We start from the raw sequence: 57,671 nt of genomic DNA, 5'->3' as shown, positions 1-57,671 counted from the left end.
ACGGCGCGAATGGCCTGCCCCGGCTCCGAGTCGGCGAAGTAGCGCTGCAGCTCCAGCACGTCACGTGGGAACGGGTCACCGCGCTCCGAAGGGTGGGCCAGGCTGCGCCGCAGCGCGTGCATGGTGCGCGGGTCGGTGCCGGGCGCGCGCCCGAGGCCCAGGTCGATGCGCCCCGGGAAGAGCGACGCGAGGGTGCCGAACTGCTCGGCGATCACCAGCGGCGCGTGGTTGGGCAGCATGACGCCGCCCGAGCCCACGCGGATGGTCTTGGTGCCCGCCGCCACGTGCCCGATGACCACGGCCGTGGCCGCGCTGGCGATGCCCGGCATGTTGTGGTGCTCGGCCAGCCAGAAGCGCGTGAAGCCCAGCGCCTCGGCGTGCTGCGCCAGCGACAGGCTGTTGCGGAACGCGTCGGCGGGGGTGCTCCCCTCCGTGACGGGGGCCAGGTCCAAGACGGAGAAGGGGATCATGGTCGAGACAGGTCGCGCCGGGCGATGGCTGCGTTACGAGGACGGGCCGGCGCGCCGCTCACTCGCGGCTCAAGAACGCGTCGGCGTCGCGCACCGTGGCGTCGGGGTCCTCCTCCATGGGCACGTGGCCCAGCTGGTCGTAGACGCGCAGCTCGGCGCCCGCGATGCCACGCTCGAAGCGCCGCCCGAACTCGAGCGGGATCCACACGTCGCGCGCACCCCACTGCAGCAGCGTGGGCACGCGGATCTCGTCCAGCCGGTCGTCCAGGTCCGGGTCGCGCGGCCCGGTGAAGCGGTCCACCAACGCCTGCCGGTTGCCCTCGCGCAGCAGCACGGCGTGATAGCGGTCCACCAACGCCTCGGTCACGCGGCTGGGGTCGCCGTACACCTGCTCCACGTTGGCGCGCACCAGGACACGCGGCGAGATGACGGTGAGCAGCTGGTTGGCCACGGGCGTCTGCGCCAGGCGGAAGATGGGCGGCGGGGATTGGCCCGAGAGGCCTGCGGCGTCCACCAGCACCAGGCGGCGCACCTTGTCGGGGTGCGCGAGCGCAAGCTCCACCGCCACACGCCCGCCCAGCGAGTTGCCGGCCACGTCGGCCTGCGGGATCTGCAGGTGGTCGAGCAGCGCCGCCGCCACGCGAGCAAAGCGGGCCGCGCGGTAATCCCGGTCCGGCGCCGGGCCCGTGAGCCCGAAGCCCGGCAGGTCGAGGCGCACCACGCGCCGGTGCGACGTGAGGGCCTCGGTCCACGCGTCCCACGTGTGGAGCGACGACGACGTGCCGTGGATCAGCAGCAGCGGCGGGCCCGAGCCTTCGTCGCGGTAGTGCACCTGCATGCCCTCGATATCCACGAACCGCGAGGCGTCCGACGCGTACAGGGGGAGCAGCTCGCTCATGGGCACATCGCGGCGGATGCCGCTGGCCAGGAGGACCACGAGGAGCAGCAGGATGCCGAGAAAGACGCGCAGCGCGCGGCGCCCACGGGAGGCAGCGGGACGAGGTTCGTTCACGGCGCCATCGTAGGCGCGGGGGCGAGACCACGCCCATGGATTCGTGCGCGTGCATTGGCGTATAAGTCCCGTCGTGACCCAGCCCACCGCCTCCTCCCCCCAGAAGGCCGTCGTCATCGGCGGCGCCGGTTTTCTCGGACAGCGACTCGTCGCGTGCTTGTTGGGCGACGTGCCCGACGCGCCCGCAGGCTGGCCGCGCTTCGAGACCGTGCACGTGTTCGACACCGCACCCTTCGCCCCGCGCCAGGCGCCCTCCGACCCGTCACGCGTCACGAGCGCGGTGGGCGACATCCGCTCGCGCGAGGACCTGCGCAAGGCCATCGCGGGGGCACACACCGTGTTCCATCTGGCCTCGCTGGTGGACGTGGGGCTCAAGAAGAACCCGCTGATCGACGCCGTGAACGTGGAGGGCACCCGCAACGTGGTGGAGGTGGCGCAGGAGCTGGGCGTGCCCTTCTTGGTCTACACCAGCTCGGAAGACGTGGTGCTCACCAAGAACGGCGTGACGAACGGCGACGAGAGCCTCCCCTACCCCGACGTGCTGGTGCACGACTACGTGCGCACCAAGATCGAGGGCGAGCGTGTGGTGCGCCAGGCACACGGCAAGCGCGGGCTGTCCACCTGCGCCATTCGGCCCGTGCACATCTACGGGCCGCACGATCCGCACGCCATCAAGGTGAGCATCACGGAGCTGGCCAGTGGCAAGGTGCCCTTCCTGATGGGGGACGGGAGCGCGCTGTTCGACGTGGTCTACGTGGACAACGTGGTGCACGGGCACCTCCTCGCGGCCTCGCGCCTGCACGACCCCAGCACGCGCGAGAGCGTGGGCGGCAAGGCGTACTTCGTGGGCGAGGGCAACGCCATCAACTACTTCGAGTTCATCCGGCCTTACGCGGCGGCGCGCGGCGTCTCGCTGCCCAAGCTGCGCCTCCCCTACATGGGCGTCGAGCTGGTGGCCCGCGGCATGGAGCTGGTGCACCGCGTGCTGGGCGTGGACGTGCCCTTCCACCGCTTCCACCTCTACATCCTGTGCAAGGACTTCTACTTCACCAACGCGCAGGCCGAGCGCGACTTGGGGTACACGCCGTGGGTGTCGCCGAAGGAGGCGCTGGCGCGGACGATCGAGTGGATCAAGGTGGAGCCCTTGGACCTGCCCGCTCGGGCGCGGGCGTAGCCATCCCGAGCGCGACCATTGACACGCTGGCGACCCCACCCCTCATACTCGCCCAAGTCTCATGCCGCTCGACCTGAACACCGTGCAAGCTGCCCTCACCGCCGAGACCCACGCGCTGTCGGTGCCGCGCCCGCGCTTGGGTCCCGTGGACGTGTGGGTGCTGCCAGCCGGCAGCGGCGCTGTTCACTACCTGTGCTTCGGTGCGGGGGACGCGCTCACGGAGCTCAGCTTGGTGGCAGCGCCGTACCTGGGCGAGCTCCTTCGTTCACGCTGCGCGCCGCCGTGGGAGCCCGAACAGTTCGTCGCGATCGCGACGGTGCCCGCAAGCGTCCTCGCGGCCAGGGACGCGCGGATCGCCCATCGCGCGCGTCTGCGCGAGGCGTTGCAGACCATGGGCACAGCGGTCCGCATCGGTGACGACGGCCGCTTCGTGCACTGGCTCCATCGTGCGCTGGACGGCGTGGAGATCGTCACGCTGGCGGACGATTCCATCGAGGCTCGCGAGCGCCTGCCGGAGGACCGGTTCGACAGCACGCTCGATAGGTACCTCGCTGATCGCGAGCCAGACGCACCCACGGTGTTCCCCTCGCAGGTGAGCGGCGCTCTCGACGCGGGACTCGCGCGCTTCGAGCGTGCATGGGCCGCCCTCCAGGAAGGGAAGCTCGGGCTGATCATCCACACGAAACGCGCCGTCACGGCGAGCGCTGGATCGCTGTGGAACGTCGCGTTCACGAAGAGCACACCCGTCGTCGTGACGGAAATGACGAAGATCCCGCCGTGGAACGAGAAGGGCATGGAAGACCAGCTGCGGACCTACGCCGCTCGGGGCGAGGAATTCTTGACGCGGTTCACGGTGCCCATCGACGAGGAACAGCGCGCCGCGCTCGCAGCGGCGGCGGGCAGCGCGGCTTAACGCGCACCGTGCGTCGCTCGCTCACGCTACACGGCTTCGAGCAGCGCCACGCTGCCCTGCCCGCCGTCGGCGCAGATACTGACGATGGCCTTGGTGCCGGCGGGCATGGCCGCGAGCTCCTTCACAGCGTGGCTCAGGATGCGCGAGCCCGTGGCGCTCCCGTGTTACCTCCGGGACACGCCATGGGTCTCACCGAAGCAGGCGCTGGACGCGCTACTCGTAGCGAATGGTCACGGAGCCGTTGCCGGGCGCGGCGCCACCCGCGGTCAGGACCACGTTGGTCGAGCCCACGGGGTCCACGTAGCCACTGCCGCCGCCGCCGCCGCGACAGTTGCCGCTGCCTGCGCCGCCGTACCAGCCACCACCGCCGCCGTAGCCCTCGCACCCGCAGCCCGAGGGCGCGCCGCCCACACCGAAGGCGCCCGCCGTGACCGGGTTCATCAATGAGGCGCACGTCCCATACGGCCCTGGAGCGGATTGCGTCGCGCCGACTCCGCCGGGGTCCGTGCCATTGCGCGATCCATCAGCCCCCTGGAGGCCTCCGCCCACCCCGCCAATGACGTGCAGGTTGGACCAGAAACCCGCGCCACCGCCGCCACCCGCGACCACGACCCGGTCGGTGAGCGCGATCCCACCGCGGCGGATGTCGCTGGCGCCACCGCCGCCCCGACCGCCCGTCTCGCCCGCGCCGCCACCGTTGAAGCCGCCTGCGAGGGACGTCGGCTGCTCGCCCACGAAGACGGTCAGCGTCTCGCCCGGCGTCACTGCGATCGTGGCCTCGGTGCGACCACCGAAGTTGACGTTGTCGACCCAGTTGGCTCCCCCCTGTGCGCCGTCGACGATGACGTGCAGGGACGTGACGTTCGGGACGACGAAGGTCTGAGGCGCACCGGTGAAGGCGAACACCAGAGTCTCGAGGTTCGTGAGCGCCACGCTGGTGGGTGTGATGCCTGCGTAGAGCGGATCGGCGCTCGTGGAGGCGTCGAAGTCGATGCCGTACACGGCGTTTCCGTCGACCATTCCGTCTGCCTGTCCGGTGACCGTGACCGTGCGGGGCAAGTCCCAGTCCGCCGGCGTGAAGGTGACGGAGGTGATGTCCAGCGTCCCTTCGAGCGCATCGTCCGAGTCGAAGGTGAGCGTGACGTCGGCGGTGGGCTCCGAGTTCAGGACGATGGTGAAGGTGGCCGTGCCGCCCCCTTCAGTGGTGTCACTGGAGGCGTCGCTCACGTTGATGCCAGCCATGTCGTCGTCGTCGTTGGTGAAGTCCAGGTTGGCTACGGCGATGGCGGCGTACACGGCGTCGCCGCTGGTGACGGCCGCGAAGTCGACGCGGAACGGTTGGTTCCCGTCGACCACGTCATCGTTCTGACCGGTGATGGTGACCACCTGAGCCACATCCCAGTCTCCCGCGGTGAACGTGATGGAGGTGGTGCTCGGAGTGCCCTCGGAGCTGTCGGTGGTGTCGAAGGTCAGCGTCACGTCGGCTTCGGGCTCCGAAGCGAGCACCACGCTGAATTCCGCCGTGTCCCCGGTCTCCTCGCTGGTGTCATCGTTCACGGTGACGTTGATGTCCGCGCTGTCGTCGTCCTCGTTGGTGAGCATCAGGTCGGCGGGGGTGATGGCTGCATATGCGGCGTCATCGCTCGTCGTCGCACCGAACGCGACGGCGTACGGCTGGTCGCCATCGTCGATGTCATCGCCCTGGCCCGTGATGACGACCGTCTGTGCGACGCCGAAGTTGGCCGTGGTGAACGTGAGCGAGGTGACGTCGGTCGACCCTTCGCTCGCATCGCTCGTCGCAAAGTTCACCGTGACGTCCGCAGACGGAATGGTTCCGAGGCGCACGCTGAAGGTGGCCGTCCCCCCCGCTTCGGTCGTGTCCGCCGTGGGCGCGGTGACCAAGATGGCCAGCGTGTCGTCGTCCTCGTTGGTCAGCGCCACCGTCTCGGGGCGCAGCGCCGCATACACCGAGTCCGCCGATGTCGTCGCGCTGAACACGACGTTGAACGGCTGGTCACCGTCTTCGATGTCGTCGTTCGCGCCCGCCACCGAGATCTGCTGGGGCGCATTCCAGTTGACCGGCGTGAAGGTCAGCGACGACTCGGTCGCCACGCCCTCGCTCGAGTCGTCGGACATGAAGTTGATGGTCACGTCGGCGGTCGGCGGGAACGTGAGCGCCACGGTGAAAGAAGCCGGCGTTCCGTCTTCGCGGGTGTTGCCGGTGACGGCGCTCACCAGGAAGCCGGGCATGTCGTCGTCCACGTTCGTGACGGTGACACGCTCCGACACCACGAGGCCCATGTAGCCCGGCGCCGTGCTGGACACGCCCGTGACGCCGACGTGGAACACCTGGTCTCCATCGATGTCCGCGTCGTCGACTCCGGTGATGAGGACCGTCTGGGGTGCGTTCCAGTTGGCCGTGGTGAAGGTCAACGTGGCAGGAGCAATGGTGCCTTCCGTGGCGTCGTCGCTGGCCAGCGTCACCGTGACGTCGCTGGCGGGCGGCGCATTGAGCACCACCGTGAACGAGGCCTGCGTGCCGTCTTCCCGCGAGTCGCCGCTGATCGCCGAGAGCGTGAGTCCCGCCGACTCGTCGTCCGTGTTGGTCAACGCAGCGCTGCCGCTCAAGCCCTCGAAGTCGGCGTCACCGGAGCTGGAGGGGCCGAAGGCGATGGTGTACGTCTGGTCGCCGTCGACGACCGAGTCGTCCTCGCCCGAGACCACCACGGTCTGCGGCGCGTTCCAGTTGTCCCGCGTGAACGTCAAGGTCGGGACGGAGACGCTCCCCTCCGTCGTGTCGGAGCTCGCGACCGGGACCATCACGGGACGCCGCGGACGCGCGCTGAGCGCCACCGTGACGCGCGCCTGCGCCCCCACCTCCGTGGTGCGGTCAACGCCGTCCACCTCCACGATCAGCTCGGGGGTGGGTCCGCCGCCCGAGCCACCGCAAGCCACGGGGGACAGCGCGAACGCGCACATGAACAGGGCAGAGAGTTGAGATTGGCGTCGAGTGGTCATCGGGGGGCAAAGCTCTTGGGTGGGAACACGCAAACCGACCGCTAGGATTGCACATATCCACCACCACGGTCATCGAGAATGCTGCGTGCGGTCGGATGCCCTGGGCCCACCGCGCCTCGTCGTTCGCTGGCCAACGGCTCCCACCGCACGTGGTCTGCTCGCCCCGGAGGAGGACCGTTGCGGGTGGTACGGTGCCGCTCATGACCATCACCGTTCACCACTTGAACTACTCCCGCTCGCTGCGTGTGCTCTGGATGCTGGAAGAGCTGGGGCTCGACTACGCCATCCAGCAGTGGGAACGGAACAAGGACTTCCGCGCCCCGGATGAAGCGCGCTCGGTTCACCCGCTAGGGCGGTTCCCCATGGTCGCCGTGGACGACGTGGTGCTGGCCGAGTCCGGCGCCATCATGGAGTACTTCGCCGAGCGCGAGGGCAAGCTCGGTCCGGCGAGCGACGCGGAGAAGCTCGAGTATCGCTTCTTCATGCACTACGCCGAAGGGTCCGTGATGCCACCGCTGCTGGTGCAGCTGATCTTGAACAAGCTGCGCGTCGCCCCCATGCCCTTCTTCATCAAGCCCGTCGCGCGGGGCATCGCGAGCAAGCTGACCGAGAGCTACTCGGGCCCCGCGCTGGACCTGCACTTGGGCTTCATCGAAAACACCCTGGCGAGCCGCCCCTACTTTGCGGGAGACCACTTCAGCATGGCCGACATGCAGATGTTCTACCCCGTGGAAGCCGGCCTGAGCCGCGGCGCCGGGACGTACCCGCACATGAAGGCGTGGCGCGACCGAGTCTGCGCGCGCGAGCCATACAAGCGGGCGGAGGCGAAGGGCGGCAAGGCCGTACCCGCCAGCTGAGGAGGCCGGGAACAGGGGCAGCGCGAGGTACCTCTTTCAGCTGAACGCTATCGCCGGTGGGAGCGGCCTCGTCCACGCCCGATCCCCGCGACGCAGGTTGCCGGTCTGCTCGAGGAGGAACCCCGGCAACCCGGCCGAGACCCCATGCCGCTCGCCGAGCGACTCCACTGCGGTGACGAGGCCGCGCAACGTATCGTCGACCACGCTCATCGCTCGACCACGCTGCATCCCCCAGCCCTCGGCTTCGCGGACGAGGTGCTCGACGGTGACCAAGCCCGGCGCGAACTCACCGCCCACGCGCATGGCGAGCGGGTCGCTCTCGCCACGTGTGAACAGCACCTGCGGCACGGTGCGCTCCCCCGCGGCCTCGATCCGGGCATCGTGCGCGGACAGCCCCAGCGCCCTGGCCACGTCGTTGAGGTACGCTTCCGCTCGCACGCGAGGCGAGTGTTCGTTCGGCACGGGCTTGAGCAAGTGCGTGGACGGCGTGCTCCCGCGCCCCACCCACCAGTGCTCCGCGCGCGGATCCCAGGTGAGCGCGACCTTCGGCTGAACCCCCGTCGCTGAGCAGCCGCCTCCCCCCACAGTGCTGCCTCGGATGTATCCGGCCGCGCGCTCGAGGATGCGGTCGTACTCGGTCTCGTCGATCACGATGGGGTCGCGCGGAAGTCGCGGCTCCCCGATGGTCACGCTGCCACGGACATCGGCGCCCACCTCCGCGAGGAGCCCGACGAGGTCATTCGACGCGACCCCCAGCGCATGGTGGCGTTCGGGAGGAGCTCACCCAGCTCTTCCCGACAGGCGGACGAGCAACGGCTCAGTCAGCAGACACCGTGGCCCTCAAGTGGATGCCGAGCGAGTCGAGCACCGCGAAGTAGCGCTCGTTGATCTGCTTGCCCTTGCCAGTCTCGAGCTCGGACAGCCAGCGCTGGCTCACCCCCAGCCGCGCGGCGAGGTCTCGCTGCGTGATCCCGTGGGACTCTCTGATGTGTCTCACGAGCCGGCCCAGGTCGGCGGGGGAAGCAATGATCGCCTCCATGGGACCTCCGATGACGAAATAGTAGTCGGTGCGCCTTGACTTAGCGTAATCGGAGCGCGCTGCCTACGAAATCGACATCACGCGTCCCTGTGCGGGCAATGCCGAGCCACTCGAGCCAGCACGCTGGCCGAATGGGCTCGATGCCGAGCTATTTTCTTGGCTTGCTCCGTGCGCCCTTGGAGCTGGTCTGCTTTCCCGTCGCCGCGTTGGTCGAGGGAGACTTCTTCCCGATCTTCGCCGCGGCCGCGCGAGGCGGGCGCGTTGGCGCAGAACCCGCTGTCTTCGGGCTGGCGCCGGGAGGCTCGGCCATGCGCCCGGAAGGGTCGAGATTTCTCACGAGCCCCTGCCACGATTCGAGCGGTCGGAGCGGCTCACCTTCCTCGTCGACCTCGAAGAGACCCCACCGCGCGCGACTCGCGATCTCACCATACCGGCGCTCCACGGCTTCACCTCGGTCGAGCACCGACACGAAGCTCATCAGGGTATTGACCGAGGCTTGCCGCAGCACCACAGCCAGGTCCGCTTCGCTCCCCGCGCCCTCGAGCAATTTCTCGATCGCGCCGATGATGTGAGGCCACCCCAGGGTCTTTCGCCAGCTGTCGGAGCCGTCCATCGCGATCTCGTCCCACAGAGAGCGTGCAAACACGGTCCTCGCGAGGATTGCGTCTCCTCGCGCATGGGCCTTGGCGGACCAAGCCGGGTCGCGAACTCCCAGCTCCTGGAAGGCCGCCTCGACGTGAGGGTCGATGTCCAACTTCTTCTCGCTCACCCTCGCCGCCTTCCGCCTTCTTTCCGTCTTGCAACGCTGCGCAGGTGTACCACGAATCATTTGATTGCGGCGTTCGGCTGATGGCGTTGGTAGGTGAGCGGCCAACGCACTGGCCGCGGAACCTAGAGCATTGATGTCCCACTGCCGGACGGGGGACCGGCGGCAGAACGTTCTGTACCACGTGCCGGGCTTCGTCCGCGATCGTGCGCCCCCCAGTTCGTCATCAACGCAATGTACGGATCGACGCTCGCCACCGAGACTCTGTGACCCGGTTGCGCGTGCGAAGGACGCCGCGCTCGCGCGCCCGACCCTGTTGCCCAACCCTTCAGCGGGCGAGCCCACCAAAGCGTCCATCGCGCGGCACCTGGTACTCGGAGCCCCGCCGCACCACCGCCACCACGTCCTCGTGCCAGAGCGGGAACGCCGGCAGCTCGCTCGCCAGGACGCGTGAAGCCTCGGCATACGCCGCCTGCCGCTCGCTGCGCACCACGCTCACGCGCCCGCGTTCCAAGGCAGCGTCCAGCCCCGCCGACCGGAAGCGCCAGCGGTTCGCCCCCGGGTGCCCCTCACGCGGGATGTGCTGGCTGCCGAAGAACCAGCTGAGCACGTGCGGTTCGATGACCTCGGGGAGCTGCAGCATGCACACCTCGAAGCGGCCGCGGTCGAGGTCGGCGATGAGCGTGGCCGTCTCGCTGGGGCGCACCTCGAGCTCCACACCCACCTCGCGCCACATGGCTGCGATGGCCCGCGCGATGCTCACGCGCGAGCGGTCCGAGCCAGTGCGCAGGGTCAAGCGGAGGCGAGCTTCGCCGGGAGCTGGATCGGGGAACCCCGCTTCACGCAGGAGCTCTCGGGCGCGCTCGGCGTTGAAGTCGTACTCCGGGAGGCCCACGGTGGTGGCCCAGTGCGCCTCGGGGATGAAGCTGTTGGCGGGCTGCGCATAGCCCTCGAGTTCGGTGCGGATCAAGGCCGCACGGTCCGTGGCGTGGGCCAGCGCGCGCCGCACACGCACGTCGCGAAGGGCCACATGCCCAGTGTGAAAGCCCAGGTACGCGGTGCCGATGCCGGGCGCACGACGCACCTCGTAGTCCGCTTGATCCTCCAGCAGCGGCAGCAGGATGGGCGGGATGACCCCCTGCGCCAGATCCGCCGCGCCCGCCCGGAGCCTAAGCGCGCGCGTGTTGTCGTCGCGCACCGTCACGAAGCGCACGCGTTCACGGGCCACGCGCCCCCGGTACCAGTGCGGGTTGGCCCGCAGCGTGAGGCGTCCCGGAACGCGCTCCACCACTTGGTACGGCCCCGCGCCCACAGCCGGCTCACCGTCCACGTCACCCACCCGGCGCGCCCGGTCTTCCGCCCGGATGATGGGCAGCTCGAGGTCCGTCAGGAACGTGGCATGCGGCGCGTTCAGCTCGAATACCACCGTGCGCGCATCCCGCTTCAGCATGCCGGTGATGCGCGTGTAGGCGTGCCCGTGCCGCGCCTGGAGCACGGGGTCCACCACGCTCTCGTAGGTGGCCACCACGTCATTCGCGTCGAGCGCGCTCCCATCGGCAAACAGCAGCCCAGGCCGCAGCGTGACCACGTAGCGCGTGGGGGTCTCGAGCTCGATCCCCTCGGCCAGGTCCATGATCGGCTCGAGCGTCTGCGGATCAATCGTGACCAGCGACGCGAAGATCAAGCGTGAGACGCGCAGGCCGTTGGGGTCCGACACGAAGCGCGGGTCCAGCTGCTCCACGTCGCGGTCCACCAGCACCACAAAGGTGTCGTCCGTGATCTCGTCGGCGCTCGCGTCGGTGCGCTGGCCGCAGCCGGCCAAGCCGCACAGGAGCAGCAAGAGGCCCAAGATGGCGCTCGAACCTCCTTGAAAACAAGGACAATGGGCACCCCGGGTTGAAACCCGGGGCAGCATCCCTCGCCCTGTCAGGAGCGGAAGTCCTCCCCCTCCGGGCGAGGACTGCGTGGCTGGCAAGACCGACCCCGTTCCACTGGTGGTCGCCGGACCAGTCGAGCTTGGACCCGAAAGGCCGCTGGCCTTCGTGAACGCAGTCCTCCTCCGCAGGGGGAGGACTTCCGCCCGTGTCCATGCCTGGGATGCTGCCCCGGGTTTCAACCCGGGGTGCCCAATGTGCCCAACTCCAGTCCCCCAGCTGGACTGCTGCCTCCAAGCCCCGAGAGCTTGGCCGCCCCTGCCCCCCCCCCGCAGATGCCACCCCACCCCATCCCTGCTAGCGTCGCCCCCATGCTCTACCGACACGGATGGGTCGCGATGCTGGTGCTGCTGTTCTGCGCCACCCTCAACCACGACACGGGCAGCGCGCAGGGCGAAGCGCTGGCCGGACGCCTGGCCGCGCTCATCAGCGAAGCGAACCTCGGTGATGGCGTTGGGGTCCACGTGGTGGACGTCACTTCGGGGCGGCAGATCTTCGACCATCGGGGCAGCGTGGCGCGGAACCCCGCCAGCAACATGAAGCTGGTGACCGCGGCGGCGGCGCTGCTGCGGCTGGGACCTGGGCACCAGATGATGACGGGGCTCTACGGCCGTGTCACGGACGGCGTGGTGGACACGCTGGTGCTGCGCGGCTTCGGCGACCCCACGCTACGCATGAGCGACCTGGTGGAGCTGTGCGAGCGCCTGCAGGACCGCGGCGTGCGCACGGTGCGCAACATCGTGGTGGACAACAGCTACTTCGACGACCAGCACCTGCCGCCCGCGTTCGACCAGCAGCCCAACGAGACGGCGGCGTTCCGTGCGCCGATCTCGGCGGCCCCCATCGAGCGCAACGCCTACGTCATCAACGTGCTGCCTGCGGCCACGGCCGGTGAGCCCGCGCGCGTGCGCCTGGCAGCGGCGGGGTACTTCGTGGTGGACTCGCAGGTCACCACCGCGCCGGACGGGGAGCCCCGCGTGGTGGCCGTGCAGCGCGCGCGCGACGACGGCCAGATGAACCTGCGCCTACGGGGCAGCGTGCCCGCGGGTGGCCTGCCGTCCAGCTTCCGCCGCCGGGTGGAAGACCCCATCGGCTACGCCGGCCACGCGCTGGCCGAGGCCCTCGAGCGCACCGGCATCCGCGGCACGCGGCGAGTGCAGCAGGGGCGCCCGCCCGAGGGCCTGGCGCTGCTGTCCAGTCGCTACTCGCCCACCATGAGCCAGCTGCTGCACGCCGTGGGCAAGGACAGCGACAACTTCGTGGCCGAGACCGTCATGAAGGTGCTGGGCGCGGAGGACCGGCGCCCGGGGACCAGCGCGCACGGCGCCGAGATCCTGCAGGCCGTGCTGGCCGAGGCGGGGGTGCCTGCGGGCCAAGCCACCATCGTGAACGGTTCGGGCCTCTTCAACGGCAACCTCATCGCGCCGGCACACCTCACGGCCATCATGCGCCACGTGTACATGAACCCTGCGGTGCGCGACGAGTACCTGGCCCACCTCGCCATCGCCGGCCAAGACGGCACCATGCACCAGCGCCTGTCCGACCTGCCGGCGCGTGGCATCGTGCGCGCCAAGACCGGCACACTGAACGACGTCATCAGCCTGAGCGGCTACGTCCTGGGCCCCAACAACGGCCAGGTGCTGGCCTTCAGTGTCATCATCAACGGCGCGCGCGGTCAGCAGCACCAGGCGCGCACGCTGTCCGACGACCTGGTGCGCGCGATGGCGAGCTTCCTCTACCCGCGCTGAGCGGAGAGCGACACGTGACTTGCCACCCGCGCGTGCATCGGTTACGAACGTCGCCCGTCCGGCTCGCCGGAGCACCCGGGATGCTTAGCTCAGCTGGATAGAGCACTGCCCTCCGAAGGCAGGGGTCAGAGGTTCGAATCCTCTAGCATCCGCCACCACCCTCCGCGCTACCCTGCCGCCTGCATGACAGCCAACTTCGCGCTCCTGGGCATCGGCGGCTTCGTCGCGCCCCGCCACCTCAAGGCCATCGCCGACAACGGCGGAACCCTGGTGGCTGCCTGTGATCCCTTCGACTCGGTCGGGATCATGGACAAGTACTTCCCGGACGCGGCCTTCTTCACGGAGGTGGAGCGCTTCGACCGCTTCCTCGAGAAACGCCGGCGTGAGTCGTCGGCCTCGGCGGTTCAGTACGTGTCCGTGTGCTCGCCCAACTACCTGCACGACGCGCACTGCCGCCTGGCGCTGCGCCTCGGCGCGCACGCCATCTGCGAGAAGCCGCTGGTCATCAACCCGTGGAACCTCGACCAGCTCAGCGTCATCGAGGGTGAGAGCGGCTCGCGCGTGTACACGGTGCTGCAGCTGCGCCTGCTGCCCTCGCTCATCGCGCTCAAGGCGCGCCTCACCGAGGACGCCGCGCGCGGCATCCGGCACCAGGTGCTGCTCAGCTACGCCACGCGCCGCGGGCGCTGGTACGACGTGTCGTGGAAGGGCGACGAGGCCAAGTCGGGCGGGCTGGTCACCAACATCGGCATCCACCTGATGGACCTCATGGTGTGGCTGTTCGGCGCCGCGCGCGAGGCCGAGGTGCACCAGCGCGAGCGCGACCGGGTGAGTGGCTTCCTGGCGCTCGAGCACGCCGACGTGCGCTGGCTGCTGTCCACGCGCACCTCGGACCTTCCCCTGGCCGTGCGTGACGCGGGCGGTCACGCCCACCGCACGCTGACGCTCGACGGGGAAGAGATCGAGTTCTCCGGCGGCTTCACGGACCTGCACAGCGAGGTGTACCGCGAGGTGCTCGCGGGGCGGGGGTTCGGCATCGAGGACGCGCGCCCTTCCATCGAGCTGTCCTACCGCCTGCGGACGGCGGAGTTGACCACCCCTCTCCCCGAGCGCGCCCACCCGCAGCTCGTCGCCGAGCCCACGTGAGCAGCGGCGGCGCGGCCTACGTGGCGCACCCCAGCGCGTGCGTGGACGAGCCCGCCCAGATCGGCGCCGGCACGCGCATCTGGCACTTCTCCCACATCATGAGCGGCGCGGTCATCGGGCGTGACTGCAACCTGGGTCAGAACTGCTTCGTGGCCAGCGGCGTGCAGCTGGGCGACCGCGTGAAGATCCAGAACAACGTCTCGCTCTACGCGGGCACCGTGGTGGAAGACGAGGTGTTCCTCGGCCCGTCGTGCGTGCTCACCAACGTGACCAACCCGCGCGCCCAGGTGGACCGGCGCAGCCTGTACGAGCCCACGCTCCTGCGCCGTGGCTGCTCGGTGGGCGCCAACGCCACCATCGTGTGTGGCGTCACGCTGGGGCGCTACAGCTTCGTGGGCGCCGGCGCCGTGGTGTCCCGCAGCGTGCCGGACTACGCGCTGGTGGTGGGCGTGCCCGGCCGCGTGGTGGGCTACGTCAGCCGCCACGGACACCGCCTCCACTTCGTGGGCGGCCATGCCACGTGCCCCGAGTCGGGCCTGCGCTACGTGGACGAGACCAGCGGCGTGCGCTGCCTGGACCTTCACGAGGACGCCCCCTTGCCCGAACACCTGGCGCGCGGCGAGCGAGCGCACGACGACTGGAAGCCGGGCGCCATCACGGAGCGCGGCGAGGGCGAGGCGTGAAGGTCCCGCTCCTGGACGTCACCCGCATCCCCGCGGACCTGCAGGCGCGCCTCGAGGCCCGCGCCATCGAGGTGCTGCGCAGCGGCGAATACATCCTGGGCCCCGCCGTCAGCGCGTTCGAGCGGGACTGCGAGCGCGTGCTCGAGGTGCCGCACGCGCTCGGCGTGTCCAACGGCTCGGACGCCATCCTGATGCTGCTCATGGCGCTGGGCATCGGGCCCGGCGACGAGGTCATCGTCCCCAGCTACACGTTCTTCGCCACGGCGGGTGCGGTCTCGCGCCTGGGCGGAACGCCCGTGTTCGCCGACTCGTGCGTGGACACGCTCAACCTCGACCCGGCTCAGGTCTCACGCCTGATCACCGCGCGCACGCGCGCCATCATCCCGGTGCACCTCTTCGGGCTGGCCGCGGATCTCGCGGGGCTGCGCTCCGTGGCGGGCGAGCTACCCATCCTCGAGGACGCCGCGCAGTCGTTCTTGGCACGCTACGGCGGGCGCCCCGTGGGCAGCATCGAGACGGCCGGCGCGCACTCGTTCTTCCCCAGCAAGAACCTGGGTGGCTTCGGCGATGGCGGCCTGGTCACCACGCGCGACCCGGCCATGGCAGAGCGCCTGCGCATCCTGCGCGCGCACGGCAGCGAGCCGAAGTACCACCACGCCGTGGTGGGCGGGAACTTTCGCCTGGACGCGCTCCAGGCCGCGCTGCTGCACGTGAAGCTGCCGTTGGTGGAGGCCGAGCTCGCTGGCCGGCGGCAGAACGCCGCGCGCTACGCCGAGGCCTTCGCAGCGCTGTCCGAGCTGCGTCTCCCGCCGGCCCACCCGGAGCACACCTACAACCAGTACGTGGTGCGCTTTCCCGACCGCGTCACGCGTGATCACGTGCAGCGGTCACTCTCCCAGGCCGGCGTCGGCACGGCCATCTACTACCCCATCCCGCTGCACCGGCAGGTTTGCTTCGCGGATGTGGCGGCTGGCGCCGTGTGCCCCGTGGCCGACGAAGCCGCGGCCACCAGCCTGGCGCTCCCCATCTTTGCCGCCCTGCGCGAAGACGAGCAGGGCTACGTGGTGGACAGCCTGCGCAGCGCGCTCCGCCCACGCGGGTGACGCCCCAGCTGGGCGGCGTAGACCTGCAGCGTGGCCTCGGCCACGTGCGCGCGTGACCACTCCGCGAGGGCGCGCTCACGGCTGCGCTGCCCCATGCGCTGACGCAGCGCCGGGTCCGTGACCAGCTTCTCGATGGCGATGGCCAGGGCGAGACCATCGCGCACGGGGACCAAGTAGCCGTTGTCTCCGTCGCGCACGATCTCGCGGCAGCCCGGCACGTCGGCGCTCACGATGGGCCGGCCGGCCGCTGCGGCCTCGATCAGCGACAGCGGCGCGCCCTCGCGATAGCTGGGCAAGCAGGCGATGTGGCAGGCGGCGAGCTGCTCCGGGATGTCTGCGCGGCGCCCCAGGTGCTCTACCAGGCCTTCGTCGTGCCAGGCACGCAGCGTCTCGGGCGGGATGGTGCTGGGGTTCTGCGCGTCGGGGTCTCCCACCAACCGGAAGCGCACCGGCACCCCTCGGTCGCGCAAGATGCGGGCCGCCTCGGCGATCTCTCCGATGCCCTTGTCCACCAGCATGCGGCTGTGCGTCATGACGATGGGCACGCCGCCTGGCTCTGGCGCGGGCGCGAAGCGCTCGGTGTCCACGCCCGACCCGCAGATCATGGTGACCTGCGCCGGGTCGATCATGCCGGCGGCGGCGAGTTCGCGCTGGTCGTCGGGGTTCTGCAGGATCACGCTCACGCGGCCACCGCGCTTCACGAGACCCCCGTAGGCCTGCTGCACCACGCCGCGCAGGACCTGACGCTTGAGCCCATCCCCCATGAACAGGTAGCCCATGCCGGCCACCGCGCAGACCACCGCGGGCGCCCGCGTGAGCGCGGCGGCGATGGACCCGTAGAGCACCAGCTTGTGGGCCACCAGGTGCACCACGTCAGGGCGGAAACGGACCATCACCGCGGTCACGCTGGCCACCGAGCGCGCCTCGGCCAGCGGATTGGTGCTGCCGCGATCGAGGCGAATGGGGAAATAGCGGAAGCCCTCGGCTTCGATCCGAGGCTGCAGGTCACCCTGCGCGGTGGCGAGCCCGACGTCGTAGCCCGCGCGCTGGGCTGCCTGAGCGATGTGGAGCCTGTGGGACCAGAAGTACCAGTCCTCGGCGATGACCATCAGGAGACGCGGGCGCACGGCGGGTCTTCTAGCAGGCGGCCGAGGCAAACGCATCGTGCGGAGCGGCCCCGCCCTGCTACCCTCGCGCCGGGACCCTGCCAGCCGAATGTCGAGTGAGACCACAGCCGCGCCTTCGAGCATTCGAGAGCGCCGTCAGCGAACCCGGGCTCGCCGACGCCGACGCTCGCTCGAGCCCCCGCCGCAGCTGTGGGCCAAGGTGCTCGTGGGCGTGCACGTAGCGCTCGCGCCGCTGATGCTGGCTGGGGCCTTCTCGTGGGGGCTGGCCACCAGCGCGGTCTCGAGCGTGATCCTCTTGTTCGCGGTGGTCCTCAGCGACCGAGCGCGGCCGCTGCCGTGGTCTCCGGGCATGGCTGCGCTGCTGGCGCTGGGGGCCGTCACCGTGCTGCAGACGGTGCCCCTGCCCATCGCGCTGGTGCAGGCGCTCTCGCCGTTGGCCGCCGACGACGCGCTGCATGTGGCTGCCATGCTGGGGGACCCTGCGCCTTCTTGGGTCCCCCTCTCGCGTGACCCAGGCCGCACGCGCCTCAGCATGTTGCTGGGGTTGAACGTCATCTGCACGGTGCTGGCGCTGAGCCTGCTGGTGGAGCGGCAGCGCCCGCGCGGGTTCATGCGGGCCATCGCGCTCGCCTGCTCGGTGGTGGTGGTGGTGTCGCTGGGACACGCGGCGCTCGGAGCCACCACGGTCTTCGGGGTGTACCAGCCGGTGGTGGGTGGGCGTGTCTTCGGGCCCATCATCAACGTGAACCACCTCAGCGCGTTCGCAGCGCTGACCACCCTGCTCTGCCTGGGCCTCGGGATCCAAGAAGAGCCTGGCGCGCGCAAGAGCATGGCTCTCTTTGCTGCCACCATGGCCGCTTGCCTCGCGCTCCTGACTACGTCCCGCGGCGGCGCGCTCAGCCTGCTGATCGCCACGGGCATCGCGGTGCAGCTGTCACGTCGTGCCGGAGCACGCGTCGAGATCGTGCAGAAGCTCGTCCTCGGCGCGCTCGTGATCGCCGCTCTGGTCGGCCTCGGGTTGCTGCTCTTCCGCGTGCGCGAGACGCAGGGCCTCAATGACATCGAGCGGCTCGACCTCCTGCGTCGCGGGGGAGAGCTGGCGCTCGATCACTGGATCGCGGGAGCGGGACGAGGCGCCTTCGAACCCGCCTTCATGTACCGCTCCACGTTCCTGGCCCGCTACACGCACCCCGAGAACATCCTCATCCAGTACGGCACCGAGTTCGGAATCCCGGTCACCGTGTTGGCCATCGCCTGGTTCGCGCGCGGCACTTTTAGCGCGCTGCGCACCTCACAGACATCGGCGGCGCTCGGCGCGGGCGTGCTCGTCATGCTCTTCCTCCACGATCTCTTCGACTTCGCGCTGGAGCTCCCCGGTGTCGCCGTGCCCGCCGCCGCCTGCGCCGGCATCGCCTGGACGCGAGCACACGCGGCCCGCAAGAGCGCGTACTACGTGTGGGGAATCGCCACCCTGGCCGCGCTGGGCGTCGCGGCGCTGGTGGTGCGCCTTCCCGTGGACGACCCGGCGACCACGCGTGCCCGGCTCCAGGCCGGCTCCCTCTCCACCGCCGCGCTGGCGGAGATCGAGCGCGAAGTCGCCACGCTCCATCCCGCCGACGGCCTGCTGACGGCGTCGCTCGGTCACGCGTACGCGGAGCGCGGCTCGCCGCGTGCGGGCCGCTGGCTCAACCGCAGCATGTACTTGGCACCCGAGTGGGCCGAGCCGCATCGGCTCGCGGCGCTCTGGCTCGTCCGCATGGGACGCCCCGACCAAGCCTTGATCGAGGTGCGCGAGGCGGACCGGTTGCATGCTGGCGCGGGCACCCCTGCGCTCTGCGAAGTGCTCGCCCGAGACGCCGACGTCGAGCACATCCGGCGCGCCAGCGTGGACGCGGAGTCGCTCGCCGAAACGGTCGCGCGAGCCCGCGCTTGCGCCGGGGTGAGCGCCGACTTTCGTGTGGCCCTGGACGCGCTGCTGGTGGCCGAGGGCACGGACGACTTCGGAGCCCATGCCCGACACCTGACCGCGATGGCCCGCACGCAGCCGAGTGATGCGCGAGCGGGCGCCGAGGCGCTCCGGGCGGCCCACCCGGAGGACCCGGCTGCCATCGCCGTCTGGATGGACATCCTGATCCTGGTGGACCCGGCGGCGGCGCTCGCCGCGCGAGACCAACCCAGCCTTCCAGACGGCACGCGCTGGAACCTGGTGCGGCTGGCCAGTGAAGCCAGAGACCTTGAAGTGGTCGACGACATCGTGCGGGTCATGCGCCGGGACGCAGCCGGGCAGAGCAGCGCGCTCGCGGCCATCGACGCCCGTCACGGACAAGTCCTGGTCGACATTGGGCACCCCGAGGAGGGCATCGCCCTCATCCGCTCCTCCATCGACCTCGACCCGAGCGGCCCAGGAGCGGCCATCTTGCTCCAGATCTCGGTCCGGGACGGACGCATCGGCCTGGCTCGCTCCGCATCACAGCATGTGTGCCGCCAAGCCGGACGGGAGAGCCCACAGTGCCAGAGTGCTGAACAACAGGTCAGTCGGCTGACGGCGTCATCGCCCCGTGGACTGGCGCCGGTTCCAAGGTGAGCGCAAAATGAACTTTCGACGCGCGCTCGCATCCAAGGCAGCGCCCTCTCTCCAGCCTATGCTTGCACCCTCTCGTCACCCTGACGTCCTCTACTCCTCATCGCGAGGGGGCGTCCGCCCATGAGCGGGGAAGACGTGTTCGAGGGGGGTGGGGGGCGACGCTTCGATCCCCGCGAATTCATGCGCCTCGTGGTGCGGTTCGGGTGGATCGCGCTCGTGCTGGCGGTGCTCGGCGGCGTGGGCGGTGCGGTCTGGACCTCGCGCCAGCCTCGCGTCTACAGCGCCATCAGCACGCTCGAGTACGAGCCCAACCCGCCACGCCCGCTGGGGCGCGGCGTCGAGGACGTGGCTGACCCGTTCGGAAATTTCTGGGCGAGCCGAGAGTTCTTCGACACACAAAACCGAGTCATTTCGAGCCGCAACGTGCTCGATCGCGTGGTCCGTCAGCTGGCGCTGCACGAAGATGCAGGCTTCCACGGACACACCGGCGAGGCCGCCGAGCGCTTCGAGGGCAGCACCATCGAGGCAACGTCGGCCCTACTCGGCGCCCGGCTCACGGTCGAGCCCGTGCCCACCACCCGGCTCGTCAACCTGGTCGTCCAGGACTCCGACCCCGAGCGCGCTGCCAACATCGCCAACGCCATCGGCGCAGCCTACATCGAGAAGACGCTCGAAGACCGTATGCGCTCCACGGTCACGGCGCTCGAGTGGCTCGACGGTCAGCTCACGGACCTCCGCTCCGACCTCGAAGCGTCCGAGAACGCGCTGTACGACTTCAAGCGCGAGCATGACGTCCTCTCCCTGTCGCTCGAAGAAAACCAGAACGTGGTCGCGCGCCAGATCCTGGCCTTCAGCGATGCGCTCACCACCGCACGCACGCGCCGCATCGAGCTCGCCGCCCGCGCGGACCGCCTGCGCCGCGCCCTGTCCATGGACCCGCTCGAGGCGCCGCTGTCTGGCCTGACCAACGTGGAGGCCATCATCGAGCTGCGCGCCGCCCTGGTGGAAAAGCTGGGGGAGCGGGAGCGCCTGGCCGTCCGCTACGGCGACAACCACCCGGACATGGTGGCGCTCAACGCGGAGATTCGGACGCAGCAGGAGCAGCTCGTGCGTGAGATGCGGTCGGTCATCCACGGCACCGAGGGTGAGTTCGAGGAGGCCCGGCGCGTGGAAGGTGGCCTGCGCGCCGCCGTCGACCAAGCGCACAGCGAAGGCCTGGACCTGAACCTCCGCGAGATCGAGTACCAGCGCCTCAACCGTGAGCGCGAGAACAAGGCGGAACTCTATCAGCTGGTGCTGCAGCGCACGACCGAGACGGACCTGACGCGCATGCTCCAGGTCACCCACGCTCGCGTGCTGGATCGCGCGCTGCCCCCGCAGTCGCCCATCAGCCCGGTGCTCATGACCAACCTCGGCGGCGGTGCTGCAGGCGGCTTGATCCTCGGCTTGACGCTCATCGCCCTCCTGCTGCGCCTGGACCGCCGCCTCAAGTCGGTGGAAGACGTGGAGGCGCTGGGGCTGAAGGTGGTAGGCATCCTGCCCAAGCTGACCGAGATGCAGCTGCCCGAGCTCAGCTCGCACCACCGGCCCACCTCGGCCGCGGCGGAGTGCGCGCGCACCATCCGCACCAACCTCACCTTCATGAACGCCGCGCGCCCCTCGCGCTGCTTCGTCATCACCAGCGCTTCGCCGCGCGAAGGCAAGACCACCATCGCGTGCAACATCGCCATCGCGCTCGCGCACGCCAGCAAGTCGGTGCTGCTCATCGACACGGACCTGCGCCGGCCGCGCGCCCACAAGCCGTTCGGCATCACCAACAAGGTGGGGGTCACATCGGTCATCCTCGGGGAGTGCTCGCTGGCCGAGGCAGTGTCCCACACCGAGGTAGACGGCCTCGACCTGCTGCCTTCGGGCCCCGTGCCGCCCAACCCATCGGAGCTCTTGCACACCCCTGCTTTCAAGGCTCTGCGTGATGCCGCCACCAGCCAATACGAGTGGGTCATCTTCGACAGCCCGCCTGTCGGGGCCGTCACGGATTCGGCCATCATCGCCCCCCAAGTGGACGGCGTCATGCTCGTCGTGCGCGCGCAGCAGACCACGAAGGAGAGCGTCGAAGCAGCTCTCCGCCAGATGCGCGCCGTCGACGCCGTGATGATCGGTTGCGTGGTGAACGACGTAGACATCAACAGCCGGACCTACGGCTACGGCTACCATCAGTACTACCGCTCGGAGTCGTACGCGTACACGGCCGACCCAGCGGACGCCGCCGGCTGAGTCTCGACGATGCGCTCCTCTGCCGTCGCTCTTCTCGGAGCCTTCCTCGTCTCCCTCGCGCTCATCCCCTTCGCCAAGTGGGTGGCCCGCAGCCTGGGTGCGGTCGACGTGGGAGGTGGGCGGCGCGTGCACGCGGGGTCCATCCCACGCCTCGGGGGCATCGCCGTGGTGCTGGGGTTCTTCATCCCGCTCGTGGCCCTGTTCTTCACCGAGAGCTACGTCGCCTCCATCTTCTATGCGCAGCCCAAGCGGATCATCGGGCTCCTCGGGGGCGGGCTCATCGTGGCCATCCTCGGCGCGCTCGACGACATCCGCGGGGTCAGGCCGCGCACCAAGCTGGCCGTCCAGACGCTCGCCGCGCTCTTCGCCTATGCGTGCGGCTATCGCATCGAAGGCATGCTGCTGCCCTACGTCGGGACCCTCGAGCTGGAGTGGCTGTCCATCCCCGCCACCTGCCTCTGGTTCGTGGCCATCATCAACGCGCTCAACCTGATCGACGGCTTGGACGGCCTCGCGGGAGGCGTCGCGTTCTTCGCCTGCGTGGGCAACTTCACCATGGGCATGATCGGCGATGCCTACATGGTGATGCTGCTCTCGGCCACGCTGGCTGGCGCCATCGTCGGGTTCCTGGTGTTCAACTTCAACCCGGCCAGCATCTTCATGGGCGACTCGGGCAGCATGTTCCTCGGGTTCGTGCTGGCGGCCACGTCGCTCTTGGGCGCATTGGTGAAGAACACCACCGTGGTGGCCATCGCGGTGCCCATCATGGTGCTGGGGCTCCCCATCGCCGACACGGCCATCGCCATGCTGCGGCGGGCGATCACACGGCGGCCGATCATGACGGCGGACCGCGGCCACATCCATCATCGACTGCTGGACCTCGGGCTCACCCATCGCCGGGCCGTGCTCACGCTCTACGGCGTGTGCGCGGCGCTCACCGTGGCCGCCGTGGCGGCGTCGCTGGGGCGCGGGCTCGAGACCACCGTGGCGCTCGTGCTGTTCGCCATCGTGTTGGCGGGCTTGATTCGGGTGGCCGGTGTGTTCGACCGCGCGATGGTCGCCTCGCAGCGTCGCCTGGTGCCCCTGAACGACGTGACCGCGCGCGTGCGTGCCGCCCTGCCCGACGCCCTGCTGGCGCTCACGCCCAGCACCCGGGTGGCAGACCTCGACGCCTCCATGGCCTCCTTCGTGGCGGAGTCCGGCTTGCAGTCAGCCATCTTCACGGACGGTGAGGCGCCCGTGGCGGGCCCCGACGTGGTGCGCTGTGTGTGTGGCGACTCGTTCCTAGACTTCCGAGTCTCGGACGCGCGGCAGGCCGGCACGGAGCTGCAGCTGGCCCTGGACGTGTACGCCAGCGTGGTGGCTGCGGTTCACGAGCGCGACCACCTCTGCCCCATCTCGGAGCGTGCCCCGGCTCCGACCGACGCCGACCTCGCGGCTAGCTGAAGGTCGGCTCAGATGTAGTCGGCACCGGTGCGGATCAGCGGATAGTGATCGCCGGTGCGCGCCAAGACCACGTCGATGGTGTCCGCGCGGCAGCCGCATTCCCAGACGAGCAGCCGTGCGACCAAGCGCAAGAGGTCCGAGGGGTCGTGCTGGGGAAGCTTGTCCATGAGGCGCACACCCCACTGCGACTCGCCGAAGTACACGTCGGCACGCGCCACCACGGATCCTGCCGCGAGCACGTCCCAGGTCTGGTTCGCGCCCGAGTCCCGCGTAGGAGGGGTCTCACGAAAGGTGTAGTCGTCGATCCCCTCCATGACCGTCAGATCCCCAGCCAGCTGCGGGCGTCGAGCGCCCGTGTGCCTCGACGCACCTGGAAGAGCAGCGGACTGCCCATCACGCGGCCCACGCGCTGCCCCATGCGGATGGTGCTGCCGTTCTGCACGTCGGTGCTGCTGAGGCCGGCGTACACGGTGAAGAAGCTGTCGCCGTGCTCCACGATGACCATCAGACCATAGGTCCCGTAGCGGCCCACGAAGGCCACGCGTCCGTCGGCGACCACGCGCGCAGGCGCCTCGCCTTCGACGCGGAATTCGACCGCCGGCCCGTCCTCGCGCTGCACGTCGGTGGTGCGGTAGCGCCCCTCGGTGGGGATGCCCAAGCGACCACGCATCGTGGCGAACGTGGGTCCGATGGCGCTCCCATCGCTGAGCTGGAGCCCCATGCCCGGCATGGGTGCCACGGGCGCGAGCGGCAGGGCCGGCGCCATGAAGGTCTGCTCGTACATCATGGCCAGCTGCTGCTGCTCTTCCATGCGCCGCCGGTCTTCGCTCAAGCGCGTCAGGCGCTCGCGGGCGTCGGTCACGCTCTGGTCCAGGCGCGCGATGTCACGCTGAAGCGCAATCTGTCGGTCGCGCGTGGCGCGCACGTTCTCGATCTCGCGCTGCACCAGGCGCTCGAGGCGCTCCACGCGGGAGAGGTGCCCCAGCATGGCCTCGAAGCCACCCGCCACGGGCAAGAGCCCGGTACGGCGGATGCGGTAGAGCGCGCGGCCCTGCCGAATGATGCGCTGCTCGAAGTCGGCGCGCGCCGAGCCGAGCGCGTCGAGCTCCGACGCCAGCCGTGCGCGACGCGACTCTTCCGTGCGCACCAGGAGCTGCTGCGTGGCGATCGACTCGTCGACCTCCACCAGCGACCCAGGCGCCGTGCCCAGCGACGACGGCGCGAAGCCGGGCTGCGCCGCGACCGGGGTCGTCAGCGCGAGGCAGCACAAGAGCAGGAGTCGCAGACGTCGCTTCATGATCACACCGCCAGGTAGCGTCGCAGGGAGAGCGCGCTGCCGATGGCGCCCACGGCGGCGCCGCCGAGCGTCAACGAGACCAGCGCGATGGGGATGCAGGAAGGCAGCACGCACGCCGGTGAGCGCGGCCACGGTGGCGTCGAGCTCGTCGCGCACCATCAGGAAGCCAGCCATCAGCAAGATGACCGCCAGCAACGCGCTCATGAAGCCCTGGAAGCTGCCCTCCAGCACGAACGGCCCGCGCACGAACTCGTCGGTGGCGCCGCACAGCTTCATGACTTCGATCTCTTCGCGGCGGCGCGCCACGGCCAGGCGGATGGTGTTGCCGATGACGGCCAACACGCACAGCGCCACCAGCAGCGCGAGGGCACCCGCGATGGCGCGCCCCGCGTGCAGCAGGCTCTCGAGGCGGCTGAACCAGCCGCGGTAGGTCTCCACGTCGCTCACGGCGCGAAACTGCGCCAGGCGCTCGGCGATGCGCGCAGAGCGCGGTGCGGCGGTGCCGTCGGCCAGGGTGATCTCGAGCGAGGCGGGGAACACCTCGGCGGGCAGCGCGGCCAGGCCGGCCTCCACATCGGAGTGCTCGAGGAACTGCGCGCGTGCCTCTTCACTGGTGAGCAGCTGGACGTCGCTCACCTCGGGCAGGGTCTCCACCAGCGCTCGAAGCTGCGTTATGTCTTCGGTCTCGGCGCCGTCGCGCAGGTAGACCGTCATGCGGCTCGACTGCCCCCACGCCTGCGCGATGGCCGACAGATTGGTGAGCGCCAGCAGCGCGCCACCCAGGCACAGGAACGCGATGGCGAGGCTCGAGACCGCCACCAGATAGAGGCGCATCTCCTCGCGGAGTCCTCGTCGCGCCCTCGTTACCAGCTGCTTCATATCCATCGCGTCACCGTCTCCGCTGAAGTTCTCGAGTTCGCCCGCGCGTGGTTCAGACCGCGACCGGGTGCTTGTGGACGCCGCTGCCACGGCCCGTCTCGGCCGCGCTGATGATCCCGCGAGCCGACCAGCTGCGCAGGCCACGACGCGCCTCCGACACCCGCCCATCTTCGATGGAGATGATGCGGTGGTCGCGCTTGCTGATGAGCGAGTGGTCGTGGCTCGCGAAGATGACGGTGGTGCCCGTCTCGTTGACCTCCTCGAACAGCGTGAGGATGTCGATGGCCAGGTGCGGGTCGAGGTTGCCCGTGGGCTCGTCCGCCAGGATCAAGGCCGGCTCGGTCACGATGGCGCGTGCGATGGCCACGCGCTGTTGCTCTCCACCGGAGAGGTTGCTGGTGCGTTCTCCACCGCGACCAGCGAGCCCCACGCGCTCCAGCGTCTCCACCACGCGCGAGCGCACCAGGCGCTGCGGCATGTCCAGGATCTCGAGCGCGATGGCCACGTTCTCGAACACCGTCCAGTGCTGCACCACCTTGAAGTCCTGGAACACCACACCGAGGTTGCGCCGCAGGTAGGGGATGGACTTCGGCGTCAACCGCGCGATGTCCCGCCCACAGAAGAGGATGCGCCCCTCGTCCACGGTGTGCTTCCGATAGATGAGCTGCAGCAGCGTGCTCTTCCCCGCCCCGCTCGGACCGGTGACGAAGAGGAACTCGCCGCGCTCCACGGTGAGGTTCAGGCCCCGCAGGGTGGGCTTGTCGGCGCGGAAGTACTTGTGAACGTCTTCGAGCACCAGGATGGGCCGGTTCGCCACAGCCGGATCCGCACGCACGCCAGCGCGGAAGAACGGAAAGGGCCGGACCACTGCGTTGTCGTCGTCGTCGAAGCTGCGCATGCCTTCCGGTACCGCAGTCGCCGGCCGCAGCGCAAATTTCCGGCGAGCGATCAGGGAGGGAACGGGCCGCGCTCGAACGTGAGCACGTAGGCCCCCGAGCTGTGCGCGCCGAAGCCGTCCACCACCACGTGGTAGCGGCCCGCGGGCAGCTCGCGCTCGATGAACGACGTGCCGCCCACGCCGCTGTCGTCGTCGCAGGCATAGGGGTAGTTGCTGCACATGGCGTTCTCGAGGAACACTTGGAGCACTGTGTCGAAGGACGATCCGGCGGTGCCGAGGCGCACCATGCTGGCGGTGTTCAGGTCCAGCAGGAACGTGGCGTCCGGGGACGCGGCGCCGCTCCCGCAATACGGCGAGACCACGTCGTTGGCGAGGCCCGTGGTGTCACCCACGATCACTGCCTTCTGCACGTCGGGGATCACGATCGCTTCCGCGCACGTGTCGTTGCCGGTGGCCTGCACCACGTTGGTGGGCGGGGACGTGTGGATCTCCAACTGGTAGGTGGGCGCAAACGGCGCCTCCACCACCAGGAAGTGTTCACCAGCGGGCAGCGCGAAGCGTAGCAGCTGGGCAGGCGCACCCCCACCGCACTGCGCCACCGGCGGCGTGAAGTCGTTCGTGCAGGTCGCCGCGAGGGCCCCGCTCACGTAGGCCATGCCGTTCTCGCCCGCCAAGAGGTCGATGGACACGTCGCTCGCGCTGGGCAGCACGAAGCGGTGCACCGCGTCCCGGTAGAAGAACCCACAGGCCGTCTCGATGGCGTCGCGCTTGTCGCCCAGGGTGCCGTGCACGATCTCGTTCAGCGGGGTGTCGATGGGCGCCGTGCAGTCGTCGCCCGGGGGCGGGCTGGTGCCGGGCTCGAGGCGCAGCTCGAAGCTGAAGTCCACCTCGCGCTCGGCCGGACCTTCCAGCACCAGCGCATAGTCCCCCGGGGTGAGCGACCGGAACCGGGCGCCCGCCGGGCTGCCGCGGACACAGCCCAGCTCGCTCCCAGCATCGGCGCAGTCGGTGCGCAGCGAGAAGCGCACCGAGTCGGCGCTCGAGGTGGCGGCGAGCGCGACCACGGCATCCTGGGGAGCACCGGGCGGCACGCTGAAGCGATAGACCAGGTCGCCCGAGAGTGGCTGCCCACAGGCCAGGTCGAGGTCGTCGGCCACCCCCACGAACGAGCCGTTCGCCGCAAACGGGGGCACCACGCTGGTGGCCGTGGCGCACGTCTCGTTGGCGGGCGGGAGCGTCGGTTCATCGAGGCTGACGCTCAGCTCCACGGCGCCCGCGCTGCTGGCCACGAACGCGTAATACGTTCCGGGCGCCAGGCTGCGGCGGCGCACCTCGCCGGGTGAGTCGGTGTCACACGCGATCCCCAGGCCCCCTCCCCCACAGCTGGAGCGCAGGTCGATCTGCGTGGTGCCCGGCGCAGCGGCGCGCAGCGTGACGTCGGACGTCTCGTCCAGCACCAGGCGCGCCACCAGCTCGCGCCCCGGCCCCGCGCAGGCAGCGCCATAGTCGTCGCGCGCGCCCGCCGTGGCGATGGCGAACAGGCCACCCGCGCTCACGTCGAGCGCGTCGTCGCACAGGTCGTGGGCTGGGCGACCGCAGGCCGCCTCGTCGATGTCGCCGTCGCAGTCGTTGTCGAGCGCGTCGGTGCACAGCTCCGCCTGCAGCGTGCCGCGCAGCGGGTCGGCGTCGTCGCAGTCGCTGCCCCCCACGCAGCGCGCATCCGCCTCGCCGTCGTTGTCGAAGTCGCGCGGGAGGTGGAGGCACATCCGGCGCGACTCGTCGCAGCGGTCCAGGGTGCAGACGTTCCGGTCGTTGCAGTCGCGCAGCGGGCCACCCACGCAGCCGAACGTCGGGTCGCACACCTCGGCCCCGTTGCAGAAAGCCCCGTCGTCACATGCCAGCGCGTCGGGGGTGTGCACGCAGATGCCGCGCAGGTCGCACACGTCGCGCGTGCAGGCCACCCCGTCATCGCACTCGTCCACCGTGTCGCAGCGGTCGCCGGCGTCGAGGTGCGCCAGGTCCGGCGGCCCCTGTTCCGGCCCGCCGTCCGGGCCGCCGAGCGCCCCGCCGCCCTGGCAGGCAGATGCCCAGAGGGCCAGGGTCACGAGGGCGAGCGCGCGCACGCCCGGAGTGTGACACACGGCGCTGGCCCGGGCAGCGGTGCCTGGGTGTAGACAGCCAGCGACCCCCTTCATCGTCGTCGTTGTCCTGGTCGTTGACGGCGACGGCGAAGGCGACGGTTCCCCTTTGCGCCAAAGGGAAAACGCACAGCCCATGGCGACCACTCGACGCCGCGAGCGACCTGTTCCAGAACCCGGCGCATGACCGAACCCGCAGTCTTGTACAGCCGCGACGGCCACGTCGGCGTGCTCACCCTGAACCGCCCCGACCAGCGCAATGCCATGACCCCCGAGCTGCTGGGGGACTTCGCCGTGGCCGTGGAGCGTGCCAAGGCCGACCGAGGCGCACGCGCCGTGGTGCTGGTGGGCACGGGCTCGTGCTTCAGCGCCGGGGCCGACCTGCACTCTTCGCTCAAGACCGGGGACCCGAACGGCCTGCCGCACGAGCGCTCGTTCGCCATGTACGCGCCGTTCCTCGAGCTGCGCAACGTGGGCGTGCCCGTGATCGCCGCTCTGCAGGGTCACGCGGTGGGCGGCGGCTTCGGGCTCTCGCTGATGGCCGACATCCGCATCGCGAACGAGCGCGACAAGTACGGCGCCAACTTCGCGCGGCTGGGCCTGCACTCGGGGATGGCCATCAGCTTCATGCTGCCCCGCCTCGTGGGGGTGTCGCGCGCGTCCGAGCTGCTGTACACGGGGCGGCTGGTGATCGGCGCGGAGGCCGAGCGCATCGGTCTGGTGAGCGAGGCCCTGCCGGGCGAGCAGGTGTTCCCGCGCGCCATGGAGCTGGCCGGCGAGATCGCCCTCTCCTCCCCGCGCGCCGTGCGTCAGATGAAGCAGACCATGAAGACGCTCCTGGGCTGGGACGTGGAGGGCGCCGCGCGGCTCGAGGCGCTGCTGCAGAGCGAGTCGCTCACCACCGCGGACGCCGCCGAGGGCCTGGCCGCCATGCGCGAGAAGCGCGCCCCCCAGTTCGCGGACGACTGACCCGGGCGCCCTGCCCGGCTCGGTGGCCGTCGTGCGTCCTGAGGGCGCGCGAGCCCTCGATGTCTGGTACACCCGTGGTCCATGTCCGAGTCCACCTCACTCCCGCTGCCCCTCGCGGAGCTGCCCGAGTCGCTGCACCGCTTCGCAGACCCCAAGGCCCCCGGCCCCGCGCGCCTGATGGCCGCGAAGGGCCTCGTTCCCATCAAGGGTGGTGACCTGGTCACGCTCATGGTGCAGCTGGCCGCCGACCCCGACGCGGGCATCGCGAGCGCGGCCGACGCCACCCTCACGGGCCTGCCCGAGAACGTGCTGCGCGCAGCCGCCGAGGCCGCCATCCCGGGCGCCATCCTCGAGGCGCTGGCGCGCAAGTTCATCGACCGCGAGCCGTTGCTCGAGGCGCTGGTCATGAACCACAACACGCCCGACGCTGCGATCATCGTGGTGGCGCGCTCGGCGAGCGACCACCTGTGCGAGGTCATCGCCACCAACCAGCAGCGCCTGCTGAACCAGCCCGTCATCGTGGAGGCGCTCTACAAGAACCGCAACATGCGCATGTCCACGGCCGACCGGCTGGTGGAGCTGTGCGCCCGCAACGGGGTCGAGCTGACGGGCATCCCCAGCTTCGCCGAGCACGTGGCCGCCATCACGGGCCAGCTCATCCCCGAGCCCACGGACGAGCCGCTGCCTGGCGACCTCATCTTCCAGGAGGCGCTCGCCGCCGACGCCGACGACCCGGACGCCATCGTGCGCGAGGTGAACCCGCTGCTCGACGAGCAGGAAGAGAAGGTCGCCGACAAGTTCAAGCCGCTCAGCTTCCAGATCAAGGCCATGACCAAGAGCGAGAAGCTGCGCCTGGCCGTCATCGGCGACGCAGCTGCGCGGGCCCTGCTGGTGCGCGACACGAACAAGGGCATCGCCATGGCTGCCATGTCGTCACCGAAGATGACGGAAAAAGAAGCCACCAACATCGCCTGCTCGCGTGAAGTCGGTGCGGACGTGCTGCGCTACATCGGCACTCGGCGGAAGTGGCTGCAGAGCTACGAGCTGAAGATGGCGCTCATCTTCAACCCCAAGACGCCCGTGGGCATCTCGATGGCCTTCATCGCACACCTGCGCCTCAACGACCTGCGCACGCTGGCCAAGAGCCGCAGCGTGGCGCAACCCCTCAAGACCCTCGCCCGGCAGCGCGTCGAGATGCTCGAGAAGGCCGGCCGCGGCTGAAGGCCCCGTCAACGCATGTCATTCTTCAAGAAACTCCTCGGCAGCGACCCCGACACTCACCTCCGCAAGGCCGAAGAGCTCTTCGCGCGCGGAGCCTTCGGCGAGGCCAAGCTGGCGTTCGAGAGGGCGCGTGACGCCTTCCCCGGCGACCGTCGCTCGGAGCGGGACGGCGTGGTCGCGCGCATCGACGCTTGCCGCGACGGCATCGCCAAGAACCGCATCGCCCAGGGGCTGCTGCTGCGGGAGCGCGGTGAGCGCGAGCTGGCCAAGGAAGAGCTGCGTGGCGCGCTCGACGTGGCGGCCGACCCTTCGCTGGTGGACCGCGCCCAGGCCGAGCTCGACGACGTGGACCGGGTGGAGGTGCAGCAGGCCAACCGTCGTGTGGTCATGACGCGCGAGGAGCGCATCGCGGTGCTAGCGGGCTCTTGGTACGAAGAGCAGGCCAGCGAGTACGCGGGGTACGGGGATGAGTTCTTCGACGCGCTGCTCGCGCTCGACGACGAGGACTTCCCGGTGGCACGGGACGGGTTCGCGGCGGTCCTGGCCAAGGCCGAGGCGCCCATCTACTTGATCCTGGAGCACGCCAAGGCCTGCACGCTGGCTGGCGACAGCGAGGCCGCAGTGGCGGGGTACAAGCGCTTCCTGGCCGCGCTGCCCGAGGGCGAGGGCGGCGACCGGCGCCTGGGCGCGCACATCCAGATTGGCTCGCTGCACGGGCTGGCCGGCGACCAGGAAGGCGCGCTGGACGCGTTCCAGGCCGCCGTCGAGGACTTCCCCGACGACTACCGCCCGTACTTCGCGCTCGGCCAGCAGCTGCGTATCTCCGGCGCGCCGGCCGAGGCGCTGGAGGTGCTGGAGCTGGCGCTCGACCGCGCCGGCGCGTCGCCCGAGTGGAGCTTGCTCGAAGAGATCGGGCTGACCCTGGCCGAGACGGGCAACGGGCCGGGCGCCACCGCCCAGCTGGAGTCCGTGCTGAAGCGCTTCGTGGACCGCGGGGACGCGTTCATCCCGCCGCGCACGGCGTGGCGTCTGGCGGCGCTCTACGAGGAGCAAGGGCGCCTCGACCGGGCGGCCGACGTGTGGCGCATGCTGGCCGAGCGTGGCCCCCAGACCGAGCGGGCTCGCGCCCACGGCGAAGCGGGCCGCCTGCTGGCCGCCATCGGGCTCGACGACGAGGCCAAGAAGATGCTCAAGCGCGGGGTGGTGCTCTCGGAGGCCGACAGCCCGCTGCGGGCCGAGCTCGAGGCCAAGCTGGCCGCGCTCTAGCCCCACCCGCCCCCCGCACTGAATCATGCCCCGGTGCGGGCGTCGAAAGCCCGTGCTACCTTCTGAGGAGCGCCAGGTGAAAGCGTGGACCGGGAATCGCCCCGGCCGCGACTGCAGCCAGGAGACCGCCACATGACCAAGCCCAAGGGGACCTCCACGTCCGCGAAGCCCGTCACCGTTCCCATGCTGCGTGCCATGAAGCGCGCCGGCGAGCGGATCACCATGGTCACCGCCTACGACGCCACGTTCGCGCAGCTGTTCGACGAGGCTGGCGTGGACATGCTGCTGGTGGGCGACAGCCTGGGCATGGTCGTCCAGGGGCTGGACTCCACGCTGCCGGTCACCGTGGACGAGATCGTCTACCACTGCCGCGCGGTGGCCCGTGGCACCCGGCGCGCGCACATCGTGGGCGACATGCCCTTCATGAGCTGGCAGATCAGCCCGGAGGAGGCGCTGCGCAACGCGGCCCGCTTCCTGTCCGTGGGTGGTGCCCACTCGGTCAAGCTCGAGGGCGGGCGCAGCGCGGCGGCCACCATCGAGCGCATCGTCACCGCCGGCATCCCGGTGGTGGGCCACGTGGGCCTCACGCCGCAGAGCGTGCACGCCATGGGCGGCTTCCGCGTTCAGGGCAAGACCGAAGACGCCGCCGCGCGCGTGCTGGACGACGCTCGCGCCGTGGCCGAAGCGGGCGCGTTCGCGCTGGTGCTCGAGGGTATCCCGAGTGATCTCGCCGCCGCCATCACCGACGCCATCAGCATCCCCACCATCGGCATCGGCGCGGGCCCCGCGTGCGATGGCCAGGTGCTGGTCTGCTACGACCTCCTGGGCCTCACGCCCGACATGCGCCCCAAGTTCGTGAAGCGCTACGCCGACTGGTTCGAGGACGGCAAGCTGGCCGCGGCCCGCTACTGCGACGAGGTCCGCTCGGGCGCCTTCCCCACCGAGGAATACGCGTTCGGCCAGGTGCTGCGCCGCGAAGAGAGCGCTGCCAGCGTGGCGGCTCCCAGCGCCGCGCCCGTGAACCCCGAGCGCCAGCACGGCCCCAGCTACGGCCCCGTGAGCTGAGCATGGCGCCGCGCATCATCCACGATCCGTCCGAGCTGCGGGCGGTGTGCGACGCTGCCCGCATGCAGGGGCAGCGCGTGGGCCTGGTGCCCACCATGGGCGCACTGCACGACGGGCACCTCTCGCTGGTCACGCAGGTGGGGGCGCGTTCCGACCTGCGCGTGCTCACCATCTTCGTGAACCCGCTGCAGTTCGCGCCCACCGACGACCTCGACCGCTACCCGCGCACGCTCCAGGCGGACGTGGAACGCTGCGCCACCGTGGGCGTGGACATCGTGTTCGCGCCCGCGCCGGACGTCATGTACCCACCGGGCTTCCAGAGCCACGTGGAGGTGGAAGGCATCACGCAGCCGCTCGAGGGCGAGTTCCGGCCCGGGCACTTCCGTGGCGTCACCACCGTGGTGAACAAGCTCTTCAACCTGGTGGGCCCGTGCGCCGCCGCGTTCGGCAAGAAGGACTTCCAGCAGTGGCGCGTGCTCGAGCGCATGGTCACCGACCTGAGCATGCCCATCGAGATGCTGGGCTGCGCCATCGTGCGCGAGCCGGACGGGTTGGCGCTGTCGTCGCGCAACCGCTACTTGGCGCCGCACGAGCGCGAGCGCGCGCTGGGTCTCTCCCGCGGGCTGCGAGCCGCGGAGGCGGCGTGGCAGGCGGGCGAGCGCGACGCGCAGCGCCTGGCCGCCATCACGCGCGAACACGTGGTGGCCAGCATGGACCGCATCGACTACGTGGCCGCCGTGGACCCCGACACGCTGCTGCCGCCCACGGACGGGGTGCCGGAGCGGCTGGTGGTGCTGATTGCCGCGCACCTCGGGACCACGCGGCTGATCGACAACCTCGAGTTGGGCGCCTAAAACAAGAGCAATTGGCACCCCGAGGCGCCCAGGCCTACCGCCCGCCGAGCACCCGCAGCGTCTGCGTCCCCTCGCCTTCCACCACCTCGAGGCGGTGCGAGACGGGCTCACGGCCCTCGATGGTCACGCTGATGTCCAGCACCTCGCCGACCCGTCGGCGCCCGAGGCGCAGCGGTGTGCGCCCCTCGAGCACGCCATTGCAGCGAACCTCCGCGCCGGCCGGCTCGGAGACGATCTCCACGATGCGGCCCACGGCCACCAGCGCGGCCACCTGCTCCTGCTCACCGGCTTGGACGCGCAGGTGCGTGGTCCAGGGCTCGTGCCCGGCCAAGCGAACTTCGAGCGCGTGATCGGTGCCCACCACCAGCCCCTCGATGCGCGCGGGCGTGGGGTCGGGTAGCCGCTGCCCGTCCAGCCAGAGCTCGGCCCCGCGCGGCACGGAGTCGATGCGCACCACGGGCACCGGCTCGGGCTTGATGGCCTTGGCGATGACCAGGTACGTGACGAGCCCGACCAGCGCGGCGATCACCGTCCAGCGCAGCGCCTCCAACACCCGCGACCCCGAGGGGCGCGGCGTCACCGAGCTGGTCATGGGCGTGAGCATGGCCGCCGCCTCGCGGGGCACGCGTGGCGCCTTCGGGATGGACGACGGCCCCGGTGGCGTCATGTCGTCCGGGTGGAGGTAGACGTCCGCGTCCTCGGCCAACGACGCGCTGAGCTTCACGGAGGGAGAGCCACGCCCCGAGGGCGAGTTCGCGGGGCGGGCCTCGGCCGCGAGGAGGTCTTGCAGCTGCGCGCCGATGCCGATGTCTTCCACCACGGTGTTCTCGTCGTCGCCGAAGTCGTCGCCGTGAGCGCTGGGCGACTCGAGCCCCGCGGCCAGGTCGGCCAGCGCGAGGCCGGCGCGGTCCAGCATCATGGTGGGTGCGTCTTCGTCCTCGCCGGGGCGCGGCGTGGCCAGCACGGGCGGCGCCTGCTTGGACGTGTAGCGCGGCGGGCGGGCCGTGACCCGGATGGCGTTCGGGTTGGTGGGCCGGTCATCGCTGCTGGATGCGCGGCCGAGCGTGGGCAGGTCGTCGCGAGTGCGCCGCAGGTCGAAGATCACGCTCTTCGCGTCGGGCTCGTACTCGCCCACCGTCATCTTGGCGGTCACCGAGTCGCGGCGACCCGGGTCCGCAGCCAGCAGCTTCTCTTGCGAGGGCGGCGGCGCGCCGGTGGCGGCGGCGTACTCTTCCGCGAAGAGCTGCGACATGAGGCGTGCCACCCGCGCCGTGGTGAACGACGGCTGGTGCTGGTAGAGAAACTGGGTGAGCGCCTGGCCCAGGTCGTGCGCGGACTCGTAGCGATCCTCGGCGCGCCGCGCGAGCGCCTTCATGGTGATGGCGTCCAGCTCGGCCGGCACGTCGCGGCGGAAGGCCGAAGGCGGCCGCAGCTCGGCCTTGCGCACGCGGTCCAGCAGCTCGGGCAGGTTGTCTGCCTGGTAGAGCATCTCGCCGGTGAGCAGCTCGTGCAGCACCACGCCCGCCGAGAAGATGTCCGAGCGGTGGTCCATGGGGTCACCCCACGCCTGCTCGGGGGACATGTAGTAGTACTTGCCCTTGATGATGCCGACCTGGGTGTCCTGCGTGCGCAGCGCCGCCTTCGCGATGCCGAAGTCCGCCAGCTTCACGTCACCCGAGAAGCTCACCAGCACGTTCTGGGGCGAGACGTCGCGGTGCACGATGCGCAGCGGGTTGCCGCCGCTGTCGCGCTTGCGGTGCGCGTAGTCGAGCGCCGAGCAAACCGCCGACACGATGTAAGCGCAGATGTCGAGCGGCAGCAGCGCCTTGCGCTGCCGGAGCGCCTTGAGCATGCGGTAGCAGTCCGCCCCCTCCACCAGCTCCATGGCGATGAAGTAGGTGTCTTCCGTACAGCCGAGGTCGAACGTCTGCACCACGTTGTTGTGGTTCAGGAGGACGCTGAGCTTGGCCTCCTCCACCAGCATGGTGATGAACTGCTCGTCCTCCGAGTAGGTCGGGTGGATGACCTTGATGGCCAGCAGCTTCTCGAAGCCGCCGATGCCCTGAGTCTTCGCCACGTACACCTCGGCCATGCCTCCCACGGCCAGGCGGCGCGTGAGGGTGTACGGCCCAAAGGGGCGCGGGAGATCGATAGCTTCGGTGCCGATGGCCAAACGATACTCGTGGGACGAGCAAAACCTCGGGAAAAGGCGCGAAACGACGTCGGTCAGGGACGCCACGCGAGCCGGGGCCGACTCTAACGTGCGCGGGCGCGAGGCGTAAAGGCTTCTCAGTCGTCGTAGTGGAACAGCGTGTACGCGCCGCAGGACTCGCAGTGGAACTGGAAGAAGAGCTGACGCCAGGCAGTGCCCGAGTCGTCGCTCGCGTCATGGGGCTGTAGGCCTCCCGCGCCGCACCGGGCGCAGTGCTCGGGGGCCTCCGCCGGGAGTCTGCCGGACCGCGCCTCGATGGGCCGGCCCGACAACGGCTCCGGTGAGTCGCTCCACGACGCGGTCCAGTAGCTCTTCAACACGACGTTGGGGTGCACGGGCCGATCCGCCATACCCAGCAGCATAGACCACGGCCGCAACGAGCGGCGTTTCCATGCCGTTTCTGCCCTGCAAATTCGCGGGCGAGAGGTTGCAGCGTGAGGCCTGCGCGGTCCAGCGTGGGGACCATGACCATCCGAGTCCGCTTCATTGCAGGCGATACCGGCGACCTCCTGGTGGAACGCATCACCGCCATCTGCGGCGAGTCGCTGCCCGTGGCCAGCGCCATGCAGCGGATGGAGGGTAGCGAGTTCGCAGCAGCTCCGGGAGCGGTGTTCACCCTGGACGGCGTGCGCAGCAACGAGCGCTACGTGGAGCGCGCGGAGCGGACCCAGCTGGTGGCCGTTCAAGAGGACCTCGGGCGCCTGGCCAGCCGCTGTGCAGTGCTGATTCCCATCCGGAAGTCCGCGGCCTGGTGGGCGCTCCCGCAGGACGAGCGGCGCGCCATCTTCGAGGCACGCTCGCATCACACCGAGGTAGGCCTGCGCTACCTGCCCGCCATCGCGCGGCGCCTCTACCACAGCCGAGACCTGGGCGGCCCGTTCGACTTCCTCACCTTCTTCGAGTTCGGCGAGGCCGACACCAGCGCGTTCGACGACCTGCTCGGGAAGCTGCGCGAGACCGAGGAGTGGTCGTACGTGGACCGCGAAGTGGAGATCCGGCTACGGCGCGCAGGGGTCTAGACTCGTTTCGCCTCGCATGGGCGCGCGCGAACTTCGTTCCCGCCCTTGCACCTTGTCGGTATGCTCGCCCCGATGGCCGAGATCTTCGACGCGCCGCCGACTTATCACCTCGAGCTTCCAGCGGGCACGACCTCCATCTGGCTCGATCGCGACTGGCTCCTCTCGCGCGTTGAAGGCCGCTTCGAAACCGCGCACTGCGATCTGTTCCTGTCGAGCGCCGACGAGATCGTTCGTCGCGCGAAGCGCGTCCGCTGTGCTCACGATTGCCAGCCGATGACCAGCTTTGAAATCTCGACCGCCGCGCGAATCGTAAAGTGGGCCGTGACCAACCGAGCCGCCCTGCAGAGTTCGAACCTCTTCGTCCAGTCGCCGCTCATCGCGATGGCCGCGCGGTCCGCGAACGTGTCCGTCGGCAACGTGCTGACGGTCACGAACGATCGTGCGACGTGGATCCGCGCGATCGCCGTGCACGGCTGAGCGAGATAGCGTCGTGCCCGTGACGGAAGTACACTCGTCCACGTGGAACGCCTTCGCGCGCTAGGGGTCCTGCTCGCTCTCACCGTCACCGGGATCGCTGCGGCACCCATTCGCGATGCGGAGGCGCAACGACGCCGTCCCTCCGAACCGGAAGTGACGGGCTACGAAATCGACAACGAGCGCTGCTTCGACCCGTTCCTCGGCGTGGATGCCAGTCGGCAGATGCCGATGGGCGGAACGCTGAACTCCGGCCCGACGGTGAACACCACGCTCTCCATCGAGGACCCTTCTCCGCGTGGTCGCCGGACCCTCGAGACTTGGATCGCCACGGGCCCAACACCAGGCCGGCGCTTCATCGTCTCGCCCAAGAGGAACGATGCGGGCCGCGTGGTCGGCTTCTTCGCCACGTGCGTCGTGGCGCGTGTCTTGATCTCTCCTTCGGACATCACCCTCGGCGAAGCACGGCCTACCTCGCCGCCTTCGGGGTGGACGCGCCGCTCGCTCCAGCTCAGCACAGCGGCCAAGGAGCGCGTGAACGACTCGCTCGCTCACCGCATTGGCTTCTTCGGCTCCGATGGTCACTTCGCTGGAGCCTGGGGCGTTGCCGCACTGCTCGATCCGAGCGTCACCATCGACCTGGACTTCACGCGATGACCACCCACGCCAAGCGCCGCCTCTCCCTCGCCTCCGGCAGTGTGGGGCTCTTGCTGCTCTGCGCGTTGCCGGTGTTCGCGCCGTCCACGCGCGCCGATGTGCTCTTGCCGTCTCCTGCGGGCTCGGACCCCGTGAGCGGTCACGTGGTCGACTACGGTCGCTGCATGGACGTGCTGCACGGAAGCGACGCGGCGGCCACGCGGCCCAGTTCGTTCGCGCTCGTCTCGCAAGACACTGGGGAACGTTGGATCTACGCGGAGGTCGACCCGACTCAGCCCCGAGCGCTGCTCACGTGGATGCGTGCCCACACGATGCCGGGGCGCACCGCGATTGCTGTCCCCGAGCGATGGAACGGGGAGCAAGTGGCGTGGCAGGGCTTGTGCGTGGTCACGCACCCGCTCCTCCCGGCGGCCGAGCTCACCCTCGGTGCGCCGGTCCCGCGGACGGACTCGGTCGGTGTGACCCGCAGCTGGCGGAGCCTCGCCATCTCGGCAAACGGTCGCGCCGAGCTCGAGTTCACGTTGGGGCATCATGTCGTCTTTCTGGATGCGAGCGGCGGGTTCCACGGCATGACCACGGTGGCGCGCCTGCTCGATGCCAACCCGGACTCCGTGTTCTTCTAGCGTCAGCGCGGCGTCGCCCGTCAGGAGTCCCTAGAGAAGCGAAGGTGCTCTGCGGGTCCTCACCCCGTTGCTGCTGAGTGGCCAGCGCGAGACCATCGAAACAGCGCCGCGCGCCCCTCTACGGCGCCACGTACGTGACGATCAGCGTGACCATGTCCTCCATGGGGCACGGCGTGGGGTCGAGCGTCGTGCTGTCGGGACACTGGCCGTAGTTGCCGTTGTCGCTCACCCGGACGACCAGGGTGACCGCGCCACTCGCACCCTCCTGCTCGGTGGGGGCGAGGATCTTCACGGCACCGAGGAAGGCCTGCACCGAGGGGGCAGTGCAGGTGTAGGAGAACGTCGTGGGGGTGACGGTGACGGCATCTCCGCAGTCGGGGACCGCGGCCAGCAACGCGACCACGTCGAGCTCGGCAGCGGGCGCCAGCGAGTTGTCGAGGCTGCCCTCGACCGTGAACAACAGGAAGTCGGAGTACGTGAAGTCAGGGTCCATGAAAGTGACATCCACCAGGACGTCCGTACCGAACGCCGGCGAGATGGCGAAGTCCTCCCGATCTTCTTGTTGGACGAAGACCATGGGCGGTTGGTTGTCGATGATGACGTCGAACACCACCGCCACCTCGGCCGGCGGCAGCAGCGAGGCCACGTCGTCGAGGCGGAAGTGCGCCGTGTTGTACCTGTCGCCTGCGAGGAGCGTCGGGAGGTCGCCCGCCGTGAACCGCCCGTGCAGCGACGGGTCCACCGCGAGGAGCTGTGGCACGGTGGTATCGTCGTGCACGACTGTGCAGTCGAGCGTGACCGCCTGGGTGCAACCCGCGTCGATGCAGAGTTGAATCGTACCCTGCGGGTTTGCGCATCCCGTGAAGTAGACCGCATACGCGTCACCTTCCGGATCCGCCGCGTCGAGCGCGAACGTCACGGTCTGCTGCTGGCGCGCGGCGATGCGAGGTTCCACGAGGGCGAGGCTCGGCTGACCGTTCACGCCGGTGTCGGTGCTCGCGTCCAAGGCGCCATCCACGCCGGTGTCCGCGGAGAAGCTAGCGTCCACGCCGATGTCTGCCGTGGGACCTGCGTCGGTGCCTCCATCGGCCGGGGAGTTGCTCCCGCCACAGCCGCAGAACAGCCAGGCCATGACGCCCACCACCGCGAGACCCGGGCTGTACCACACGAACGTCATCTCGGGCTCCACCCTGCGCGCGTCTCCACTCATGGATCGGTCAGCCTCCCACCAGCTGCGTGACCGAGTAGAGCACCTGCGTGTCGGTGCCGAGGACCAGCGGATTGAAGGGGTTCGGGGACTCGTTGTCCGTCAGGTCACCCAGCGTGGGCGGCACCATGGCCTGGAGCCGGAGGATGGCATCCATCGCCTCCATCACGCGCGTGAAGTCGTTGATCTCCGCGACGATGGCGCCCCCGGCGCCGAGGACGGCGATGGCAGCCACGATGAGCGCCGCTGGGCCCACCAGCGCCGCAGCCCCGGCGGTGCCACCGATGGAGCCCGCGAGCGAGGCGGCCGCCACCACCAGCACGCCGCCCTTGATCCCTGCCGTGGTGCCCGCCACGGTGATTCCGGTCGCCAGCACCGTGACCGTGAGGCTCGTGGCCGTCAACGCCGCCGACGCGCTGGCGAGCGCCAACCCGGCCCCCAGCGCGACGACCGCGCTCGCGAGCGGTACGCCGAGGCCCACGCCGGCAGCGACGGCGTGCACGTCTACACCCTCTCCTACCGTGACATCGCGCTGCGACTGGCCGATGGCGGTGAGCAAGCGGAACGCCATGGTGGCGGTGTCGTCCACCTCCGTGTTGCCGGAGCTCTGCGGCAGAAGGGTCAGCAGCGCCCGCTCGTGCGCCTCGGTGGGCGCAGTGCCCAAGTAGTACAGCCCACCGCGCGTGGCCGGCGGTCGGTTGGCCTCTTGGTGCGCCGTGAACTCGGCCCGGAGTTGGTCGAGCGCCGCGCGCTCTTGCTGCTGGGTCTGCGCCACGAGCCGCTGGGCGAAGACCTGCTGCTCTGGGGTGATCGTCTCCCCGCTGCGCTGCCGGTCGGCGATGCGCATGGCCTCCATGAAGAGCACGACCGTGGCGAGGCCGCGCGTGATGGCGCTGTCCTCACCCAAGTTCTGGAGCGCGCTGCTCAGTGTGGTGCCGTAGCCCGGGTCGCCGTCCTCGAGCGCCGTCAGCAGCGCCTGAAGCATGGTGACGGTGTTCACGATGTTGACGGGCGAGGTCACGGACGTCCACATCGCGCGCTCGATCTCGTCGGGCACACGCGGGCTGTTCATGGGCACACGCGTCGAGGACGCGCAGTAGACGCTGCCCTCCGCGAGCGACCCGGAGCAGACCAGGTCGCCCACCAGGCTGTCGCCCCCCCACCCTGGGCTGCCCCGCACCGCTTCCCACGCGGCCAGGATCGCGAAGTAGGTTCCGTCGGTGCGCGTGAGCAGAAGGAGCGAGTCCATCGCGTCCGCGAGCGTGTTGCACTCGTCGGGGTCCGCCTTGCAGCGCTCCCACGCGAAGTCGATGAGCACTCCGTCTGCGGGGCGTGGACCATAGAGGCCGGTGTCCCAGCTGGCGCGCAGGGCCCCGAGCAAGAGGACCGCAGCGGGGTCCGCGTTGAAGGCGGGCAGCAGCTCCTCGCCCAGCTGCGAGGCGTCGTTGGCGCTGACGCTCACCACCACGGGCGGCGGCACGGGTGGGATGTCGCCTGGCACGAAATACACCTTGCGGATGCGCTGGTTGTCGCGGTCGGCGACGAACACGTGGCCCGCGCGGTCCACCGCGATGCCCGCGGGCGCTGCCGAGAAGCGCGCCGTGGCTTGGATGCCGTCGGCGTTGCCTGGCGAACCCGATTGGAGCACGGTCTGCTCGGGCTGCGAGATGGTCGCCAAGTCGTTGATGTTGGACACCCCCACACTGGCAGGACCATGCCGTCGGATGCGGTAGTTTCCGTACTGCGTGTCCGCCACGTAGAGGTTGTCGTTGGCGTCCACCGCGAGCCCGGTGATGTTCTGGTAGCGTGACCCTGTGGTGGAGTACGTGATGGGCAAGATGCCGATCACGCCGGCGGCGTTGGTCTGGAGCACGCAGTCACACAGGTTGGCATCCGCGACGTAGACCGTGCCGCTGCGCGAAGCGGCCACGTCCGTGAAGATGGACTGGGCGGGGCTCCCGGGGTTGCTGGCAAAGCCACCGCTCGACTGCCATGTGGTCACGGCGCCCGTCGGGCTGACCTTCCGAAGACGCGTGTCGTTGTCCACCACGTAGACGTTGCCGGCGCTGTCCACCGTGAGGCCACGCGGAGCGAGGAAGCGTGCCGCCGCGCCCTGACCGTCCGTGAAGCCCGCCACCCCGGCGGTGCCAGCCAGGGTGGTCACCATCCCGTCGGGTGTGATCTTGCGGATGGTGAAGGCCCCCACGTCCGACACATAGACGTTTCCATCGGCATCGAGCGCCACGTCGTAGGGGAAGCGAAACCGCGCTTCGGAACCTTGGCCGTCGGTGAAGCCGTCCATTCCGCCAGCGAGCGTGGTGACCACGCCAGAGGGGCTGATCTTGCGCACGGCGTGGCCGAGGAAGTCGGCCACGTAGAGGTTGTCACTCGCGTCCACGGCCACGCCGCCCGATTGGAAGTTGTGTCGCGTGGTCACCTGCCCGTTCGCGTAGCAGGTGATCGCCACGTTCGAGACCGGCCCTGTGCCCACCGTGCCCGTGCTCGTGGCGCTGGTCTCGCAGTAGCGCGTGAGCGGCTGGACGCCGACGGTCACGCCGTAGTCGGCTTCGGGGACCAGCTCGCTCGGAAACGAGAAGGTGCCGTTCTCGGCGCGCACGACGGCGTCACCGCCCAGGTTGAGCAGACCGACCGCGTCGGTTCCGTCGACCGGCACGCCGGTCACCGTCCCGCCGATGGCGTAGCGCTCCGGGTCGCAGGTGTAAGTTCTGGCTCGCGTCGATCTCGCTCGGCTGCAGGGCCGCGTCGTCGTTCTCGTCGAGTCCGAACCACGTGACCGCGCCACCGTGCGGGCAGTTGTCACCCGCGGGCTCGACACCGCTCTCCACCAACCGCTGGCTGTTGTCACCCACGCCGTCTTCGTTGGCGTCATTGGTCTCCGTCGCGTCGCTCGGGAACGCGTCCGAGTTGTCGCCCACGCCGTCTCCATCGGTGTCGGCCCACTCGTCGGGGTTCTGCGCGAAGAGGTCGCCGTTGTCACCGGCACCATCGCCATCCGCGTCGACCCACTCGGTCGGGTCGCGGGGAAAGGCATCGCTCACGTCGGCCACGTCATCGCCGTCGTCGTCGGTGTCGGCGTTGTCGCCGGTGCCGTCCCCATCGAGATCGACCTGCTCACTCGGATCGTCGGGGAACGCGTCGTCGGTGTCGTCCACGCCATCCCCGTCGCGGTCGAGGACCACGAGCGGAGGCTGCGAGCCGTCACCGCACGCGGGGAGCAGCAGCGCGAGCGCGAGCCCGAGGCACACGGAGACCGACACGTCCGCGCGTGCGGACATGTGCTTCGAAGAAACCCAATTCATGGCAATGCACTCCACAGGATTCAATTCGTTTACCGTAGGGCGCGATGTGCGTCGTCCCCCAAGACTGGGGGAGCCGAGGAGTAGACCGACCATGCCAGCGACCGGAACGTCACCCGAACAGCAAGCCCGGCTGCACGCTCTGTGGGACTCTCTCGCCGACTTCGGACAGGGCGACATCGACCGCGCGTGGCGCCACCTGCTCGAGGAGATGTGTGGGCTGTTGCACGCGGACAACGCCATGTGGGCCGGCGTGGTTCGGCTCTCCCACCCGTCGATGAGCGACCCGCTCGGGGGCTGGCGCATGCCGGTGGTGAAGTACCTGCGTCCGCTGCCCGGCATCGACGCCACCATCCGCGACTACAAGGACAGCCTCGACGCGGGCCCCGATGAGAAGTCCATCCGCTATCACGCGCAGGGAGGACGCTTTCGGGTGCTCTGCTTGGCCGACCTCGTCGAGCCCGAGTGGTTCCAGAGCGAGTTCTACCAGCGCTTCTTCCGCGGTGGCATGGACGCCGTGGACGTCATGTTCGTGGGCGCGCCAGTGAACGACGACACGGAGGCCGGCCTGGCTTTCTATCGCCGCGAGATGCCCTTCGATCGTGACGCATGTGCGCTGGCGGAGGAGGCCCTGCGCGGTCTGCGCTGGTTCCAGCGTCAGCTCCTACTGGGCCACGGACTGCTCTTGGCCGACGCGCCGCTCACGCCCGTCGAGCAGCAGGTCCTCCAGGCGATCCTACAGGGTTTGAGCGCCAAGGAGGTGGCCGCGCAGCTCGATCACAGCCTCCACACCACCAACGAATACCACTCGCGTCTCTATCGGAAGTTCGGCGTGGGCGGACGCGCGGAGCTCATGGCGCTGTGGCTTGGTCACGCGAGGCGATGACGGGATTGGCGAGCGTGCGAGCGGACGACAGCGCGTTCCGCAGCAAGGTGGATGGTCTAGGTGGAGGGCAAGCCGTCGGTCGCGGGGGAGGTGCGGCGGTAGGTCGCGGCCTGACCGCAGGGGTTCCCTTCGGAGTCGAGCAGGTTCCACACGGTTACGTCTTCGATCCAGAAGCGGCGACCCGACTTCGCGATCCGCAGGCCGCGATAGCCGCACGCGTACCCCTTCTCCGCGACCGAGCTGAGCAAGGCGTCGCGCTCGGCGCGGTTGGGCGCCTCCGCCGAGAGACGCGAGGGCATACCGATCAGCTCGTCCCATGTGTACTCGAAGCAGCGAAGGGCGGCGCGGTTGGCGTATACGAAGCGCGGGTCCGCCGCATCGTCGTGGGCGAGCAGGCAGTACGGCGCGCTCTCGTCGAGCCAGCGCGCGAGCGCGAGGGGGTCGCGCTCCCCGGGTTCGAGCGGCTCACCGAGCAGGCGCTGATACGACTCGAGGATGGCGGCCAGGGGCGCAAGGCTGTGCGGCGGGGCCATGGCCGCGGAGGATAGCGGACCCCCGCACCGCATGCTGGGAAGGACGGACTTGCAGCTGGCACGGCTCGCTGGACCCGCAGCGTGGGACTGGGCACCCTCGTTCTCATGAGGACCCGCCATGATCTCGTGGCCACGCGCCGCTCGCGCCTGGTGGCCAGCCCGTGGTCGTACAGAGCGCACACCTGCGTGTGGCTGTGCCTGCTCCCCGGAGGGCTGCTCGCCTGCTCGTCCAGCCCGCCCGAGGCGTCGCCGGGTGCGACGGCGGAGCCTTCGCCCGCCCTGCCCGCTACGGCGCCCACCCCTGGCGACGTGCCCGAGCGCGAGCCGGAGACCGCTCGTGGGATCACTCCTCCGGTTGCGCCGCATGCGCCGACGGGCGCCCTGCCCCCGCTCGACATGGCGCGGGCGCAGTGCACGCTGGGTGAGCCGGTCGTGCTCGACGAGACCGCCGACCGGCGTCCGAAGATGGTCGCGACGCTCGACGCCGCGGGCGGGCTCGTGGCGTGGACGGTCGACGCGGAGCACGTGAACGTGGTGTCCCTCGACGCCACCGGCGCCCCGCGTGCTCCGGCGACGCTGGTGCCCATGCCGGGCGCACGCGACTTGTTCGGCGTGTACCGCGTGGGGGCCGGTCACGTGCTCCTGACGCACCCGCTCTGCGCGCCGCAATCGTTGAAGTGCCTCGACCTGCTCGTGTTCGACGAGCAGGGCATGACCGTCGGGGAGCCGTTCTCGCACCGGGTGGGCGAGTGGATCGTGGGACACCACGTGCGCGTCGAGGGTCGCGCGCTCACGCTCCTGCGCTCGCACACCTACCGGCCCATGGTCGTCGAACGCTATGTGCTGGACGACGGGGGCGCGTTCACGGTGGAGACTCTCGCCACGTTCGAGTTCGGCGAAGACGAGGCCCCCAACGCCGCGGCCCTCGGCCTGGCGCTCGACGGGGAGCGCTGGGCAGCCCTGGGCGAGGCCGACGTGTCCTCGGGGCACAGGCGCCGCCTCTACCTGTCCGACGGGACGAGCGCCACGGTGCGCGGCGCCTTCCCCGCCGCAGCCGTCACGGACCTGCGCTTCGTGGGCGACACGCTGCGCGTGGTGTTCGGCGCAGAGGGACGCCGTCCCGCGCGCGTGGCAACCCTGGCCCCAGACGGAACGATGGGGCCAGCGCGCGAGCTGGGCGCCGACGAGGCGCTCCCCCCGGGCACCACCACACCGCACGTCGAGCGCCACACGGACGGGTCCTACGCACTGGTCTGGCGCGACCTGGCTGGCCGCGCCGTGGGGACCCCGGTGGCGCTGGGCGACCGCGTGGTCGAGGCGCGCGGCGCGGACGGCGTCGCCGTGGTCTACGGAGTGGAAGGCCCGCGGAGTGCCGCGCAGGCGACCGTGCGGGTGTTGCGCTGTCGGTGAGTGAGGTCGCTCTCGCGGCGCCGCGGCGCAGGCGGACGCGCCGGGCTTCCCGCCGCTCGGCATCGCGTCCACCCGACAAGTCATGAATCACTGGCGCGTGAGGTCGCTTGTCACCGGGCCGCCTTCGCCACTCCACACCCAGCTCATGTGTCCCTCCGACGCCGTGCCCCGCCCACCGCAGCTCACGCGCAGCGCGCCCGGCGGGGCGCAGGACTCGAGGCCGTGCGAGTAGACCTCGCGCATGGTGATGCTTCCGTCCGCCTCGGCGACGCAGTCCACCACCTGGCCACCGCAACCGAGGGACGGGTACTCGATGGTTCCGCAGACCCCAGGGCCGTCAGCCGGCGCCAGCGTGAGCTCGATGGTCCACGGGCCTCCCTCCTGAACCCCGACACCGACCCACACCCCGGCGCAGTCCGCCAGCGCAGGCGGACGGCCGCCGTTCTCACCTCCCCCGCTCTCATCGGCAGCCGTCGCGGGCTCGGCCGCGCCTCCGCTGCCGCAGGCCATGAGACAGAAGGTCCAGAGCACGATGATGTGTCGCATGCACCGGAGTCTCGGCTAGTGGCGCGCTCAGCTCAAGCGGCCCCCTCCATGGACCCGCGGGACCATACCGCAATGGGCATGGCAACACGGATATTCAGCGGATCCCTCATCTACTTGGACGCGACGTGGCTGGTGGTGACATCCGCGATGAGCTTCCCCGAGCGGTCAGTCACGGTGGTGCGCACGATGCTCACGCTCTTGCCTCGTTTCACATAGCCGGCGCGTGCGATGAACGTGCCCTCGTGGCTGTTGCCGGCCAGGTTGGCATTCAGGTTGATGGCCAGGGGGAAGCCCTGCATCCCTGCGCTGGTCTGCGTTCCGGCCAGCACCAGCACCGTGGCCGTGACATCCGCGAACCACAGCGTCGCGCCAGCGTGCACCGTGCCGTAGGGGTTCAGGATACCCGGCTGGATCGGCATCTCGGACACCACCTCGTCCGCAGACTGTTCGATGACCGTGAACTGGATGTGACCGTTGACTTCCATAGGTGCTCCGAGGGCGAGGCTTCCCTGGCGGGACATCATCTTCTTCGTCGCTCAGCGCGCAGAGGCCCACTGGCCTGAGGGGCTCGCGGTCGAGGCTGGGCGCCGCGTGCTCGAGCCAGGCGTAGGCCGAGTCGTCCAGCCGTGCAAAGCCCTCCGACTGGCATACTTGCAGCAGCACGGCGTTGCCACCGCGCGCGCGCGCGAGGTCGCAGGTCTAGGACTCTCTGCTCGAGATCCGTCGCGTCGGCTTCGGACATCCGCTGCGTAATGACGAGCGCGTCGTAGGGGGCCGGAGGCGTGCGACAGAGCAGGCGGAGCGCGGGATCGCCCACCATGTCTTCCAACGTGTCGGCGATGTCGCTCTCGTTCGCGTCGATGCGGCCGTACACCGAGGTGAGCTCCGCGTGGCCCGCGGCCACCGCGAGGATCGCGTCCCGGTACGAGCCGCAGAACCCCTGGGCTCGAAACAACGCGGACGGCTGGAACCCCCGCTGACACAGCAGCGCGAAGGCGCTCCGATACCCACCCATGGAGAGCTTGTCGACCCACGCTGCCCGTGTGCCCTCGAGGTCCGAGAGCTGCCGGATGTCGCCGTCCTTGCGCACGAGCAGCGCGGCGCTGCTGGATGTCGAGCGGTCGCGCACGGCCGTGAGCGTGCTGCGGACGCTGCCGGCGATGTGTCCGCAAATCACGGGAGGAGCCCACACGACATCGTGGGTTGCGTCCAAGGCGGCCGTGCGCACGGCGGCGTAGTTGGGTGCGACGTCGACTGCACACGCGACACCCAACCAGTGGGAGAGCCACTCGGCCAAGCGCTCGGCGTGCGCGGTTTCCGCAGCGAGGCCGCGGCTCGGGGGGAGAAGCAAACGCATTCCATCCACCTACCACCGTTTCCAGCGCCGAGCCTCATACAACCGTGCACAGGTCGCTACTGACATCCGGTTGGTCTGCCGTGGCGACAGAGGTGTCGCAGGAGACGATTAAAGGGGGGAACAGTGAGCATCCGCGTCGCCAGGGCAAGTGACCATGGTCCCCCGACCCGACCCGCCGTGGTTGTCCACGCATTGGGGGGTGATCGCGCTCGGGAGGCGGTGACCATCACTCGAAGAATCGCTCCAAGAAGTGGGGCAAACAGCCACCTGCGGCCGGTCATCGACCGTGTCCCAGCACTGAGCGCGATACGTGGGGCCAAGCTCATCCAGCCCCCGTTGCTCGCACCAGGGCACACTGCGGTCGCGAGGTGCGTCGGTACATCCAGTCAGCATGGTGCCAGATGAGAACAGCATCAGTATGAACGGAAGTGAGGCCTTTCTTGTCACTTTCAAGTCAAGAATTCCAGCGTGTGAATCATGAATCATTCGGATCCGGTGCTCGCAGAGTTTACACGAACCGGTACGCTGCCGGCCAGCGCGCATGCAGCCCCTGTCGGCCTTGTCAGGTTGGCACGAGCGGAGCTTTGGGCGCGAGGGCTATCGTGAGCGCACGCTCTCGAGAGGCCGCCTAGAGCACGCCGCCTCGTCCTGACCTTTGCGCTCTGAACTGGCGAGCGGACGGCCTCTACCCCTCACGCACCTACAGTGGACCCGACATTTCTAATGAACTTTCTGACCGACATTTCTAACGCACGTTGACAACGCTGTCGGTCAGCTCGAACCCACACGTGGGTCACTGCACCCCGTCGAGCACATCCACACACCGAACCGCAGCGCGTGCCCTGAAATCCTCCGCAAGTCACCATTGGCCCTTGTAGATTGGACCCATGGCCTCGTCGAAACCCGTGCGCGTGCTCATAGTCGTGCTTGCGCTCCTCGCAAGCGTATCCGTGGGTTGTACGGACACGGAGACGATCATCAACGAAGTCCCGGACCTCGACGAGGGCTGCCTCGACGCCGGGACCTGCGAGTGCAGGGCCACCTCGCACTGCGCGGATCCGATCCGCACGAACTGCGTCGACGGAATGTGCGTTCCCCGGGTCGTCTACGCCGACGCGGGGCCTGACGGATCAATCGACCCGGACGGCGGCATCATCGGCGACGGCTGCGGCGTCCGCCCGCCGGAGTTCGAGCAGTGCAACGGCCGGGACGACGACTGCGACGGAACCGCCGACGAGAACTTCCTCGGGAGCGACGACGCGTTCAGCACGCCCTCTCACTGCGGCTCGTGTGCGATCGACTGCGGCTCGCTGCTCTCGAACCTAGAGAGCGTGGGTGGTGTGCCCGTGGACGGCGCCACCGAGTGCGTGCTGCACGACGACGGCTTCACGTGCGAGCCCGTTCGCTGCGCCGACGGGTTTGCGCCATACGTGAACGCCCAGGGGCAGGCGGTCGTTTGTCTTCCGCGCGTGGTCGCCAACTGCCAGCCTTGCGCGCAGGCATCGGACTGCGGCACGGGTGTCGGCCACCTCTGCGAGGACGTTGGCGGAGAAGGCCGTCGCTGCCTCCAGTATTGCGACGACGCTTCGGGCGACCCAGCGTGCGATGGAACTACGGGCGCCCAGGGTTGCTGCCCCAACGGATTCACGTGCACCGGTCGCGGGGCCCGCTCGGTCTGCGAGCCCGACGCGGACAGCTGCCAGTGCACGCCGGGCACCGTCGGGCTGATGCGGGTGTGCAGCACGTCCAGCTCCGTGGACGACACCGTCTGCCTCGGCGTCGAGACCTGCAACATGAACGGCGCGGGCGCGGCTTGGACGGGCTGCGAGACCAGCTTCACCACGGACGTCTGCGACGAGAACGACAACGACTGCAACGGCACGATCGACGATGACTTCGTGTCGGGCGGGACGTACGACACCGCCACGAACTGCGGCGAGTGCGGCAACAACTGCAACACGCGCTTCACCGCGGCGATCCACCATGCGGTCGCGGTCTGCGACCTGAGCGCCGGCCCCGACTGCGTGATCGACGCCTGCACCGAGACTGCCGTGGGTGGCGGCTTCGCGTGCCGGAGCGACGCCGAGTGCGCGGCGTTCCCGGGGACCTCGTGCAGCACGACGTTCGACCAGTGCGTGCGCGCCTGCACGGTGGACGGCGACTGCGGCGCGGGTGGCCTCTGTCGCGGCAGCACGTGCACCAGCGCGTGCACGGTGGATGCGACGTGCCAGTCCACGTACGGAGCCACCTCGCTGTGCGAAGCGGGCGCGTGCATGACGACCTATGCGTGGCAGGACATGGACACGCTCGACCTCAACGGCTGCGAGTGCCCGTCCGTGAGCGACGGCTCGGACGACCCCGACCGCTTCGCCGCCTACCCGAGCGCAGAGTCGCTGGCCACGCTCGACCGCGACTGCGACGGTATCGACGGCAACGAGGCGCGCGCGCTGTTCGTTCGGCGGGGAGCCACGGGCAACGGGACACGGGCCAACCCGTTCGGCACCATCAACGCCGCGCTGGCGGCGTGGGATCCGACCTTGCACGACCACATCCTCGTCGCCGCAGGCACCTACACGGAGCGCGTGGTGTTGGTGGAGGGCGTCGAGATCTACGGCGGCTACAGCGCCGACTTCACTCTGCGCAACCTGGTCCTGAACCAGACGGTCATCACGGCCCCCGCGCCCGCAGCAGGAGCCACCCTGGCCGCGAGCGGCGTGCTGTACGCGGCGAACATCGACGAGGCCACCGTGGTCGCCGGCTTCACCATCCGCGGCTACGACGTGCCGAGCGGGGCGGCCTATGCGGGCGTGCCCAGCTACGCCGTCATCACGTCGAACTGCACGAGCTCCCTCGTGTTCGTCAACGACGAGGTGCTCGGTGGACGCGGCGGCGACGGCGCGAGTGGCCCGGGAGGCGGCGTTGGCGCAGCGGGCGCGCAAGGCGGCCCGGGCAGCAACGCGCGCCAGTGCGCCACGAGCAACTGCGCAGGAGAGAGCTCGGTCGGTGGCACGGCGGGCACGAACGGCGCGTGCTCGGCGGCCGTGGCGTGCGCGGGCATGGAGGCCGACACGAACGACCCACAGGTCGCGGGCGCGCCAGCAGCCGGCTGCACCTACACCAACGGCGGTGGCCGAGGCACGTATAGCGGCGGCGGAGCGCAGTACTGCAAGTACGACTTCCAACCGCCGGCCCTCCGGAACGGGCCCAATGGCGCGAACGGTGGAAACGGCGGAAACGGCACGGGTGGCGCGGGCTGCTCGATGACGTTCGGCACACTGGTCGCCGGCGTCTGGACGCCCGGTGCTGCGACCGTCGGCTCGGCGGGAGGCCCTGGACTCGGCGGCCAAGGCGGCAGTGCCGGCAGCTGGGCGACGAACGGACAGCCCGCCACCTGCACGGTGCCGTCGCTCGGCCAGAACCTGGGCGACCTCGGGGGCGGAGGCGGTGGCGGAGGCTCAGGCGGTTGCGGTGGCAACCTGGGCGCGACCGGCACCTCGGGCGGCGCGAGCTTCGCATTCTACATCGTGAACGCCTCGGGCACGCGCCCCAGCATCACGGGCAGTCTGATCGGACGCGGACGCGGCGGCACGGGCGGCGCCGGTGGCGCTGGCGGTGCAGGCGGCGCGGGCGGCAACCCTGGCTTGGGCGGCACGGTGGCGGCGGAGTCGTGGGGCGCTGGGCCGGGTGGCAACGGCGGCTCGGGCGGCTACGGCGGTGACGGCGGCGGCGGCGGCGGTGGATGCGGAGGACCTGCGTTCGGCATCAGCGGCCCGGGCATCCCGAGCGCGCAGTACACGAGCGCGAACACCTTCGTGATTCCGAACGCCACGCTGACCGGCGGGGCCGGCGGACTCGGCGGGTACGGCCCGGGGGCAGCACAGGGAACGAACGGTTCGAACGGAGCGAGCGCCAATGTCCATGCGTACTGAGAACCGACTCCAGCTGCTGGGCGCGTGCCTGGCCCTCCTCTCGGCCATCGCGGTGAGCGGGTGCGACACGGAAGTCGTCACGCGCACCGAGTACACGGACCCCCGTCTGCGCGACTGCATGATGTTCACCTGCACGTGTGCGTTCAACGAGGAGTGTCCCGATCCGCTCTCGTGCGTGAACGGAACCTGCGTCGTGTACGACGGGCCTGACATCCGGCTCCCCCCGGACGATCGTCCGAACGGCGCTGCCTGCGACTTCGGGTTCCAGTGCGAGGGCACGGTGTGCGTCACCGACCCATTCGGTGGGGGCTACTGCTCCGAGTTCTGCGACACCGGCTGCCCGGAGGGATGGGCGTGCGAGCGGGGCGGCGACTCCGAGTTCGCCTACGACCTCTGCGTGGAACCGTGTGGCGGTGCTGGGAGCCGGGACGAGGTCTGCAACGTGCGTGACGACGACTGCGACACGCTCGTGGACGAGGGCTTCGTCGACGCGAATGGCGACTACACCAGCGTGGAGAACTGCGGCGTGTGCGGCAACGACTGCGAGCGCGTCCTCAACAACGCGACGGGCGTGGAGTGCGCGATCATCGGAGGCACACCCACGTGTCGGGCGACGGAGTGCGCCCCGGGCTACTTCTCATTCCAGGATGGCATCGCGTGCTTGCCCCTCCCCGACAACCTCTGTCAGCCCTGCACCACCGACGGCGACTGTCTCGTGCCAACGAGCCGCTGCGCCGACATCGGCGCCGGTGTGAACGCTTGCACGCGTGACTGCGACACCGACTCGCTCTACGGAACCACGTGTCCCACGGGCTACACCTGCTCCGACATCGGTGGGGGTGACTCGCAGTGCGTGCCGACGGGCGGAACGTGCTCGTGTACCGCGGCGACCGAGGGCCTCGAGCGCCCGTGCCTCGTCGACCCCGGCGCGTGCCCCGGCACCGAGATCTGCACTCTCTTGGGCAACACCTACGACTTCGACGCGTGCTCGGCAGATGGCCTGCTCCCCGAGATCTGCGACGGTGTGGACAACGACTGCGATGGCAGTATCGACGAGCCGTACGCCGACGCCGGCGGTCGCTACACCAGCATTGAGCACTGCGGTGCGTGCGGCAACAACTGCAACTTCATCTGGACGCCGGCCGTGAACCACGCGATCGCGTCGTGCGACACGGCGTTGCCGGTGCCCGCCTGCCGGATCGACATGTGCGTCTCCGAGAACATCGCCGGCGTCGACTACGACTGGGTCGATGCGAACCAGGACACGGACGACGGCTGCGAGTGTCGGCGCCTCTCGGGGAACACCAACGTCGATCCCCCCGACGTCGAGTTCGTCGACGTGTTGGGCACGCGCACTTACCCGAACGCGAGCGCCGTGTACGTGGATGAGAACTGCGACGGCATCGATGGCGTGATCGGTGACGCGCTCTTCGTGCGTGCCGGCGCGGCGCCGGGAGGAACGGGCACACGTGCGCAGCCGTTCGCCACCGTCGGCGCAGCGCTGGCTGCCTTCCAGGCGTCCACCAAGGCCTACATCCTGGTCGCCACCGGCATCTACACGGAGAGCGTCACGCTCGTGCAGGGCGTGGAGCTGCATGGCGGGTACTCGAGCGACTTCTCCCGACGCAACATCGTCTCTTTCCCGACGGTCATCGCGCCATTGGCCCCCGCGCCCGGCACGTACACCGCCGCGATCTTCGCGAGCAGCATCACGGGCCCTAGCGAGACAGTCGTGAGCGGCTTCGTGCTGCGTGGCTACGACGTGGCTTACACCCCCGCGAGCGGCCCCGGCGGCGCCACGTACGCCGCGCACATCACCGACTCGGACGACTCGCTCGCGCTGGTGAACAATCGCATCGTCGGAGGCGAAGGCGGTCGCGGTGCGCGCGGCGCCAACAGCGCCGTCGGCTTCGGCGTGTTCTCGATGGGCGGCGCCGTACTCAACGGCGGCAACGGAAGCAACCCGCCCGACGCCGGCCAGACTTGCCCGGCAGGCGCTTGTCCCGGAGGAAGCCAGGTCGTCGGTGGTGCAGCGGGCACGAACCCGTCCTGCGGTGGCGCGAGCGGCATCTTGGGCGGAAGCGCCACGTGCCCCGTGTTCCCGCTCCCGTCGTACACGCCTCCCATCCCGGGCCTGGACGGGGACCCCGGCTATCACTGGACGCGCGACAGCGCAACGCAGGGCAGCTCCTGCAACAGCCACATGACGGAGGCCGGCTTCCCGAGCACCATCGTCCCGCTCGAGGGTGGCGATGGACGTCCCGGTGCCGGCGGCAACGCGGGCTCACAGGGCCTCGGCTGCGCGAGTGGATTCGGTAGCTTCGTGGCGGGTGTCTGGGTTCCTGGCAGCGCGCAGGTCGGCGCGCAGGGCGCGGCTGGCCAACGAGGCGGGACGGGCGCCCCCAGCGGCGGGTTCGACACGGCGTCCATGGCGAACATGCCCGCGGGCGTCAGCGCGAACACGACGCAACGCTACCGCCTGGGCGCCTCCGGGGGTGGCTCGGGGGCAGGAGGCTGTGGCGGCGCTGGCGGCGCATCAGGCGGCACCGGCGGTGCGTCGATCGGCATCCTCGTGTTCTTCACCGGCGGAATGTCGCTCACACCGCCGACGATTCACGCCAACGTCGTCGCGCGCGGCCTCGGTGGCGACGGTGGCGAAGGTGGCGCCGGTGGACGCGGCGGTACCGGTGGCAACGGCGGCATCGGCGGCAACTCCAACGGCTTCTGGGTTCCCTTTCGTGCCGGAAACGGCGGACGCGGCGGCATCGGTGGCACGGGCGGCGGCGGTGGTGGCGGGTGCGGCGGCGCGTCCATCGGTGTGGCTGTGGCCGGCCTTCCCATGGGCGCGACCATCGACTACCTCACGAGCAACACGTTCGCGGTTCCCGACGGCACGCCCACGGGCGGCGGTGGCGGCAACGCGGGTGCGACGGGTGTACCCACAGCGAGTGCGGATGGGAGCGCGGGCAGCTCACAGAACGTCTACATTCCCTGACGATGTCGCCGAGCCAGCCAGCGCGAGGCGCTCACTGGCTCGAACTCTCTCTCCGCTCTCGCTAGAGAGTGCGCTCCGCCCGGACTGCCGCCCGGGAGGAGTCGTCGAGCGTGGGCGACCTCGATGCTGGCGCCGAACTCGCGGACGCTGAGCCGGAGAGCCCCGGTCCCGCCTTCGATCCCGAGAACCCTCTCGCGTGCGCGGAAGCTTCCACTCTCCCCCCGGGTGTCGATACGTCGGTGCCGACGGTCGGTGGATACGGCGTGGACGCCCCCAATGCGGAGCTGAAGGCGCTGGCGGCGGGAATGGTCGGCGCGTGGGTGGGCACCCAGACGCGCCCCTGGGAGCCAGTGCGTCTGGTGGTCATCGAGCTGCACGCGGACGGTTCCTACTCGGCCTCGTGTGAGGGGCGACCGGCTCACGTTCGAGCAGCGGCACTTCGCAGGACACGGTCCGATCATCTTCGAACTCGAGCGACTCCGGCCCATAGGCATCATGAATCATTGATCGCGGGTATTCGAAGCACTGCCCTTCTTCGCGGCCCTACCCTTCTTCGCCTTCGCAGCCGCACCCTTCCCGACGAGGGTGCTCCGGATCTCGGCGTGGCGTTTTGCCGCCGCAGCCGTCGTCGCGAACAGCTCCGGAATCACGGAGGCGTAGTCGAGCGTGCTCTCGGGAACCTCGCCTCCAGTCAGTGCGCCCATCAGATCAACCGGTTCGCAATGACTGCCCTTGGCGTCCAGCACGAGCCGCTCGCCCGCCATGTCGTCGCCCGCGATGGCGACGTACTCGCCGCGTGCACCGACGCGCGCCGCGAGTCGCAGCATGGTGGCGATGTCGCCAGCGTAGCTCCGGAAGTCGTCCTCGTTGATCGAGGCACGGATGGAAAGCCGGTTACCCTCGATGCGGACGGACTGATGGTCGGCCATTCGAAGCTCCTCTTCGCACCAGCGGGAGTGCTCGGCGAGCTTCGCAAGTACACCGGCGACAGTCGTACTCTCGGTTGGGTCCCCCATCCACGGCGAGCGCTTCCAGGCTTTGTCCTTGAACTCACCGGGCTCGACGATCAGCGCAGTCCACGTCTCGACCCCCTCCGGGGGAAACTCCAGCTCTCCGAACAACAGTGCGTTCCAGCCCATGCTGGAGCGAGGGTACTCGGTTCGGCCATGGCCCGCAGCAGGTCCGGAGAGGTGGAGGTGGGATTGACCGAGGGGGCTGCATTGGGGTGTCGTCGCCCGAGGCCGAGCAGCTCTACCGCGCGGTGGTCCCCGACGCCGCGATCGAGATCGTGCACTAGGCCGAGCGACTAGGACTCCTCTACGGGCTCCAGGAACCACGCTGCAGAGCGATGGAGGGGTGATGACTCCGGTATGGCACGCGCGAGCTCCCTCCAACGTGGGTCCAGCCCCGCGTCCCGCGTGAGAGCGCCGAACATCGCGGCTGCAGCACGCTTGCTGCCGGGGGCTGCACGCTGCCGGAGGCGCCAGCCCCCAGACTCAACGCGTAGCAGCCAGCAAAGCACCCTCCCCTGCACGCGGCATCCATGAGTGTGGGATTGCCGTCGACGACGAGGTGACAGACGCCAACACCTTCTGGCACACTTCCCGTCAAGTCCAAGACAGGGGTCGGCGTGCGTCATGGGATTGCTTCGTTTCTCGTGGTGATGGGTGGGTTGGGGCTCGGCGGCTGTAGCCCGGGTGACGGTTCCTCCATGGGCGATGGCGGCGTGCAGATTCGCTGCAACGGGGTCGAAGACTGCGACGACGAGAGCGTGTGCACGACCGACACGTGCGAGTCGCAGCGCTGTGTGTTCACTCCCGTGTCCGTTGCGAGCGCATGTAATGACGGTGACGGCTGCTCGACCGACGACCATTGCGAAGAGGGTGCGTGTGTGGGCACCGGGGCTTGTGCGAGTTCGACCTGCGCGACGGACGCCCTCGAGGACTTCCTGACTTCCGGAGTGGCCTGCCTCCCACACGAAGTCGTGAGTGCGGCGCTCCCGACCTACCTGCAGCGGGTCGTCGTCTGTGATGAAGGTATCGCTCCGTGCGCGACCGGCTGCCCGGTCCTCGTCACCACCACCGCCACCGCCACGTACTCGCCAGCCGCCTTCCTGGGAGACGCCGATCGACTGCTCGCCGAGGTGGAGGTGAACACCTTCGAGCTGCGCTTCCACGCCATCTACCAGGACACTGGCAACTTCACGGACTGCACCTTCCGAGCGACCGCGTCCAACGGCCCCGCGACCATGACCGTGACGCACGACCTTGCGGCGGCCCAAGCCTGCGGCGGCCCCTCGAGCGACTCAAGTGCGACGACCACGTGGTCGGGCACGCAAGAGGACATCACCGTAATCGCGGCCCCAGGCCCGGGCACATCGCAAACGCAAGCGGAATGCGATGATCTCGCGGGGACCTTCACCCCCGGAGCGTCGACCTTCGAGGGCATGATGCGTGCGTGGGCTACATGGGCGACGCCCAACTGCCGCAACTGCGGCGGTTGCGACGGACAGCCGTCCTGCATGGTCCGTGTATTGTGACCTCGCGGGCGATGGCCCATAGTCCTCATGAATCGTCTCAAGCATCTGTTCGGAGTGTTTACATAAACCGACTTCTGCGCAATACG

Annotated in this window: 46 protein-coding genes, 1 tRNA gene and 1 pseudogene (1 of these 48 running past the window's edge); 25 read left to right on the top strand and 23 right to left on the bottom strand. The window is 69.7% G+C overall.

Features of this window, described 5'->3' with window-relative positions; translation table 11 throughout:
• Positions 1-470, bottom strand: partial view of an LLM class flavin-dependent oxidoreductase gene (locus tag IPI43_26880; protein ID MBK7777701.1) — the 5' end (the start) only. It extends 529 nt beyond the left edge of the window; only the first 470 of its 999 coding nucleotides appear in the window; the start codon lies at positions 468-470; its stop codon lies beyond the left edge, outside the window.
• A 58-nt stretch (positions 471-528) separates the two neighbouring features.
• Positions 529-1,599, bottom strand: a complete 1,071-nt coding sequence (locus tag IPI43_26875; GenBank protein ID MBK7777700.1) for an alpha/beta hydrolase — start codon at positions 1,597-1,599, stop codon at positions 529-531.
• Between IPI43_26875 and IPI43_26870 the strand changes: the two genes are divergently transcribed.
• Both IPI43_26870 and IPI43_26865 read left to right on the top strand, forming a co-directional pair.
• Positions 1,556-2,656 (top strand): NAD-dependent epimerase/dehydratase family protein, encoded by a 1,101-nt coding sequence (locus tag IPI43_26870; GenBank protein ID MBK7777699.1) that lies wholly within the window; start codon positions 1,556-1,558, stop codon positions 2,654-2,656. The two genes, IPI43_26875 and IPI43_26870, sit on opposite strands and share 44 nt — an antisense overlap.
• 232 nt (positions 2,657-2,888) lie before the next feature.
• Entirely contained in the window at positions 2,889-3,569 is a 681-nt protein-coding gene (locus tag IPI43_26865; GenBank protein MBK7777698.1) for a hypothetical protein, read from the top strand.
• Positions 3,570-3,595: 26 nt separating this feature from the next.
• On the opposite strand, the pseudogene IPI43_26860 reads toward IPI43_26865, so the two are convergent.
• Both IPI43_26860 and IPI43_26855 read right to left on the bottom strand, forming a co-directional pair.
• Positions 3,596-3,724, bottom strand: a pseudogene (locus IPI43_26860) (acetyl-CoA C-acyltransferase).
• 58 nt (positions 3,725-3,782) lie between these two features.
• On the bottom strand, positions 3,783-6,587 hold the full coding sequence (locus tag IPI43_26855) for a hypothetical protein (protein ID MBK7777697.1): 2,805 nt from the start codon (positions 6,585-6,587) through the stop codon (positions 3,783-3,785).
• Between the two features lie 200 nt (positions 6,588-6,787).
• Between IPI43_26855 and IPI43_26850 the strand changes: the two genes are divergently transcribed.
• On the top strand, positions 6,788-7,444 hold the full coding sequence (locus IPI43_26850; GenBank protein ID MBK7777696.1) for a glutathione S-transferase: 657 nt from the start codon (positions 6,788-6,790) through the stop codon (positions 7,442-7,444).
• Between the two features lie 36 nt (positions 7,445-7,480).
• Here the strand turns inward: IPI43_26850 and IPI43_26845 are convergent, their stop codons facing one another.
• From IPI43_26845 to IPI43_26830, 4 genes are all read right to left on the bottom strand, one after another.
• The gene (locus tag IPI43_26845; protein MBK7777695.1) at positions 7,481-8,158 is read right to left on the bottom strand and encodes a HipA domain-containing protein; all 678 of its coding nucleotides are present in this window, start codon (positions 8,156-8,158) and stop codon (positions 7,481-7,483) included.
• Positions 8,159-8,261: 103 nt separating this feature from the next.
• Entirely contained in the window at positions 8,262-8,441 is a 180-nt protein-coding gene (locus tag IPI43_26840) for a helix-turn-helix transcriptional regulator (protein MBK7777694.1), read from the bottom strand.
• 190 nt (positions 8,442-8,631) lie between these two features.
• Complete coding sequence (locus IPI43_26835; protein ID MBK7777693.1) at positions 8,632-9,252, bottom strand: hypothetical protein; 621 nt, start codon at positions 9,250-9,252, stop codon at positions 8,632-8,634.
• A 325-nt stretch (positions 9,253-9,577) separates the two neighbouring features.
• Positions 9,578-11,098: an ABC transporter substrate-binding protein gene (locus tag IPI43_26830; protein MBK7777692.1), complete on the bottom strand. Its 1,521-nt coding sequence runs from the start codon at positions 11,096-11,098 to the stop codon at positions 9,578-9,580.
• A gap of 396 nt (positions 11,099-11,494) precedes the next feature.
• Between IPI43_26830 and dacB the strand changes: the two genes are divergently transcribed.
• From dacB to IPI43_26805, 5 genes are all read left to right on the top strand, one after another.
• Positions 11,495-12,931 (top strand): D-alanyl-D-alanine carboxypeptidase/D-alanyl-D-alanine-endopeptidase, encoded by a 1,437-nt coding sequence (gene dacB / locus IPI43_26825; GenBank protein MBK7777691.1) that lies wholly within the window; start codon positions 11,495-11,497, stop codon positions 12,929-12,931.
• 78 nt (positions 12,932-13,009) lie between these two features.
• Positions 13,010-13,086 (top strand) — tRNA-Arg (locus tag IPI43_26820).
• A 28-nt stretch (positions 13,087-13,114) separates the two neighbouring features.
• A complete protein-coding gene (locus IPI43_26815; protein ID MBK7777690.1) occupies positions 13,115-14,077 on the top strand; it encodes a Gfo/Idh/MocA family oxidoreductase in 963 nt (320 codons plus the stop codon).
• Positions 14,078-14,175: 98 nt separating this feature from the next.
• Positions 14,176-14,760 (top strand): N-acetyltransferase, encoded by a 585-nt coding sequence (locus IPI43_26810; protein MBK7777689.1) that lies wholly within the window; start codon positions 14,176-14,178, stop codon positions 14,758-14,760.
• The gene (locus IPI43_26805) at positions 14,757-15,863 is read left to right on the top strand and encodes a DegT/DnrJ/EryC1/StrS family aminotransferase (protein ID MBK7777688.1); all 1,107 of its coding nucleotides are present in this window, start codon (positions 14,757-14,759) and stop codon (positions 15,861-15,863) included. Before IPI43_26810 ends, IPI43_26805 begins: the two co-directional genes overlap by 4 nt.
• Here the strand turns inward: IPI43_26805 and IPI43_26800 are convergent.
• Positions 15,818-16,990: a glycosyltransferase family 4 protein gene (locus tag IPI43_26800; protein ID MBK7777687.1), complete on the bottom strand. Its 1,173-nt coding sequence runs from the start codon at positions 16,988-16,990 to the stop codon at positions 15,818-15,820. The genes IPI43_26805 and IPI43_26800 overlap by 46 nt on opposite strands.
• A gap of 205 nt (positions 16,991-17,195) precedes the next feature.
• On the opposite strand from IPI43_26800, the gene IPI43_26795 reads away from it, so the two are divergent.
• The 3 genes from IPI43_26795 to IPI43_26785 all read left to right on the top strand — a co-directional run bounded on the left by IPI43_26795 (position 17,196) and on the right by IPI43_26785 (position 23,294).
• Complete coding sequence (locus tag IPI43_26795; protein ID MBK7777686.1) at positions 17,196-19,574, top strand: O-antigen ligase family protein; 2,379 nt, start codon at positions 17,196-17,198, stop codon at positions 19,572-19,574.
• 120 nt (positions 19,575-19,694) lie between these two features.
• On the top strand, positions 19,695-21,848 hold the full coding sequence (locus tag IPI43_26790) for a polysaccharide biosynthesis tyrosine autokinase (protein MBK7777685.1): 2,154 nt from the start codon (positions 19,695-19,697) through the stop codon (positions 21,846-21,848).
• Positions 21,849-21,857: 9 nt separating this feature from the next.
• The gene (locus tag IPI43_26785) at positions 21,858-23,294 is read left to right on the top strand and encodes an undecaprenyl/decaprenyl-phosphate alpha-N-acetylglucosaminyl 1-phosphate transferase (GenBank protein ID MBK7777684.1); all 1,437 of its coding nucleotides are present in this window, start codon (positions 21,858-21,860) and stop codon (positions 23,292-23,294) included.
• Between the two features lie 8 nt (positions 23,295-23,302).
• Here IPI43_26785 and IPI43_26780 read toward each other — a convergent pair whose 3' ends face one another.
• From IPI43_26780 to IPI43_26765, 4 genes are read right to left on the bottom strand one after another with little or no spacing between them, the layout of a single operon-like run.
• The gene (locus tag IPI43_26780) at positions 23,303-23,608 is read right to left on the bottom strand and encodes a hypothetical protein (protein MBK7777683.1); all 306 of its coding nucleotides are present in this window, start codon (positions 23,606-23,608) and stop codon (positions 23,303-23,305) included.
• 5 nt (positions 23,609-23,613) lie between these two features.
• Positions 23,614-25,470 carry a peptidoglycan DD-metalloendopeptidase family protein gene (locus tag IPI43_26775; protein ID MBK7777682.1) on the bottom strand — a complete coding sequence of 619 codons (1,857 nt, stop codon included), beginning with the start codon at positions 25,468-25,470 and terminating at the stop codon, positions 23,614-23,616.
• Positions 25,471-25,522: 52 nt separating this feature from the next.
• Positions 25,523-26,368, bottom strand: coding sequence for an ATP-binding cassette domain-containing protein (locus IPI43_26770; GenBank protein MBK7777681.1), 846 nt, complete (start codon positions 26,366-26,368; stop codon positions 25,523-25,525).
• A 50-nt stretch (positions 26,369-26,418) separates the two neighbouring features.
• Complete coding sequence (locus IPI43_26765) at positions 26,419-28,491, bottom strand: putative metal-binding motif-containing protein (protein MBK7777680.1); 2,073 nt, start codon at positions 28,489-28,491, stop codon at positions 26,419-26,421.
• Between the two features lie 198 nt (positions 28,492-28,689).
• Between IPI43_26765 and IPI43_26760 the strand changes: the two genes are divergently transcribed.
• The 5 genes from IPI43_26760 (at position 28,690) to IPI43_26740 (ending at position 33,881) form a co-directional block, all read left to right on the top strand.
• Positions 28,690-29,475, top strand: a complete 786-nt coding sequence (locus tag IPI43_26760; protein MBK7777679.1) for an enoyl-CoA hydratase/isomerase family protein — start codon at positions 28,690-28,692, stop codon at positions 29,473-29,475.
• A gap of 81 nt (positions 29,476-29,556) precedes the next feature.
• Positions 29,557-30,696 (top strand): hypothetical protein, encoded by a 1,140-nt coding sequence (locus tag IPI43_26755; GenBank protein ID MBK7777678.1) that lies wholly within the window; start codon positions 29,557-29,559, stop codon positions 30,694-30,696.
• Positions 30,697-30,711: 15 nt separating this feature from the next.
• Positions 30,712-31,962: a tetratricopeptide repeat protein gene (locus IPI43_26750; protein ID MBK7777677.1), complete on the top strand. Its 1,251-nt coding sequence runs from the start codon at positions 30,712-30,714 to the stop codon at positions 31,960-31,962.
• A gap of 132 nt (positions 31,963-32,094) precedes the next feature.
• Positions 32,095-33,027, top strand: a complete 933-nt coding sequence (gene panB / locus IPI43_26745; GenBank protein ID MBK7777676.1) for a 3-methyl-2-oxobutanoate hydroxymethyltransferase — start codon at positions 32,095-32,097, stop codon at positions 33,025-33,027.
• A gap of 2 nt (positions 33,028-33,029) precedes the next feature.
• On the top strand, positions 33,030-33,881 hold the full coding sequence (locus IPI43_26740) for a pantoate--beta-alanine ligase (GenBank protein ID MBK7777675.1): 852 nt from the start codon (positions 33,030-33,032) through the stop codon (positions 33,879-33,881).
• 34 nt (positions 33,882-33,915) lie between these two features.
• On the opposite strand, the gene IPI43_26735 is transcribed toward IPI43_26740, so the two are convergent.
• Both IPI43_26735 and IPI43_26730 read right to left on the bottom strand, forming a co-directional pair.
• Positions 33,916-36,054: a protein kinase gene (locus IPI43_26735; GenBank protein ID MBK7777674.1), complete on the bottom strand. Its 2,139-nt coding sequence runs from the start codon at positions 36,052-36,054 to the stop codon at positions 33,916-33,918.
• Between the two features lie 116 nt (positions 36,055-36,170).
• Complete coding sequence (locus tag IPI43_26730; GenBank protein ID MBK7777673.1) at positions 36,171-36,443, bottom strand: hypothetical protein; 273 nt, start codon at positions 36,441-36,443, stop codon at positions 36,171-36,173.
• Between the two features lie 114 nt (positions 36,444-36,557).
• On the opposite strand from IPI43_26730, the gene IPI43_26725 reads away from it, so the two are divergent.
• The 4 genes from IPI43_26725 (at position 36,558) to IPI43_26710 (ending at position 38,866) form a co-directional block, all read left to right on the top strand.
• Positions 36,558-37,112, top strand: a complete 555-nt coding sequence (locus IPI43_26725) for a chlorite dismutase family protein (GenBank protein ID MBK7777672.1) — start codon at positions 36,558-36,560, stop codon at positions 37,110-37,112.
• Between the two features lie 72 nt (positions 37,113-37,184).
• A complete protein-coding gene (locus IPI43_26720) occupies positions 37,185-37,589 on the top strand; it encodes a hypothetical protein (protein MBK7777671.1) in 405 nt (134 codons plus the stop codon).
• A 153-nt stretch (positions 37,590-37,742) separates the two neighbouring features.
• Complete coding sequence (locus IPI43_26715) at positions 37,743-38,243, top strand: hypothetical protein (GenBank protein ID MBK7777670.1); 501 nt, start codon at positions 37,743-37,745, stop codon at positions 38,241-38,243.
• The gene (locus tag IPI43_26710) at positions 38,240-38,866 is read left to right on the top strand and encodes a hypothetical protein (GenBank protein ID MBK7777669.1); all 627 of its coding nucleotides are present in this window, start codon (positions 38,240-38,242) and stop codon (positions 38,864-38,866) included. The genes IPI43_26715 and IPI43_26710 overlap by 4 nt, the downstream gene beginning before the upstream one ends.
• A gap of 118 nt (positions 38,867-38,984) precedes the next feature.
• Here IPI43_26710 and IPI43_26705 read toward each other — a convergent pair whose 3' ends face one another.
• From IPI43_26705 to IPI43_26695, 3 genes are read right to left on the bottom strand one after another with little or no spacing between them, the layout of a single operon-like run.
• Positions 38,985-40,076, bottom strand: coding sequence for a hypothetical protein (locus tag IPI43_26705; GenBank protein MBK7777668.1), 1,092 nt, complete (start codon positions 40,074-40,076; stop codon positions 38,985-38,987).
• A 7-nt stretch (positions 40,077-40,083) separates the two neighbouring features.
• Positions 40,084-42,747 (bottom strand): hypothetical protein, encoded by a 2,664-nt coding sequence (locus IPI43_26700; GenBank protein ID MBK7777667.1) that lies wholly within the window; start codon positions 42,745-42,747, stop codon positions 40,084-40,086.
• A complete protein-coding gene (locus tag IPI43_26695) occupies positions 42,698-43,369 on the bottom strand; it encodes a hypothetical protein (GenBank protein MBK7777666.1) in 672 nt (223 codons plus the stop codon). The genes IPI43_26700 and IPI43_26695 overlap by 50 nt, the downstream gene beginning before the upstream one ends.
• 115 nt (positions 43,370-43,484) lie before the next feature.
• Between IPI43_26695 and IPI43_26690 the strand changes: the two genes are divergently transcribed.
• On the top strand, positions 43,485-44,276 hold the full coding sequence (locus tag IPI43_26690; protein ID MBK7777665.1) for a helix-turn-helix transcriptional regulator: 792 nt from the start codon (positions 43,485-43,487) through the stop codon (positions 44,274-44,276).
• Positions 44,277-44,332: 56 nt separating this feature from the next.
• Here the strand turns inward: IPI43_26690 and IPI43_26685 are convergent, their stop codons facing one another.
• Positions 44,333-44,929 carry an MEKHLA domain-containing protein gene (locus tag IPI43_26685; GenBank protein MBK7777664.1) on the bottom strand — a complete coding sequence of 199 codons (597 nt, stop codon included), beginning with the start codon at positions 44,927-44,929 and terminating at the stop codon, positions 44,333-44,335.
• Between IPI43_26685 and IPI43_26680 the strand changes: the two genes are divergently transcribed.
• Positions 44,915-46,219, top strand: coding sequence for a hypothetical protein (locus IPI43_26680; GenBank protein ID MBK7777663.1), 1,305 nt, complete (start codon positions 44,915-44,917; stop codon positions 46,217-46,219). The two genes, IPI43_26685 and IPI43_26680, sit on opposite strands and share 15 nt — an antisense overlap.
• Before the next feature lie 87 nt (positions 46,220-46,306).
• On the opposite strand, the gene IPI43_26675 is transcribed toward IPI43_26680, so the two are convergent.
• From IPI43_26675 to IPI43_26665, 3 genes are all read right to left on the bottom strand, one after another.
• Positions 46,307-46,765 (bottom strand): hypothetical protein, encoded by a 459-nt coding sequence (locus IPI43_26675; GenBank protein MBK7777662.1) that lies wholly within the window; start codon positions 46,763-46,765, stop codon positions 46,307-46,309.
• Between the two features lie 110 nt (positions 46,766-46,875).
• Positions 46,876-47,250, bottom strand: coding sequence for a PaaI family thioesterase (locus tag IPI43_26670; protein MBK7777661.1), 375 nt, complete (start codon positions 47,248-47,250; stop codon positions 46,876-46,878).
• A 35-nt stretch (positions 47,251-47,285) separates the two neighbouring features.
• Positions 47,286-48,122 (bottom strand): PhnD/SsuA/transferrin family substrate-binding protein, encoded by an 837-nt coding sequence (locus IPI43_26665; GenBank protein ID MBK7777660.1) that lies wholly within the window; start codon positions 48,120-48,122, stop codon positions 47,286-47,288.
• A gap of 887 nt (positions 48,123-49,009) precedes the next feature.
• On the opposite strand from IPI43_26665, the gene IPI43_26660 reads away from it, so the two are divergent.
• Both IPI43_26660 and IPI43_26655 read left to right on the top strand, forming a co-directional pair.
• Positions 49,010-52,051 carry a hypothetical protein gene (locus tag IPI43_26660; protein ID MBK7777659.1) on the top strand — a complete coding sequence of 1,014 codons (3,042 nt, stop codon included), beginning with the start codon at positions 49,010-49,012 and terminating at the stop codon, positions 52,049-52,051.
• Positions 52,035-55,046 carry a hypothetical protein gene (locus tag IPI43_26655; GenBank protein MBK7777658.1) on the top strand — a complete coding sequence of 1,004 codons (3,012 nt, stop codon included), beginning with the start codon at positions 52,035-52,037 and terminating at the stop codon, positions 55,044-55,046. The genes IPI43_26660 and IPI43_26655 overlap by 17 nt, the downstream gene beginning before the upstream one ends.
• Before the next feature lie 500 nt (positions 55,047-55,546).
• Here IPI43_26655 and IPI43_26650 read toward each other — a convergent pair whose 3' ends face one another.
• Positions 55,547-56,185 carry a hypothetical protein gene (locus IPI43_26650; GenBank protein MBK7777657.1) on the bottom strand — a complete coding sequence of 213 codons (639 nt, stop codon included), beginning with the start codon at positions 56,183-56,185 and terminating at the stop codon, positions 55,547-55,549.
• A 572-nt stretch (positions 56,186-56,757) separates the two neighbouring features.
• Here IPI43_26650 and IPI43_26645 point away from each other — a divergent pair.
• The gene (locus IPI43_26645; GenBank protein MBK7777656.1) at positions 56,758-57,585 is read left to right on the top strand and encodes a hypothetical protein; all 828 of its coding nucleotides are present in this window, start codon (positions 56,758-56,760) and stop codon (positions 57,583-57,585) included.
• The last annotated feature ends 86 nt before the right edge of the window (positions 57,586-57,671 follow it).

The organism is Sandaracinaceae bacterium, assembly GCA_016706685.1.
In the GTDB taxonomy this organism is placed as follows: Bacteria; Myxococcota_A; Polyangia; order Polyangiales; family Houyiibacteriaceae; genus JADJJE01.
Note: the sequence above shows the minus strand (reverse complement) of the source record. Positions and strands in the feature narration are given on the sequence as shown.

Bases quoted from the DNA above. Each gene is read 5' to 3' on its own strand.
- IPI43_26655 (MBK7777658.1), top strand. From the start codon at position 52,035: ATGTCCATGCGTACTGAGAACCGACTCCAGCTGCTGGGCGCGTGCCTG.
- IPI43_26855 (MBK7777697.1), bottom strand. From the start codon at position 6,587: ATGACCACTCGACGCCAATCTCAACTCTCTGCCCTGTTCATGTGCGCG.
- dacB (MBK7777691.1), top strand. From the start codon at position 11,495: ATGCTCTACCGACACGGATGGGTCGCGATGCTGGTGCTGCTGTTCTGC.
- IPI43_26675 (MBK7777662.1), bottom strand. From the start codon at position 46,765: ATGCGACACATCATCGTGCTCTGGACCTTCTGTCTCATGGCCTGCGGC.
- IPI43_26685 (MBK7777664.1), bottom strand. From the start codon at position 44,929: ATGGCGGGTCCTCATGAGAACGAGGGTGCCCAGTCCCACGCTGCGGGT.
- IPI43_26665 (MBK7777660.1), bottom strand. From the start codon at position 48,122: ATGCGTTTGCTTCTCCCCCCGAGCCGCGGCCTCGCTGCGGAAACCGCG.
- IPI43_26780 (MBK7777683.1), bottom strand. From the start codon at position 23,608: ATGGAGGGGATCGACGACTACACCTTTCGTGAGACCCCTCCTACGCGG.
- IPI43_26850 (MBK7777696.1), top strand. From the start codon at position 6,788: ATGACCATCACCGTTCACCACTTGAACTACTCCCGCTCGCTGCGTGTG.
- IPI43_26645 (MBK7777656.1), top strand. From the start codon at position 56,758: ATGGGCGATGGCGGCGTGCAGATTCGCTGCAACGGGGTCGAAGACTGC.
- IPI43_26815 (MBK7777690.1), top strand. From the start codon at position 13,115: ATGACAGCCAACTTCGCGCTCCTGGGCATCGGCGGCTTCGTCGCGCCC.
- IPI43_26690 (MBK7777665.1), top strand. From the start codon at position 43,485: ATGCCAGCGACCGGAACGTCACCCGAACAGCAAGCCCGGCTGCACGCT.
- IPI43_26660 (MBK7777659.1), top strand. From the start codon at position 49,010: ATGGCCTCGTCGAAACCCGTGCGCGTGCTCATAGTCGTGCTTGCGCTC.
- IPI43_26670 (MBK7777661.1), bottom strand. From the start codon at position 47,250: ATGGAAGTCAACGGTCACATCCAGTTCACGGTCATCGAACAGTCTGCG.
- IPI43_26695 (MBK7777666.1), bottom strand. From the start codon at position 43,369: ATGTCCGCACGCGCGGACGTGTCGGTCTCCGTGTGCCTCGGGCTCGCG.
- IPI43_26720 (MBK7777671.1), top strand. From the start codon at position 37,185: ATGGCCGAGATCTTCGACGCGCCGCCGACTTATCACCTCGAGCTTCCA.
- IPI43_26790 (MBK7777685.1), top strand. From the start codon at position 19,695: ATGAGCGGGGAAGACGTGTTCGAGGGGGGTGGGGGGCGACGCTTCGAT.
- IPI43_26750 (MBK7777677.1), top strand. From the start codon at position 30,712: ATGTCATTCTTCAAGAAACTCCTCGGCAGCGACCCCGACACTCACCTC.
- IPI43_26770 (MBK7777681.1), bottom strand. From the start codon at position 26,368: ATGCGCAGCTTCGACGACGACGACAACGCAGTGGTCCGGCCCTTTCCG.
- IPI43_26760 (MBK7777679.1), top strand. From the start codon at position 28,690: ATGACCGAACCCGCAGTCTTGTACAGCCGCGACGGCCACGTCGGCGTG.
- IPI43_26650 (MBK7777657.1), bottom strand. From the start codon at position 56,185: ATGGGCTGGAACGCACTGTTGTTCGGAGAGCTGGAGTTTCCCCCGGAG.
- IPI43_26740 (MBK7777675.1), top strand. From the start codon at position 33,030: ATGGCGCCGCGCATCATCCACGATCCGTCCGAGCTGCGGGCGGTGTGC.
- IPI43_26730 (MBK7777673.1), bottom strand. From the start codon at position 36,443: ATGGCGGATCGGCCCGTGCACCCCAACGTCGTGTTGAAGAGCTACTGG.
- IPI43_26875 (MBK7777700.1), bottom strand. From the start codon at position 1,599: ATGACGACGGCCTTCTGGGGGGAGGAGGCGGTGGGCTGGGTCACGACG.
- IPI43_26680 (MBK7777663.1), top strand. From the start codon at position 44,915: ATGAGGACCCGCCATGATCTCGTGGCCACGCGCCGCTCGCGCCTGGTG.
- panB (MBK7777676.1), top strand. From the start codon at position 32,095: ATGACCAAGCCCAAGGGGACCTCCACGTCCGCGAAGCCCGTCACCGTT.
- IPI43_26725 (MBK7777672.1), top strand. From the start codon at position 36,558: ATGACCATCCGAGTCCGCTTCATTGCAGGCGATACCGGCGACCTCCTG.
- IPI43_26785 (MBK7777684.1), top strand. From the start codon at position 21,858: ATGCGCTCCTCTGCCGTCGCTCTTCTCGGAGCCTTCCTCGTCTCCCTC.
- IPI43_26810 (MBK7777689.1), top strand. From the start codon at position 14,176: ATGAGCGGCGCGGTCATCGGGCGTGACTGCAACCTGGGTCAGAACTGC.
- IPI43_26705 (MBK7777668.1), bottom strand. From the start codon at position 40,076: ATGAGTGGAGACGCGCGCAGGGTGGAGCCCGAGATGACGTTCGTGTGG.
- IPI43_26775 (MBK7777682.1), bottom strand. From the start codon at position 25,470: ATGAAGCAGCTGGTAACGAGGGCGCGACGAGGACTCCGCGAGGAGATG.
- IPI43_26755 (MBK7777678.1), top strand. From the start codon at position 29,557: ATGTCCGAGTCCACCTCACTCCCGCTGCCCCTCGCGGAGCTGCCCGAG.
- IPI43_26710 (MBK7777669.1), top strand. From the start codon at position 38,240: ATGACCACCCACGCCAAGCGCCGCCTCTCCCTCGCCTCCGGCAGTGTG.